We start from the raw sequence: 56,376 nt of genomic DNA, 5'->3' as shown, positions 1-56,376 counted from the left end.
CGAACGCATCGGCTGGTCCGTCCTCCTGTGCGCCGTCGCCTTCACCCTGGCCGTCACCGTCGGCACCGCACTCGGCGTCCTCGCCGCGCGCCGCCGCGGCGGCCTCCTCGACCGGGCCGTCACCTCGCTGTCCTACGCGCTCGAAGCGGCACCGCCCTTCTGGCTCGGCCTCCTCGCGATCTGGTTCTTCGCCCTGAGGCTCGACGCGCTCCCGGCCGGCGGCCTCACCGACACCGGCACCGACGTCGCCACCGCGGGCCAGGTCGCCTCCCACGTCCTGCTCCCCGCCGCCGTGCTCGCCGTCTCCCAGCTCCCGTGGTTCGTGCTCTACGTGCGCCAGGGCGTCGGCGACGCCCTGGACGAGGACCCCGTCCGCGGCGCCCGCGCGCGGGGCCTGAGCGAGCGGACCGTCCTGCTGCGGCACGCCCTGCGCTCCGGGCTGCTGCCCGTCCTCACCCTCATCGGCTCGCGCGTCCCCGAACTGATCACGGGCGCGCTGCTCGTGGAAACCGTCTTCAGCTGGCCCGGCATCGCCTCCGCGACCGTCGAGGCCGCCACCAAGGTGGACTTCCCCCTGCTCGCGGCCCTGACCGTGCTCGCCACGGCCGCCGTCCTGGTGGGCAACCTGCTGTCTGACCTGCTGTACGGGCTGGCCGACCCGAGGGTGGGCTTCGATGGCTGACACCCTCCGGCACCCCCGCGCGTCCCACCGCAAGCTCCGCCTCTCCGGCGCCCTGGTCCTGGCCGTCGCCCTCGTGGCCCTGCTCGTCCCCGTCCTCTTCCCGCTGGACGAGCAGGCCGTCGACCTGGGCGCCAAGCTGCTGCCGCCGTCCTGGGCCCACCCCTTCGGCACCGACGAGGTGGGGCGCGACCTGCTGCTGCGCTGCGTCCACGGCCTGCGGGTCTCCCTGCTCGTCGGCCTCGTCGCCGCGCTCGCCGCGACCGTCGTCGGCACGGCGGTCGGCGCGCTCGCCGGTGCGCTGGGCGGCTGGGCCGACCGGGTGGTGATGCGGGTCGTGGACCTGTTCTCCTCCGTGCCCCACCTGCTGCTCGGCATCTTCGTCGTCGCCATGTTCCGGCCCGGCGTCTGGCCGGTGATCGCGTCCGTCGCGCTCACCCACTGGCTGTCGACCGCCCGCATCGTGCGGGCCGAGGTCCTCTCGCTGCGCTCCCGCCCGTACATCGACGCGGCCGTCGCCGGCGGCTCGTCCCGGTGGCGCGTCACCGTCCGCCACCTGCTGCCCGGCGTCCTGCCGCAGGCGGGCCTCGCGGCGGTCCTGATGGTCCCGCACGCCATCTGGCACGAGTCGGCCCTGTCCTTCCTCGGCCTGGGCCTGCCCACCCACCAGGCGAGCCTCGGCAACATGGTGCAGGCCGCCCGCGGCTCCCTGCTGGCCGGCGACTGGTGGCCGACGCTCTTCCCCGGCCTGTTCATCATCGTCCCCACCCTCGCGATAGCGGGCCTGGCGGGCGCCTGGCGCGACCGCCTCAACCCCCGCCGCCGATCGGAGCTGACGCTGTGACGCACCGGCCCGCGCGAGACGCGAAAACCTCGGCCCACGGCCTCGCCGCCCCCGGGCCCACGGCGGACGCGGCGCCCGTCCCCGCCGATCCCGCGCCGCAGGACCCCGGCACCGCCGCCCCCGCCGAGCCCGTCCTCTCGGTCCGTGACCTCTCCGTCCGCTTCCGGATGCGCGGCGGCCGCGACATCGCCGCCGTCTCCGACGCCTCCTTCGACCTGCGGCCCGGGGAGTGCCTCGCCCTCGTCGGCGAGAGCGGCTGCGGCAAATCCGTGCTCGCCTCCGCGCTGCTCGGCCTGCTGCCCCGCAACGCCACGACCGCCGGACAGGCGCTCGCCGGCGGCATCGACCTCCTCGCCGCCGACGAGCGGACCCTCGCCCGCACCGTGCGCGGCCGCCGCGTCGGGCTCGTCCCCCAGAGCCCCTCGGCGCACCTCACCCCCGTGCGCACCGTGCGGTCACAGCTGCGCGAGACCGTGCGGGAACTGACCGGCGCCCGCAAGACCGCACTGCGCCAGGCCACCGAGGCCGCCGCCGAGCGGGCGGCGTTCCCCGCCGACCACCTCGACCGCTACCCCCACCAGCTCTCCGGCGGCCTCGCCCAGCGCGCCGCCACCGCACTCGCCCTCGTCGGCGACGCACCCCTGCTGCTCGCCGACGAACCGACCACCGGCCTCGACCGCGACCTCGTCGACCGCACCGTCGACGAACTGCGCCGCCACGCGGACGCGGGCCACGCCCTGCTGATGATCACCCACGACCTCGCGGCGGCCGAGCGCATCGCCGACCGCGTCGCCGTGATGTACGCGGGCCGCGTCGTCGAACTCACCGACGCCCGCGCCTTCTTCGGCACCCCCGGCCCCCGCCACCCCTACGCGCGCGGGCTGCTCGACGCCCTGCCCGAGCGGGCCTTCGCCCCCATCCCCGGCATGCCCCCCGAACTCGGCGACCTCCCCGAGGGCTGCGCCTTCGCCGCCCGCTGCGCGCGGACGACCTCCGCGTGCGGGACGCTCCCGGCCCTGGACGCCGGGACTGCCTGTCACCACCCGCACGAGGAGGCCCCGCGTGCTTGAGCTCGACCGGATCACCGCCGGCTACGACCGGCGCGCGCCCGTCGTCCGTGAAGTGTCACTGACCATCGCGGCGGGCGAGGCCGTGGGCCTCCTCGGCCCCAGCGGCTGCGGCAAGTCGACCCTGGCCCGGGTGGCCGCGCTGCTGCACCGGCCCGACACCGGCACGGTCGTCATCGACGGGGAGCCCGCACGAGGCTGGCGCCACCGGGCCCCACGGGCCCAGCGCACGGCCTTCGGGGTGGTCTTCCAGCAGCCCCGCCTCTCGGCCGACCCGCGCATGCGCCTCGCCGACCTGATCGCGGAGCCCCTGCGGGCCACCGGCCGGCGGACCGGGGCGGACGCCGTGGCGGGGGAGTCGGCCCGGCGCGTCGGGCTCTCCGGAGAACTGCTGCGACGGCGCCCGCACGAGGTCAGCGACGGACAGCTGCAACGTGCCTGCCTGGCCAGGGCCCTGATCCTGCGGCCCCGCTGGCTGGTCTGCGACGAGATGACGGCGATGCTCGACGCCTCGACGACGGCCGCGCTCGTCGGCGTCGTGGAGGAGTACCGCGCGGAGACCGGCGCCGGCCTGCTGGCCGTGGGCCACGACCGCACGCTGCTCGGCCGCTGGTGCGACCGCACCGTGCGCTGGGACGACCTGACGGGCACCCCTTAGCGGCGGCCCCGGCCCCTCAGCGGCGGCCTCCGGCCACCAGTTCCCGCTCGGGCGGCGCGACGGACTCCGCGGCGTCCGGGCGGGCGACCGGCGCGGGGGCCGCCCGGCGGATCGTGGCGACGGCGACACCCGCCAGGACCAGCAGCCCGCCGAGCACGGCACTCCGCGCCGGGACGTTCCCGAGCAGCACCGCGTCCAGGGCGAGGGCGGCGACGGGCACGGCGTACAGCACCAGCGACGCGGTGGACGCGGACGTCGCCCGCAGGGTGCGCGACCACGTCCAGAACGCCAGGGCGGTGCAGCCCAGCCCCAGCCACAGGACCGCCGCCGTGCGGTGCGGGTCGGCGGCCGCGACGTCGGCCACGGCGCCCGGCGCCATCGGCAGCAGCGGAATCAGCCCGAAGAGGCTCCCGTAGAAGACGCACTCGGCACCCGAGTACGTCTTCAGCAGCGGCTTCTGCAGGGCGAACGACGTCGCCTGGGTCGCGGCCGCGGCCAGGACCATCAGCGCTCCCACGACCGAACCGCTCCCGCCGCCCGAGGTGACCGCGACCAGGAGCGCACCACCGAGGGCCACCCCCAGCCCGGCCAGTCCGCGCCGCCCGGGGCGGTCACCGAGGAACGCCATGCCGAGGGCGGTGGTGAAGACGGGGGAGGCGGCGATCAGCATGGCCGCCGTACCGGCGTCGACGCTCTCCTCGCCCGCGCACAACAGCACTTGATAGGCCGTCATACCCGTGAGACCGAAAGCCGCCATGCGCAGGGCGTCCTGGCGCCGCAGCGGCCCTATGCGCCCCAGCACCAGACAGGGCACGAGCAGCACCACCGTGACGGCGATCCGCAGGAGCGCGATCGAGGCCGGTGCGTAGTCGGGCAGCGCGAACTGGATCGCGGTGAACGCCGACCCCCACAGCACCGCCGTGGCCGCCATCGGGAGCCACGGGGCCGCCACGCGCTGTGCCGCTGTCATAGAAGAACACCACCAGCTCGGTCAGGGACTGAGCTTTCAAATTAACAACGCCGGATCTATAAGGCAAATAATGCATTCTATACATAAACCAAAGGAAACCTTTTAGGGCGGGCCTTCCTTCAGCGCTTTCGCACCAGCGGGAACGGAAGGGTCTCGCGGATCGACAGACCGGTCAGGAACATCACCAGCCGGTCCACCCCGATTCCCAGCCCGCCCGTCGGCGGCATCGCGTACTCCAGGGCCCGCAGGAAGTCCTCGTCCAGCTCCATCGCCTCCGGGTCCCCACCGGCCGCCAGCAGCGACTGCGCGGTCAGCCGGCGCCGCTGCTCGACCGGATCGATCAGCTCCGAGTACGCGGTGCCCAGCTCCGTACCGAAGGCCACCAGGTCCCAGCGCTCGGCGACCCGCGGGTCGGCGCGGTGCGGCCGGGTGAGCGGTGAGACGTCGGTGGGGAAGTCCTTGTAGAAGACCGGCGACTGCGTCCGCTCCTCCACCAGCCGCTCGTACATCTCCAGCACGATGTCCCCGCGCCCGTGGTCCGGCTTGTGCGGCACCCCCGCCGCGTCGCAGTGCCGGCGCAGCACCCCGGTGGGGGTATCCGCGCCGACCTCCTCACCGAGCGCCTCCGAGAGCGCCCCGTACACGGTCTTCACCGGCCACGGGCCCGAGATGTCGTGCTCGGCGAGCTTGCCGCCGGCGTCGGCCCGCAGGGCGACCTGCGCGCCGTGGGCGGCCTCGGCCGCGCACTGGATCAGCTCGCGCGTCAGGTCCAGCATCACGTCGTAGTCCGCGAACGCCTGATACGCCTCCAGCATGGTGAATTCGGGGTTGTGCTTGTAGGAGACGCCCTCGTTGCGGAACGTCCGCCCCATCTCGAAGACCTTCTCCATGCCGCCCACGCACAGCCGCTTCAGGTAGAGCTCGGGCGCGATCCGCAGGTACAGGTCCAGGTCGTAGGCGTTGATGTGGGTGGTGAACGGGCGGGCGTTCGCGCCGCCGTGGATCTGCTGGAGCATCGGCGTCTCGACCTCCAGATAGCCCCGGTCGAGCAGCCCCTGCCGCAGCGCCTGCACGGCCGCGCTGCGGGCCCGTACCGTCTGCCGGGCCTCCGGTGAGACGGCGAGGTCCACGTACCGCATCCGGACCCGCGCCTCCGGGTCGCTCAGGCCGTGCCGCTTGTCGGGCAGCGGGCGCAGACACTTGGCGAGCATCCGGCTGCGGGCCACGAACACCGTCAGCTCGCCGAGGTCGGTGGTGCCCACCTCGCCCTCCGCCTCGATGTGGTCACCGAGGTCCACCTGGGCGGCGAAACGGCGCAGGCACGCGGCCCCCGCCCCGTCGCGCGTGAAGGTGAGCTGGAGGTCGCCCGACCAGTCGCGGAGCACGGCGAACGCGACCCCGCCGTGGTTGCGGACCAGCATCACCCGCCCGGCGACGGTCACTCGCGCGCCCGTACGGGCCGCCGGCGGCAGCCCCGCGTGCGCCGCCCGGACCGCGGCGAGGGTATGGGTGCGACGGGCGTCCACCGGGTACGGGTCGACGCCCTGCTCCCGCAGCCGGTCCAGCTTCCGCCGCCGCACCCGCACCTGCTCGGGCAGCCCGGCCGCCCCGCCCTGCTCCGCCGCCTCCCCGGCACCGGCCGGGCAGCCGAGCTCCGACAGCGGGGGCAGCCCCGCCGTGGACGAGGGCACGGCCATCCCCCGGGCCCGTCCCCTGCTCCACAGCCGGCCCAGGCTCGGCACCGCGACGAAGCCCTCCGCGATCCCGGCGGCCAGGCCGATCCGGGCGAGCGCCCCGGTATCGGCGTAGCACAGGAACCGCGGGTGCCACTCGGGGTTGTACTTCACATTCGAGCGGTACAGCGCCTCCAACTGCCACCACTTGGAGAAGAACAGCAACAGCCGTCGCCACAGCCGCAGCACCGGCCCCGCGCCGATCCGCGCGCCCTCCTCGAACGCGGCACGGAAGACGGCGAAGTTCAAGGAGATGCGCTTGATCCCGAACTGCCCGGCCTGCGCGCACAGCTGGGCGACCATGAACTCCATCACGCCGTTGGGCGCGGCCCGGTCGCGGCGCATCACGTCCAGGGAGACCCCGTCGCGCCCCCACGGGACGAACGACAGCAGCGCGATCATGTTCCCTTCGCTGTCGAACGCCTCGACCAGCAGGCAGTCCCCGTCGGCGGGATCGCCCAGCCGTCCCAGCGCCATCGAGAAGCCGCGCTCGGTCTCGGTGTCCCGCCAGGCGTCGGCCCGCCGGATGACCTCGCCCATCTCCTCGTCGGAGAGCGCGGCGTGCCGGCGGACGCGGGTCGTCGCGCCCGTGCGCTCCACCCGGTTGACGGCCTGCCGGGTCACCCGCATCTCCCGGCCGTCGAGGTCGAACGCGGCGACCTGCAAAATCGCCTCGTCGCCCAGTTGCAGCGCGCTCAGACCCGCGCGCGCGTACGCCCTGGCGCCGATCTCGCCGGCCCCCATCACCGCCGGCTGCCAGCCGTACCGGCCCGCGAGCCGCAGCCACGCGTCGATCGCCGGGGCCCACGCCTCGGGATCGCCGAGCGGGTCGCCGGAGGCCAGGCACACCCCGGCCTCGACCCGGTAGGTGACGGCCGACTTCCCGCTCGGGGAGAAGACCACGGCCTTGTCGCGGCGGGTCGCGAAGTAACCCAGTGAGTCCCGGCCCCCGTAGCGGCCGAGGAGCGCGCGGATCCGCGGCTCCTCGTCGTCGTGCAGCGCCGCTTCCATCCGCTGCGAACGGAACAGCGTCATCGCGGCGTTGAGCAGCGCGAGCGCGCCCAGCAGGCCGAGCAGGAAGTACACCCACTGCGGCGGGTGCCCCGTGAAGTGCCGGCCGCTGACGAGCCCGCCGCAGACCTTGTTGGCGACGAACAGCAGCCGGTTGGCGCCGCCGCGCTCCAGCGAGCCGGGGAACAGCGCCACCAGACCCCAGCCCACCAGGGTGGCGACGGCGAGACCCGCCACCAGCACCAGCAGGGCCCGCAGGAACGCGCCGCGCCGCGACGACGCGTAGAACTCCCGGCGGGCCAGGACCAGCAACGTCATCGCGGCGACACACAGCACCAGCGACGGGATCGTGTCCCAGTAGCCGACGGCCAGCAGCAGCGCGTCCGCGACCAGCAGCAGGGTGAGGTAGCCGAGGACGAACCACAGCGTGACCCGCTTGCGGGCCGCCATCGCCGCGGCGAGCAGCAGCAGGAACACGGCGTACGCGAGGTTCGGCGCGGTGGGCACCGTCAGCGTGTCGAACGTGGTCGTCACCGGGTGCACCGCGCGCCGCAGCGGCCCGATCAGGGCGGTGAGCGCACAGAAGAGGCCCAGCAGGGCGAAGAAGATCGCGAACCCGTTGGGCACCCGGTGCAGCAGCCGGGCCCACGCGGTGTCCGGCGCGCCGCCCTCCCGGCCGTCCCGCGCCCCCACCGCCGGGGCCTGCTGTGGTTCCGGGGCTGTGCGGCTCATTCCGTCAGCCTAGGCAGGAGGCGCCCCGCCTGCGCGCCGAGCGCGCCGCGACGCCTTCCCCCGGGCGACGCGGCCGCCGGCCTACCCCTGGGCGGGCGGGGGGACGAGCCCGTCGGCGACCAGACCGGCCAGCACCGCCTCGCCCAGCGCGTGCACCGCCGACTGCGGGCGGACCATCACGGTGAATTCCTTGATCAGGCCCGCCTCGTCGCACTGCAGCAGGTCCATGCCGTGGATCTGCTTGCCGCTGACGGTGGTCCGGAACAGCAGGACCGCCGACGGGCTCTCCTGGCCGTCCGTGCTCGTCTCGGCCGTGCCCTCAAGGCGCCCGACGTAGCGGAAGTCCTCGAAGACGCGCAGCAGCACACCGAAGAGGCCCATCACCATGGCCTTCCCCTCGAAGGGGGTGAATTTCACCGGACTGTAGAGACGGACGTCCTCGGTGAACAGGCCGCCCAGCGCGGTGAGATCCCGCTTCTCCACGGCGGCTCGGAAGCTTTCGGCAGTCTCCATGGCCTCTCCTCGTCCCTGCCGCGGGTACCACCGCGGGCTCGATAGTCATCAATCTGACTAGTCATTTTCTTGAGTATGATGCAGGGCCGGGTGACGAAAGGGAAGGGCGGGACCGATGGCCTTGCGACACGCCGTGCTGGCGGCGCTCCTGGACGGTGAGTACAGCGGATACCAGCTGGCCAAGGCGTTCGACATCGGCGTGGCGAACTTCTGGCACGCCCTGCCCCAGCAGCTGTACGCGGAACTGACCCGGCTCGAAGGGGACGGGCTGATCGCCGGGCGGAAGGTGATCCAGGAGAACCGGCCCGACAAGCGCCTGTTCAGCGTCACGGACGCCGGGCTCGCCGAGCTGGAGCGGTTCACCGAGGCCTCGGTGAAGCCGTCGTTCATCCGCGACGACCTGCTCGTCAAGGTGCAGGCGGCGGACAGCGTCAGCGCCGGCCCGCTCATCGAACAGCTCACCGAGCGGGCCGCCGCGGCGGAGGCCCGGATCGAGCTCTTCGGCGGCCTGCTCCGGCAGATGCGCGGCGCGGCGGACGAAGAGGAATTCCTGCGCCGGGCCGAACGCGTCGGCCCCTATCTGACCTGTCTGCGCGGCCTCGCCTTCGAGCGCGACACCCGCGACTGGTGCCGCCGCAGCGCGGCCGTGCTGCGGGAGCGCCGGCACACGGCACCCGCCCGGACCTGAGCCCGGTGTCACGCCATCGGGCTGGGCATCCGCATTCCGTACCCGAATGGAGTACGGAGTCTTCCCAGGTCATCGCGGGTCATGGGCCAGACTGACGGATAATCGCTCCGTCGTGGAGGTTCGCCGTGGCTGTTACGTTCTCCGTGCTTCTGCTGCTTGTGATCCTGGCGGTGATCTTCCTGCGCAGTGGCGCTCTGCGGGCCTCCCACGCGGTGGTCTGCATCCTGCTCGGCTTCTTCCTGGCGAGCACGAGCATCGCGCCGAGCATTTCCCACGGGATCGCCACCACCACCCGCGTCATCAGCGGGGTACGGCCCTGACGCCGTAGCCGGCTCCGGCCGGACGGACCGGCGACGGCATCAGGGCCGGGCCGGCTAGGCGCGTCCGATCTCGACGTCCTCCAGGACGCCGAGGGCGTCGGGCACCAGAATGGCCGCCGAGTAGTAGGCGCTCACCAGGTACGAGGTGACCGCCTGCTCATTGATGCCCATGAAACGCACATTGAGGCTGGGCTGGTACTCGTCCGGGATGCCCGTCTGGTGGAGGCCGACCACCCCCTGGTTCTCCTCACCGGTACGCATCGCGAGGATCGAGCTCGTCCCCGACTCGCTGACCGGGATCTTGTTGCAGGGCAGCAGCGGCACGCCCCGCCAGGAACGCACCGCCGAGCCCAGGACCTCGATGGACTGGGGGTAGAGCCCACGGCTGCTGCACTCCCGGCCGAACGCGGCGATGGTGCGCGGATGCGCGAGCAGGTACTGGGTCTTGCGGCGCCGCGACAGCAGCTCGTCGAGGTCGTCGGGGGTGGGCGGGCCGGTGCGGGTGTGGATGCGCTGGCCGAGGTCGGCGTTGTGCAGCAGGCCGAACTCGCGGTTGTTGACGATCTCGTGCTCCTGGCGCTCGCGCAGCGCCTCCACTGTCAGCCGCAGCTGCTGCTCGACCTGGCTCATCGGGTCGTTGAAGAGATCCGCGACGCGGGTGTGCACCCGCAGCACGGACTGGGCCACGCTCAGTTCGTACTCCCGCGGGGAGAGCTCGTAGTCGGCGAACGTACCGGGGATGCGCGGCTCTCCGGTGTGCCCGGACGCCACCGCGATATCGGCCTCGCCGCGCTTGTTCTGCGCCGGGATGGTGCGGGAGGCGAACTCCGCGATATGGGTGCGCAGGGACGCGGAGCGCTCCGACAGCTCCTGGAACGTCTGCCGGGGGAGCGCCAGCACCGTACAGCGCGTGACCGCCCGCACGGTGAACTCCCAGGTGCCGTCCGGCTCCAGCAGCACCTGCTCGCCGAAGTGGTCGCCGTCGGCCAGCACCCGCAGCACGGTCTCGTCGCCGTACTTTCCCGGACCTGTCTGGTTGAGCTTGCCGTGCGCGATGAGGAAGACGTGATCGGCCGGGGCGCCGGCCTCCACGAGGGTGTCACCGGCCGCGTACTCGCGCTGGACGAAGCCGTCCGCGAGCGCCTCCAGCGCGGCACCGTCGTCGAACCCCCGCAGCAGGGGAAGCTCCCCCAGCTCCGGCGGGATGACCCGGACCTCGGTGCCGGTCGAGATGAACTCCACCCGGCCGTCGCCGACCGTGTAAGTGAGCCGCCTGTTGACCCGGTAGGTGCCTGCCGAGACCTGCACCCATGGCAGCACGCGCAGCAGCCAGCGGGAGGAGATCCCCTGCATCTGCGGCACGGTCTTCGTCGTCGTGGCGAGCTGTCGCGCCGCCGCTGTACCCAGGCTCAGCTGTGACTCGCCCGGCTGTGCGGTGTCCCCGGACTCCACTGACGTGGTCATGACTGGTCGTCACCCATCTGTTGCGAAAACTGACGTGAATGTGCGGTGCCGTGCGGTGTGAGCGGTGGGGGCGTCAGTGCCCGACTTCGACGTCCTCCAGAATTCCCAGGGCATCGGGAACGAGCACCGCGGCGGAATAGTAGGCGCTCACCAAATAGGAAATGATGGCCTGGTCATTGATGCCCATGAACCGGACGGAAAGGCTCGGCCGGTACTCGTCGGGAATTCCGGTGCGGTGGAGACCGACGACCCCTTGAGATTCCGACCCGGTGCGCATCAGCAGAATGGAACTGGTACCGGCGTCGCTGACCGGGATTTTGTTGCACGGGAAAATGGGCACACCGCGCCAGGCGGGCACGGCATGGCCGCTCACCTCGACGCTGTCCGGATACAGACCCCTGCTGTTGAACTCCCGGCCGATCGCGGCGATGGCGCGCGGGTGGGCCAGCAGGAAGCCGGGGTCCTTCCAGACGGTGGCCAGCAGCTCGTCGAGGTCGTCGGGGGTGGGCGGGCCGCTGCGGGTGTGGATGCGCTGCTTGAGATCGGCGTTGTGCAGCAGGCCGAACTCGCGGTTGTTGACCATCTCGTGCTCCTGGCGCTCGCGCAGCGCCTCCACCGTCAGCCGCAGCTGCTGCTCGAGCTGGTTCATCGGCTCGTTGTAGAGGTCGGCGACCCGCGAGTGCACCCGCAGCACCGTCTGGGCGACACTCAGGCCGAGCTCGCGCGGAGCCGTCTCGTAGGCGGCGAAGACGCCGGGCAGCACCGGCTCCCCGGTGTGCCCGGAGGCGACGTTGATGGCCGACTCCCCGTGCTCGTTCTGCGGGAGCGAGGCGGCGGCGCGGAACGCCTCCACGTGGGAGCGCAGCGCGGGCGCCCGCTCCTGGAGCGCGAGGAACTCCTGGCGGGGCAGCGTCAGGACCGTGCAGTTGGTGACGGCCTTGGCGGTGAAGTCCCACTCGCCGCCCTCGGGCGCCGCCAGCGCCCGGTCGCCGAAGTACTCGCCGCCGGCCAGCACGCCGAGCACCGCCGGATCGCCGTACTCGCCCTCGCGCACCTTGCTGACCTTGCCGTGCGCGATCAGGACGACCTGGTCGGCGGGCTGCCCCGCCTCCACCAGCACGTCTCCGGGGCGGTACTCCCGCTGTACGAAACGGTCCGCCAGGTCCTCCAGGACCGCCTGGTCGGTGAAGTCGCGCAGCAGCGCCAGCTCGCCCAGCTCCGCCGGGATCACCCGGACCTCCGCCCCGGTGGAGACGAACTCCACCCGGCCGTCGCCGAGGGTGTGCGTCAGCCGCCGGTTGACCCGGAAGGTGCCGCCGGGGACCTCGACCCACGACAGCATGCGAAGGAGCCACCGCGAGGTGATGCCCTGCATCTGCGGTACGGACTTTGTCGTGGTCGCCAGATTCCGTGCGGCCGCGGTGCCCAGACTCAACTGGGTGCCGTTATCGGCCTCGGCACCGGTCTCCACTGACGTCGTCATATGCGAATTCCCACCCATCAATATACGGAACGGCCCGTCAGGGAATGAGCCATTACGGAACGGCCGGCCCCGGACCCGCGATTGAGTTCTGCTCGCCCGGCTTCGAAGCTAGCAGTGGGATACGGCAGCCGCAGTCACTCGAATGGGTGGATTGACGGACGATGCTACGTTCGGACGAAAATCCCGATGCCGTTCGGAACCGCACGCTCGGAGCCGCCCGACGGGTGGTTGCGCACCAGGGCGTGCGCGTCGTCCGGAGCGCGGGTGACGAGCGTGCTCGAACCGCCCCCGTCCAGGTTCACCGCGTCGTCGGCGCCGGCCTGTCGCATGACATCCGCCAGTTCGGCGACGGTCAGCCCCGACCGGTAGTCCGGGCCGCCGTCCAGGGCCATCAGGTAGAACCGCCGCCCCTGGCCGCCCAGGCCTGCGGCGGTCCGCACGGCGGCGACCGCGTCGTCCAGGCCGGCCGGTGGACTGCCGTCGCGCAGCACCGGGAAGCCGCCGATCGCGAACCGCAGCGCCCCCGGCCGGGCGGGGGTGAGCCGCTCCTCGACGCTCACCGCATCGCCGACCCGCAGCTTGCGCAGCTCGCGCGCCCCCGCGTCGCGCCCCACCAGGACCACCGAGCCGGAGGCGATGGCACCGCGCCCCGGTGCCTGCGCGACCGCGCTCACCCGGTCGCGCTTCACGGTCAGTTCATAGGTGTCGGTGCTGCACGGCGCGCCGCGGTCGGTGTCCGTCCCGCACGTCGCCCGCAGCCGGGACGCGGTGCCCCACGCGGAGGTGTACGCGCCGATCCCGCCGACCGGGAGGGCGTACTGATTCAGGCCGCGCAGCGGCAGCCGCCGGCCCTTGGCCGTCAGGGAGCCCGCCAGCGTGAGCCGGTCGAGCCGGCCGGTGCGGTCCGTTCCCACGCCGATGACGTCCCGGGTCGTGGCGCCCGGGGGCATCGACGGGCCGAAGCGCTGCCCGTCCGGGACCGCCGCGCCCAGCCGGCGTCCGTTCGCGATCGAGGGCCCCACCGGGGCGCCCGTCGCGTCCACCCCGGGGTGCTGCGTCTCCGTGATGTTGAAGAAGTCCCCGTTGATCCCGCCCACGGCGCCGGCCCGGTCGGCCATCCGGGACACCGCGGACCGCGCGGCGACGGCCCCCGGGTACAGCAGGTCCAGCGATACCGACGGGCTGCCGAGATCTGCCGTCAGCAGGTGCCCGTACGCCCGCCCGTGCGAAGCCGTCAGCGAGAACTGCTGGTACGTCACCCCTGGCGCGACACGTGCGAGGCTCTTCAGCCGCAGTATGTGCCGAGGGGCCGCATCCGCCCAGGCGGTCCCCCCGGCCACCAGGGAAGTCCACGCCACCAGAACCGTCAGCACCGCGCGTACGCGGCTCCCACGTCTCATCACAGTCTCCCCGGAGGTCCCGTCAACTCTGGCATGACACAAGAGCGTTCACCATGCCCCGAACGAACGACAGGGAACGCGTCGGCGTCGACGCGGGCAACTCTTGTCACTTCCCTGCCCAGAGGCCCTGTGGGCCCGGATACTCACAACAGTCAGCACGCGTGGCCCGGGCGTCAGAGCACGTTGACGCCCGTCGACCCGGGAGAGGCAATGACCCTTCGTACGCGCCGTGCAGCCGTCCTCACCTTCGGAGCCGCCCTCACCGGCTCCCTCGCGAGCCCGGCCCTCGCCGAGGCGGCCGGCCGGTGGTCCCGCACGGGCGGGGAAGCCGGCCGGGCGCCGCTGGCCCGCGCCCACGCGCACAACGACTACGCGCACCCGCACCCGCTCACCGACGCGCTTTCCCACGGGTTCGGCAGCGTCGAGGCCGACATCTGGCTCGTGGAGGGCCAACTCCTCGTCGCCCACGACGCGTCCGAGCTCGATCCGGCCCGCACCCTCGAAGGGCTCTACCTCGACCCGCTGCTGGAGCGCGTCCGGGCCGGGCACGGCCGGGTCTACCCGGGCCACGGCCTGTCCCTGCAACTGCTCATCGACATCAAGACCGCCGGTGACCCCACCTACCGCGAACTCTCCCGCCGCCTGCGCCCCTACCGGTCGATGCTCAGCGTCTGCAAGGACGGCGTGGTACGCCGCGGCGCGGTCACCGCCGTCATCTCGGGCGACCGGGGGGCGTGGATCCCCATGGCCCAGGAACGCCGCCGGCGTGCCTTCTACGACGGGCGCCTCACCGACCTGGGCGGCGCCCCCGCCTCCTTCACGCCGCTCGTCAGCGACAACTGGAACCTCCACTTCGCCTGGCAGGGTGACGGCCCGATGCCCCCTCAGGAACGGGCGAGGCTGAGGGACTTCGCCGCCACCGCCCACGCGGAAGGCAGACGGGTGAGGTTCTGGGCCACGCCCGACCGGCCGGGCCCGGCCCGTGAGGCGGTGTGGCGGGAGCTCCTGGCCGCCCGCGTGGACCACCTCAACACCGACGACCTGGCCGGTCTGGAGGCGTTCCTCCGCGCGGGCCGCTGAGGAGCCCATCGAGGAGTCCATTGAGCAGTCCACGCTTCCGGCGGTGGACATCGAGGCGACAGACACCGGTGAATCGTATGTTTTATGGATCTTTGCCCCGGGAACGCCACGCGGGGTCGTCAGGCGATTGCGCCGGGTGGAATGTCGCGATCCCGCACGGAAGGTGTGGCGGTCCTGTCACCGGCCGGTGTCAGGGGTGCGCCGGAGAGGACGCTGAGACCCATGGCCCCTACTTCCGGCCCACCCGCACCCCCGCCCGGACCGCCGTACGGTCCGCCCCCGGGCCCGCCGCCCCCGCCGTCGTCACCGCCGCCGGGCGGATTCGGCCCCGCCCAGCCGCCCTGGCCCCCGGAGCCGCCCCGGGGCGACGGTTCCGGGCGACGGGTGGCGATCGCCGTGACCGTGCTGGTGGCGGTGGCCGCGCTGGCGCTGGGGGCGGTGCTGGTCATCGGGGACGGCGAGGACGACAGGCCGGACGGCCCGGGAGGGTTTCCGACGGCCTCGTTCGACATCCCCAGCGGGCTGCCGTCGGGGCTGCCGTCCGGACTTCCCTCGGGCCTTCCGTCCAACCTTCCGACGAGCCTGCCCTCAGGGCTGCCCTCGGGTTTTCCCACGAGCCTGCCCAGCGGCTTCCCCACGAGCATCTTCCCGGGGCCGGCCGGTGACCACGAGGGTCCCGCGGCCGGGCGGGTCGGGCTGGCTCACTGATCGGGCACGGCCTGGATGTCGAGCTCGATCCTGATCGTCGCCCCGATCATGGCGATGCCCCGCCGGATCATGGAGCGCCAGTCGAGGGTGAAGTCCTCGCGGTGCAGCTCGGTGGTGGCCGAGCAAGCGGCGCGGGTCTCGCCCATGATGCCGGTGCCGATGCCCAGGTAGCGGGTGTCGAGGGAGATGTTCCGGCTGACGCCGTGCAGGTTGAGCACGCCGTGGACCGTCCACCGGGAGCCGCCGCGGTGTGCGAAGCGCTCGCTGGTGAACTGCATGTACGGGAAGCCCGCGACGTTGAGGAACTCGGCGGAGCGCAGGTGCTCGTCGCGCTGCGCGACTCCGGTGTCGATGCTCGACGTGTCGATCACCACGTCGAGCCGCGAGTCGTCCATGGTCTCGCCGATCCACAGGGTGCCCTCGAACCGGTTGAACCGGCCGTGGACCTCGGCGAGTCCGATGTGCCGGGCGATGAAGCGCACGGCCGTGTGATCCGGGTCGATGCGCCACCTGCCCGGTGCCGGCATGGCGGGCGCGGGCGCCGGTTCCATGGTCACCGGGTCGAGGGAGGTCCGGACGCCGTCCGCGGACTGGAAGGCGCGGCGAACGGGCTGCAGCCCGTCCGCCGTCACGGCGAGGCTGTACTCGCCGGGCGCCACCGTCGTCGCGAAGCGGCCGTGCGGGTCGGTCTGGCCGTGGACGACTTCCCGGCCGTCGGCGTCCCGCACGGACACCTCCGCTCTGTGCAGCGGCAACTGCACCGGGTCGAGGACGACGCAGTCCAGAGCCCCCGCGCCGTACGGAATCGGTGCGGTCTCCCGGTGGAGAGAACGCTGGTAGCGGCGCAGCAGGGCGAAAGCCATCCCAATGGGCCTTTCTATGACCAGAAGGTGATTGAACAGTAGATCACCATATTCTGGTGCCGATAGGCAAAATATCGCCTGTCACCTTTGAAAGTGACAATAGGGTGCTTTGCTACCTTCGATTCCTGTGTCGCGCGCGGAGGGCCCCTGACCGGCCCCGCCGGGCGGGTCAGCCGTCACGTGCGTCCTCTCCGCCTGGTCCGCCCGGTCCGCCCAGTCCCGCGAGGGCCGCCGCCGGGTCGTGGTCGCAGGGTCCGGCCGGCTCCCAGCGGCCGCCCTCCTTGCGGTAGGGCCACCAGCGGCCGTCACGCCCGTAGCGCAATTGCGCATCCATGCCGACCACCGTCCACCGGTTGCGCGTCGCCCGCAGCGCAGGGGCGCCTTCCCCCTCCCAGGCGGCCGACAGCTGGGCCCGGGCGCGTGCGAGCGCCTCGGGTCCCGGGGCCCACTCCTCCTCCAGGACGGCCAGGGCCGGCGGCCCGCCATGGCGCCAGGCCCGCACGGCCCGGGCCAGTTCGCCGCGGTCCCGGCCGGAGCCCGCCGCGAGCCGGGCGGTGACCGCGGCGGGCGGACCCACGGCGGCGAGGCGCACCGCGTCCTGCGCCACCGTCAGCTCCTCCGGCACCGGGGTCCGCTCGTGACCCTGGGTCAGGGCCTCGGCCAGCAGCTGCCGAGCCCGGGCGGCGGCGGCCGCGACGAGGAACTCCAGCGCCTCCACGTCGAGTCCGGGCGCGGGAGGGGTGTCACCGGCGAGTACGGGCGGGCGGCCGGCGACGTCCACGGCGGGCGGCGGCGCGGGCAGCCGCGGCACGGTGGAACCGGCCGCGAACACCTCACGGGCCGGCACGCCGGCCGGCGCCTCCGTGGCCGCCTCCGGCACACCGGCCGCGCCGCGCGAGACGCTGCGCGCCTGCAGCTCGTCCAGCAGCTCGCGCTCCCCCCGCCCGCGCATCAGCAGCAGCACGAACGGGTCCTGGTCGAGCAGTCGCGCCACCTGGTGGCACAGGGCCACCGTGTGCTGGCAGTGGTCCCAGGCGTCACAGGTGCACTCCGGCTCCAGATCCCCGATCCCGGGCAGCAGTTCGACACCGGCCGCGAGCGCGTCCTCGACCAGGTGGGTCGGTATCTCGCCGTCGAGGAGCGCGGCGATGTGACCGGCCCGGTCGGCCACCAGGTCCAGCAGCCGGTCCCAATGGGCGTCGGAGAGCTCCTGGACGACCACGTCGGACCGGCGGGAAGTACCGTCGCGGTCGCGGACGACCGCGGTGATCCGGCCCGGACGGACGGACACCGCGCCCACCGCGCCCGCGCGCGCGTACCTGCGCCCGGCCTTCACCTGCGCGCTGTCCAGGGCCGTGTCCTCCAGCGCCTTGAGCCAGGCCAGGCCCCACCAGCTGCCGGCGAAGGCGCGGCCGCGTTCGGGAGGCAGCGCCTCGAAGGTGCGCTCCGTACCCCGGTCGTGTCCGGTCAACGTCCGGCCCCCCTCAGTGCGACGAGATCCGCCAGTTCGGCGTCGGTCAGTTCGGTCAGAGCGGCCTCGGCCGAGCCCAGGACGGCGTCGGCCAGGGCCTGCTTGCGGGTGAGCATCTCCGCGATGCGGTCCTCGATGGTGCCCTCCGCGATCAGGCGGTGCACCTGCACGGGCTGGGTCTGTCCGATGCGGTAGGCGCGGTCGGTCGCCTGTGCCTCGACGGCCGGGTTCCACCAGCGGTCGAAATGGATCACATGACCGGCGCGGGTGAGGTTCAAGCCCGTGCCCGCGGCCTTCAACGACAGCAGGAAGACCGGCACTTCGCCGTCCTGGAAGCTGCGCACCATCTCCTCGCGCCGCGGCACCGGGGTCCCGCCGTGCAGCAGCCGGGCCGGGACACCGCGGGCGGCCAGATGCTGTTCGAGCAGCCGGGCCATCTGTACATACTGCGTGAAGATCAGCACGCTGGCGCCTTCGGCGAGGATGGTGTCCAGCAGTTCGTCGAGCAGTTCGATCTTGCCGGAGCGGCCCGTGATCCTCGGGTCGTCCTCCTTCAGGAACTGCGCCGGGTGATTGCAGATCTGCTTCAGGCCGGTGAGGAGCTTCACGATCAGACCGCGCCGCTCGAAGCCGTCCGCCGCCTCCACCTCGGCGAGGACCTCCCGCACCACGGCCTCGTACAGGGCCGCCTGCTCCTTGGTGAGCGCGACCGTGCGGTCCGTCTCGGTCTTCGGAGGCAGCTCGGGGGCGATGCCGGGGTCGGACTTGCGGCGGCGCAGCAGGAAGGGCCGGACGAGGGCACCCAGGCGCTCGGCGGCGGCCGGGTCCGCGCCGCCCTCGACGGCCTGGGCGTAACGCCTGCGGAACGCCGCCAGGGAGCCGAGGAGGCCGGGCGTCGTCCAGTCGAGGATGGCCCACAGCTCGGAGAGGTTGTTCTCCACCGGGGTGCCGGACAGCGCGACGCGAGCCTTGGCGCCGATGGTCCGCAGTTGCTTCGCCGTTCCGGAGTACGGGTTCTTGACGTGCTGGGCCTCGTCGGCGACGACCATGCCCCAGCCCGCCTCGGCCAGGCGCCGCGCGTCCAGCCGCATCGTGCCGTACGTCGTGAGGACGAACTCCCCGGCCGACAAGCCCTCCAGGGACCGTGCGGGGCCGTGGAAGCGGCGGACGGGCGTCCCCGGGGCGAAACGTTCGATCTCGCGCTGCCAGTTGCCCATCAGGGACGTGGGGCAGACGACGAGCGTGGGCCCCGCCGCCTCGGGCAGCGTCTGCCGGTGCAGGTGGAGGGCGATGAGCGTCACGGTCTTGCCGAGGCCCATGTCGTCCGCGAGGCAGCCGCCCAGGCCGAGCGAGGTCATCCGGTGCAGCCAGTCGAGGCCGCGCAGCTGGTAGTCGCGCAAGGTGGCCCGGAGGGCGACGGGCTGGGCCAGAGGCTCCTGCGAGCGCTCCGGGTCGGCGATCCGGTCGCGGAGCGCCGCCAGCCAGCCGGTGGCCTCCACCTCGACCGCGCCCCGGCCGTCCTGGCCGGTCTCACCCGCACGGCCGGTGAGGGCCGCGCCCAGCGCCTCGAGCGGGGTGACCTTGCGCTCCTGCCGGTCCCGTGCACGGCGCACCGATTCCGGGTCGATGAGCACCCATTGGTCGCGCAGGCGGACGGCGGGCCGGCTGGCCTCCGCGAGCCGGTCCAGCTCCTCCTTCGTCAGCTCCTGGTCACCGATGGCGAAACGCCAGCCGAACGTCAACAGCGCGCCGGCCGACAGCAGGGACGGCATACCCGAGCCGTCGCTGCCGAAGCGCCGGCCGTCACCGTCGTCGTCCGGCGGCCCGATGACCGCGCGGGTGGTGAGCTTGCGGGCCAGCTCCTTGGGCCAGTGGACCTGCACTCCGGTGGCATCCAGCGCCTCGGACGCGGCACCGAGCAGCTCGCCGACCTCCTCGTCGGCGAGGTCGATGGCATCGGGGGCCGCCGCGTCGAGCAGCGGGGAGAGCGCGGGCCACGCGCGGGCCGCGCGGCGCAGCGCGAGCAGCGCGTTCATCCGGGCGTTCCGGCCGAGCGCGGCCGCCACGGGGGAGGCGCCGGACCAGACGTCGGCGGCGTCCGCGACGAGCGCCGGGTCGTTGAGGCTGTGCAACTGCAGCACGGCGCGGAAGCGCGGGGCGGCCTGATCCTCCCCGGCCGCGCCGTCCGGTGCCGTGGTGAGCCCCCCGACCTCGACCCGCAGGGAGAGCCGCACCCCCGCGTCGTGCCCGGCGGCGATCCCCGCCGCCCAGGCGCGCTGCTCGGGCAGGCGCCGCGGCTCGGTGGCGGCGAAGGCGGGCCCGCCTGCCGCGGTCGCCGCGGCGGGGGAGCGGGGGAGACCGTCGGCGACGGCGTCGAGGAAGGCGTGGACGAGCCGCTCCGGCTCCGGCAGCAGCAGCGGGTCCGTGTCCGGGAGCGGCACGGCGTGGGCGGAGGGCGGCATGGCGGCGGCCAGCTCGCGCACCCGGAGCAGGTCGTCCGGCGCGAGCGGGCCGACGCGCCACGCGTCGTGATCGGTCGCGGTCAGCCCCGGCAGGAGCCGCCCGCGGGCGGCCAGCTGCAGGGCCAGTACGGCCGCGGTTCCCCAGAAGGCCGCGGCCTCGTCGGCCTGTGCGGCACGGGCGCGGGTCAGTACGGGCAGCGCCTGCCGTACGGGCAGGACGACGGCCCGCACGGTCGTGGTGGTGACCTCGGTGCCGTCGGGTACGGCGACGGTCAGCTCCTCGATATCGCCCGGCCCACCGGGCGCTTCGCCGTCCGGTCGCCAGAAGGCGACGCGTCCGGTGCGCGCGGGGTCGCCGGGGAGGAAGGCCGCCCGGCAGCGGGTGAGCAGGGAGACCTCGGAGGGTGTTGCGGCAGGGGGCGGTGTCACAGGGCTGCGCATTCCTCAAATTTGACTAGTGGAGTCAGGAGCGGCCGAGGGTACAGGACAGAATGCCCGGAGGGGCATCCTCCTCTTGTGATCCGCGGCACATGGCGGGGAGGGGTGTATCCAAACCCCCCATCCCCGCGGGGGGATTGCCCCCGTTCGATCGGGGTGGTGACGCCATGGCCGTCCGGTATCCCGCGTCCGTACGTTCGGTGGAGTCAGCACATCTGTCCCGACCGTCCGGAGACCTCATGCCCCAGGCCGCCACCCTGCTCGCGGAACCGTCCGCCGGCAGCGACTTCGCACCGCTGTTGCGCCGCGTCCGGGAGCAAGGGCTCCTCGAACGCCGACGGGGCCGCTATGCGCTGACCGTCGCCGGCAACCTGCTCGCGCTCGCGGCCACGGCCACGGGCATCGTGCTCAGCGGCGATTCGTGGTGGACGCTGCTGCTGACCGCACCTCTGGCGGTGTTCGCCTCTCGTGCCGCCTTCATCGGACACGACAGCGGACACGCGCAGATAGGGCGCACCCGGCGCGGCAACCGCGTGCTGGGCCTCATCCACTCCGACCTGCTCCTGGGCATGAGCTACGGCTGGTGGAACGACAAGCACAACCGGCACCACGCCAACCCCAACCACATCGACAAGGACCCGGACGTCGGCGTCGGCGCCCTCGTCTGGACGCGGCAGCAGGCCGCGCAACGGCAGGGGTTCACCCGCTGGCTGACCCGCCATCAGGCCCGGCTCTTCTTCCCGATGCTGCTGCTCGAAGGCATCAACCTGAAGATTTCAGGCGTACGCGACCTCAAAAGGCAGGAAGCGGGCGAACGCCGGACCGAAGCGGTCCTGCTGGTCCTCCACGCGGCGGGCTATCTGACGCTGCTGCTGTCCTCGATGTCCCCCGGCAAGGCGGTCGTCTTCGCCCTCGTCCACCACGCCCTCTTCGGGCTCCACCTCGGCATGGCCTTCGCCCCCAACCACAAGGGAATGGAGATGCCGGACCCGGACGGCGAGCGCTGGGGACACCTGCGCCGCCAGGTGCTCACGTCACGCAACGTGCGCGGCGGCCCGCTGACCGACTGGTTCCTCGGCGGTCTGAACTACCAGATCGAACACCACCTCTTCCCGAACATGCCCCGCCCCCACCTGCGGCTCGCGCAGCCCCTCGTCCGCGCCCACTGCCTGGCCGCAGGGCTCCCGTACACGGAGACCGGGCTGATCGACTCCTACCGGCAGGCGCTGCGCCACATGCACGACGTCGGCGCCCCCCTGCGGGCCGGCTGAGGAACCAGCGGGGGCCGCCGGTCGTTCCCAGGACAGAGCGGCTGCTGTCGCGAAGGAGGCAGGGACATAAGCAACAGGGCCAAGGTCGCCGTCGGCGGTGTGGCGGTGGGAGTGATCCTGCTGTGGGTGCTGCCCTTCTGGGCGGCGCTGCTGGTGATCGTCGGCGTGCCGGTCGGCGCGTACCTGACACTGGACTCCTCGCAGCGCAGAAGGCTGCGCCGGGTCTCCCGCAAGGAGCTACGGCGCTGAGGAGGCACCGCTCTGCGGCCGGCCGGTGAAAGCCGGGGCCAGCGCGGCGGCCATCGAGACCGCGGGAGCGCCGGAGCCGTCCGCCGGGACGGTCCACAGGTCGGCTCCGTAGTTTCCGGGCAGTGAGTAGACGAGGGTCTGTCCGTCCTGCCACGCCGCCTGGTCGTCTATGCTCCGCCGTTCGGCCGTGGCGCTCTCGCGCAGGGTGCGCAGATCCAGGACGTACAGCCGCCACGGCGCGTCGGAGGAGGGGCCTTCGACGCGCTTCTTGTAAGCGATCCGGGTTCCGTCGGGTGACAGGGACGGGCACTCCACGTTGGTGTGCAGAGCCCGCAGCGTCCGCTCAGCGCGGTCGCCGCGCACCAGGTACGTCCGTCCGCCGGTGGCGGCGGTGGCGTAGAAGCGCGTGTCGTCGACGAAGGTGACACCCCAGATGTTGATGTCCACCGCTGTGTGCGGCCGGCCGTCCAGGAAGAGCCGGTAGTCCTCCAGGCTGCGGTCCAGCCGCCCGGTGCGGAGGTCGAGGACCGACGTCCGCGTGGAGAAGGCCGCCCCCGCGTACGAGTCCCCGCTCACGAAGACGGTCCAGGCGACGCTCCGCCCGTCGGGGGAGACCCGGGCCCGCGAGGGCACGCCCGCGAGGTCGTAGCGGCGCAGCTCGCGCAGCCGCGCGTCGAGGACCACCGCGCGGTAGCTCTCGCGGAGGGTGCCGTGCACCGCCTGGAGGCAGATCCCGGTGCCCGCGGCCGTGTGGAACCGCAGACAGCGGACGCCGGACGCGGTACGGGGGCCGGTCGGCCGCGCGGTCGGCACGGCCGCGATCTCGTCACGGTGCGGCCCCCAGGCCATGTTCCGGAAGACGCTCAGCCCCGGGGTGTCCAGGGCGACCGCGCCGGAACGCACGGACGGGCCGTCCTTCCGGGCGCGGTCCTTCTCGGCCGCCCGCCCCGCGGCGTGGAGGGTGGTGCCCACGGCGACGGCGCCCAGGACCAGGACGGCGACGAGCAGGGCGAGGACACGGCTGTTGCGGTTCAACGGGCAGTCTCCGGGGCGGCGTCGGGTGAGGGGCGGAGCAGCAGCACGCTGACGGCGGCCGATACGGCCAGGCCCGCCCCGGCGGCGCACAGCGCCGTCCGGTCGCCCCACAGCGTCCAGGCCGCGCCGAATGCGATCGAACATACGAAGCGGGCTGCGGCCTGGCCGGTCTGCACCACCGCCAGGCCGCTGCCGCGGATCTCCTCCGGTACGGCGTCAGCGGCCGCGGCGGCGAGGACGCCGTCGGTGGCCGCGTAGAAGCTTCCGTGCAGGGCGAGCGTGAGCCACAGCAGGGCGCGGGAGTCCCCGAGCGGGGCGACGAGCAGGCCGTACGCCGCGAGCAGGGCCAGGTGGCCGCAGAGGAACAGCCGGCGTCTGCCGACCCGGTCGGCGACGGCGCCGAGCGGGACGGCCAGCAGGAGAAATGCGGCCGCGGCACCGAGCGGGAGGAGGGGGAACCACGCCTCCGGCAGGTCCAGCCGCCGTTGCAGGGTGAGGTAGAGGAAGGAGTCGCTGACCGTCGTCAGACCCAGCAGCGCCGCACACCCGGTCAGTCGGCGGACACCGGGCCGGCGCAGGGCGGCACGCAGCGGCGCGCGGCCGGGCGCGCGCATGTCGGCACCACCGGCGCTGCTCCGGCCCGCGGACCGTCCGGGGACGAACAGCAGGAGGACGACGACCCCCAGTGCGGCCACACAGCCGCTGACGGTGAACACCGCGTCATAGCCGTCGGCCGCCGCCCGCAGGATCACGAAGGCGAGCAGCGGGCCGAGCAGGGCCCCGGCCGTGTCCATGGCCCGGTGCACGCCGAAGGCCCGGCCCCGGGCCCCGGGCGCGCACGCCAGCGAGATCATCGCGTCGCGCGGAGCCGTCCGCAGCCCCTTGCCCGTACGGTCGGCGGCGAGTACCGCGCCGATCGAAGGCACGCTGTGCGCGACGAGCAGCAGGGGCTTGCACACGGCGGACAGGCCGTAGCCCGCCGCCGCCACCCGCTTGTGGCTGCCGCCGCCACGGTCGGAGAGCCTGCCGCCGATGAGGCGTACGAGCGCGCTGACGCCGTTGTGGATGCCGTCCAGGAGGCCGAAGCCCAGCGGGGAGAGGCCGAGACCGGCGACGAGGTACAGCGGCAGGACGGCGGTCACCATCTCCGAGGAGACGTCGGTGATGAGACTGACGGAACCCAGTGCGAACACCGCCCCGGGTACGGCGGCCCGCCGGCCGGGGAGGGGGCGCCGGCCGGCGGTGTCGGAGGGGTCCGGAGTGGTGCGGCTGTCCGTGAGGTACACGGTCAGCTGTTCCAGATCCCCGTGATGTCCTTGGCTTTGGCGGCGTTGCCGGCGTGCGGGGTGCCGTACATGTCCTCGACCGTCCGCAGCAGGTCGTAGTGGTTGTACGTGCTCGCGGAGGTCGAGCCCGCCTTGACCGGTTGGCCATGGAGGACGGTGGGGATGCGGTTGCCGCTCAGCCGGTTGTCCTCGTCGAAGGTGACGACGAGCAGGCTGTTGTGGGTCCTGGCCCAGTCGGCGTAGCCCTTGAGATTGTTCTTGAGCCAGGTGTCGCCGGTCCCCACGGAGCAGTCGTGCATGTCGTTGCACAGGTTCGGGACGACGAAGGAGACCGTCGGCAGTTTGTCGAAGTCGGTGGGGAAGGCGGCCATGGTGCGGGCCGTGCCGGTGGGGACGTTGGAGAAGCCGAACCACGGGTTGTGCTTCTGCGCGTACTTGCCGCTCTTGCACGCGGTGGAACCCTCAGCGGGCAGGGACTCGTTGTAGCTCGCCCAGGTCCGCCCGGCGGCCATGAGCTCGGAGGCGAGGTTCGGTGCGTCGCTGAAACCGGGGGTGACGCAGCTGTCGTCGGTGATCCCCTGGGTGTCCCCGGAGAACATCGCGTAGTAATTCGGCTGGCTGGGGTGCGTCTCGGCGTAGGAGGCCGTCAGGCTGGCGCCGCCCGCCGCCAGGGAGTTGATGTACGGGGCCTTGGAACTGCCCATGACCTGGCTGTAGGCGTGGTTCTCGAAGACGACGACCACCACGTGGTCCGGCGTCGGTACAGCGGCGGCGGCCGAGGAGTCCGAGGCCCACAGGCCCAGGGACGCGGCGGCGAGCCCGAAGGTGGCGGCCAGAGCGCCGAGACGGCGGCGGGAGCCTGGGGAACGGGGGGCTGCGGCGGGCACGGTGTCCTCCGTACAGGGGCGGGCCGAGGGGCGGCGGGGGTGCCTGCGGGTGTGGTGGCAGCGTAGGGCCGAGTGTGTGACATGTACACGTTCACAAGGTGACGGTTTGGAGAACGGTGGCCGACAAGGGCGCGGCCTCATGCCGGTCGGGAACATCCGTCAAGGCGCGCTGGAGTGCGTCGCCGGCCGAGACGACCGGAGCATCAGGGACACCTGCCTGACCGGCGGCGCGGTCAGGCACGGAAACTTCGTTGCGGGGGCGGCTTGCCGGGGCCGCGGCCGGCCGTCAGGCGGCCGGCAGGCCCAGCAGCGTCCGGGCCACGTGCTGCGGCGTCTTGTCCTGCTCGCGTGCCAGGGCGATGACCGCACGGCAGGCAAGCTCGTTCACGCCGAAGCAGAGGGCCTCCGGAGAGACCCAGCGGGCGGCCTCCGCGCCCGTCTCGGGATCGCCCTCGGCGCAGGCCGCCACATAGGTGGCGGCCGCCTCGAAGAGGTTCCCCCGCCGCCCTGCGGGCGGCTGCGGGGCCGACAGGTGCCGGGCCTCCTCGATACGCTTGCGGAACTTGTCGAACACGGGGATCACCTGCTCATCGGCGGATTGCCCTGCGGTCGTTCAAGTGTGCCCGCCACCCGTAGAGTTGAACCTCCGACGAACGAAGGGGCGACCGCCGAGTGAAGCGATACGACTGGCTCAAAGAGATCCGGCGACTCGATCCCGAGAAGGACTTTCTGCGCATCTACCGGATCACGGCGACCTTCGAGTTCCCCTGGGACATGACGCGCGCCCTGGAATTGGCGCTCTACCGCACCTATGCGGTACCCAGCATCGGCAGTCTCCTCGGCGACACCCGCGAATTCACCGACCGGACGCAGAAGCGCTATGACGACACGTCATTGCTGCTCGACACGGTGGTCGAGCACGGCTTCGACAGCGACAGCGGGCGCACGGCGATCCGCCGCATCAACCAGATGCACCGCAGCTACGACATCAGCAACGACGACATGCGCTATGTCCTGTGCACCTTCGTCGTCATCCCCGGGCGGTGGCTCGACGCCTACGGCTGGCGCCGGCTGTCGGATCACGAGCGGCGCGCGATGACCGCCTACTACCGCACGCTCGGCACCCACATGGGAATCCGGGACATCCCGCAGTCCTATGCCGAGTTCGCAAGCTGTCTCGACGCCTACGAGGACGCGCACTTCGGCTGGGACGAAGGCGGGAGGCGGGTCTCGGACGCCACCCTCGATCTGATGGCCTCCTGGTACCCACGGGCCCTCGCCCCGCTGGTCCGCGGGGCGAGCATGGCCCTGCTGGACGACTCCCTGCTCAAGGCGTTCCGCTACGCACAGCCGCACCCCGCCACGCGTGCCGTCGTCCGCGGGGCCCTGCGCGCCCGGGCCAGGGCCGTCCGCCTGCTCCCGCCGCGCCGCACTCCCCACTACGCCCGCCAGAACCCCGAGATCAAGGGGTACCCGAACGGCTACGACGTCGCGTCGCTGGGGACCTTCCCCACCACCGGACGGCGCACGGCCACCTGCCCGGTCCCGCACGGCCGCCAGGATTCCCGAGCCGCGGAGTGAGGCCGTCCGATCCGCTTGCTCCGGCCGGCCCGGTTCAGGGCCGGAGGGCGATCGCCAGGTATCGGGTGTCCTCATCGGTGTAGGAGACCAGTCGCCAGCCCGCGCGCGCCAGCAGCCGGCGCAGGTTCGGTTCCGCGCGCTCGTCGTCGGGCGTCACCTGCCGGCCGTGGCGGGCGGCGAGCGCCGCCCGGCCGACCGGGTGGAAGAGGGCGAGACGGCCGCCCGGCCGCACGACCCGCGCCAGTTCGCGGAAGCCCGACTCCGCGTCAGCGAGGTGCGAGATGAGCCCGGCCGCGAAGACAGCGTCCACCGAACTCTCACGCAGCGGCAGCCGGGTGACGTCCGCGAGCAGCAACCGGCCGTCGAGGTGCCGCCCGGCGCGGGTGGCCGCGCGCAGCATCGCGGGGGTCAGGTCCGCGCCGAGCACCAGCCCCCGCGGTCCGACCGCCGCGCGCAGCGCCGGCAGCGCCCGCCCGGTGCCGCACCCCGCGTCCAGAACCACCCCGCCACGGCGCAAGCCGAGGTCGCGGACGGCGGCCTCGTAGGCCGGGCCGTCGTCCGGGAAACGGACATCCCAGTCGTCCGCCCGGACGGTGAAGAACTCCTTCACCCGGGCCGGATCGTCGCTCATGCCGGATGCTCCTTCGTCAGTGGGCCGCGAGCGTGGGGCTACTCCGCGACGGCGGCCATGGCCACGACCTTGTCGATCCGGACCCTGACCACCAGCTCACCGGCGACGCCGTTGCGTGCCCCGAATTCCTCCGCGAGAGCCTCGCCCATGTAGCGCGCGGCGATTCTGGTCGCCCAGGACCGTACCTCATCGAGGTCCTCGCTCAACTCGGCGCGCCCCTGCACCGTGACGAACGCGAACGGCGGCCGGTCGTCGTCCACGCAGAGGGCGACCCTGCCGTCGCGGGCGATATTGCGCCCCTTGACCGTGGCCGCCCCGGTGTTGAAGACCAGGTCGTCCCCGTCGAGCAGAAACCAGACGGGGGCGATGTGGGGGCTCCCGTCGGCCCGTACGGTCGCCAGCTTCCCGGTCCGCGTGCCTTCGGAAAGGAAGGCTTGCCACTCGCCCTTGCCCATTTTCTGTGCCATGTCCCCATCTTGTGCCAAGTGGCGAACAGACCGGTACCGACGGGCCGGGCGGGTTGCCGACGGCGGACAGGTGAGCAAGGCTGGCACGGCAGTCACGGGGATCGATGGAACGGGGAGGTGGGGCATGGCACTCAGCGAGGGACTCGACCGGATGCTGGATGACCTGACCGGGCGCGTCGAGCACATACGCCACGCACTGGTGCTGTCCAACGACGGACTGGTCACGGGTGCGAGTGAGAGTCTCGACCGGGAGGACGCCGAGCACCTGGCCGCCGTCGCGTCCGGCCTGCACAGCCTCGCGAAGGGCAGCGGCCGGCAATTCCGCGCCGGCCGGGTGCGGCAGACGATGGTCGAGTTCGACGAGGGCGTGCTCTTCGTGACGGCGGCGGGGGACGGCAGTTGCCTGTGCGTCCTCGGAGCGGCGAACGCCGACATCGGCCAGGTCGCCTACGAGATGACGCTGCTGGTCAACCAGGTCGGGGAGCACCTGGGCATCGAGACCCGGCAGCCCGGCGGCGACGCGGGCCCGGGCCCCGGCGACCAGCGCTGACCGGAGTTATCCACAGGGCTGACGCGCTGTCGCGTCCCACCGCTACCGTCGTCACTGTCAGTGAGGGAAGCCGGTAGTGGGGGAGGACGTCATGACGGTGCAGCAATGCCCGGAGCGCGTCGGCGCAGTAGGGGGCCTGCCGTTGGGAAGGGCGGCCCGTGAGCTGGAGCTCAAGCCGCGTGAGTTCGAACTGGCCGTGCAACTGGGATATGTGCGGACCGTCGCCGCGGGGCCCGGCGGGCGGCGCCGGGTGTCGCACGAGGAGATCGAGAAGCACAAGTCCGGGCCCGGGTTCCCCGAAGCGCTGCGCACCCGGCTCTGGGTGGTGGGCACGGCCGACGCCGCCGAACTCCTGGGAATCAGCCCGGCCCGGTTCGTCCGCCTCGCCAAGGCGGGCAGCTTCGCCCCCGTGCGTTTCTATGTGAACCGCTACCGCGCCGTGGTCTGGCACTACCTGGCAGCGGATCTCGTGGAGTTCGCCGACGCCAACCCCGACCTGCTGACCGGCCGCACACCGGCGGCAGCGGGCGCGAAGCCCGCGGAGCCGGAGGACCGGAGGGCCCGGAACTGGCGCGTCCGCAGAATCGGCCAGCTGCTGTCCTCGACCGAGGACCCCTGGGAGCGGGCAGCCGTGACCGCCGCGGCACTCGATCCCGGCCAACTGGCCGACGCCGTACCGGATCCGCACGAAAGGGCCTGCGTGAGCGCCCTCCGCCCCGATCTCGCTCAGCCGCGCCCGGCAGCGGCGGCCGCACGCGAAGTGGCCGACAGGGTGACTCTGGCGGCGGGCGCGGACGAGATCGCCTGGCACCGGCACCGCCTCGACGCCGCCCTGGCCGAAGCGCGGGCGGCCCGGCCGTCCCCCGCACCGGCCGGGCCGCCGGCGGTCCCGGTGCCGGAAACCAGGGAGAAGGTCGCCGATCAGGAAACCGGCCGGCGGCCGACGGGGATCCGGGCCCGGTGGGAGCGGCTGCTGCGCCGGAAGCATTGACCTCCACGGCGGGCGCCAGGGCCGCCCGGGGAAGTGCTCACGGCACCTTGCGGAAGAGCCCTTCCTGCATCACGGACACCAGGAGCCGTCCGTCGCGATCGAAGATCTGGCCCCGGGCCAGACCCCTGGCGCCGGTGGCGATGGGCGACTCCTGCTGGTAGAGGAACCACTCGTCGGCGCGGAAGGGCCGGTGGAACCACATCGCGTGATCCAGGGAAGCCATGTCGAAGCCCCGCGGGCCCCAGAGCGGTTCGACCGGGATGCGCACCGCGTCGAGAAGCGTCATATCGCTGGCATAGGTGAGGGCGCAGGTGTGCACGAGCGGATCGTCACCCAGCGGCCCCACCGCTCGCATCCACACCGCGCTGCGCGGCTCCGCGTCCGTCAGCTCCTGAGCGGTCCAGCGGAGCCGGTCCACGTACCGGATGTCGAAGGCCATGCGGCGTTCCATGTGCTGCAGCGCACTCGGAAGCTCGCCGAGGTGGTCGCGGATCTCGTCGGCCAGCCGGGGCAGATCCTCCGGCCCCGGCACCTCGGGCATCGCCGTCTGATGCTCGAAGCCCGGTTCGCCCTGATGGAAGGAGGCGGTGAGATTGAAGATCGTACGACCCTGCTGCACGGCCACCACGCGCCGTGTGGTGAAGGACCGGCCGTCGCGCACCCGCTCCACCTGGTACACGATCGGCACCCCCGGCTGCCCGGGGCGCAGGAAATACGCGTGCAGCGAGTGCACCGGGCGGCCGCTGTCGGTGGTCCGCCCGGCCGCGACCAGCGCCTGCCCGGCCACCTGTCCGCCGAACACACGCTGCAGCGATTCGTCCGGGCTGCGGCCGCGGAAGATGTTCAGATCGATCTGCTCCAGGTCGAGCAGACCCACCAGACGGTCGGCGGGGCTGGTCATCGGTGCTCCTTCGCTCCTGGGAGGCGCCGCACGGGCGGCGCCTCGGAGGCTACAGCTGACCGACGTCCATGACGCGGACCACCGCGCGGCCTTCCTCGTCGGAGGCGGCGAGGTCCACCTCGGCGGAGATGCCCCAGTCGTGGTCGCCGTTGGGGTCGGCGAAGGTCTGCCGGACGCGCCACAGGCCGTCCTCCGGCTTCTCCTCGATCCGCAGCAGCTTCGGGCCGCGCGCGTCGGGGCCGGTCCCCAGCTCCTCGTACTCGTCCCAGTAGGCGTCCATGGCCTCGCCCCAGCGCTCCTCGTCCCATCCGGCGTCGGCGTCCATCTCGCCCAGCTCCCCGACCTTGTCGAGAGCGGCGAGCTCCACGCGCCGGAACATCGCGTTGCGGACCAGCACCCGGAAGGCACGGGCGTTGGAAGTGACCGGCTTGACCTGGTCGGCCCGCTCCTGGGCCTCCTCGGCGGTCTCGTCCTCGGGGTTGGCCAGCTGCTCCCACTCGTCCAGCAGACTGGAGTCGACCTGCCGGACCATCTCGCCCAACCAGGCGATCAGGTCCTCGAAGTCCTCGGACTTCAGGTCGTCGGGCACGGTGTGGTCCAGCGCCTTGAACGCACTGGCCAGGTAACGCAGCACGATGCCCTCGGTGCGGGCGAGGTCGTAGAAGGAGGTGAACTCCGTGAAGGTCATGGCCCGCTCGTACATGTCGCGGATGACCGACTTCGGCGACAGCGGGTGGTCACCGACCCAGGGGTGGCTCTTGCGGTAGACGTCGTAGGCGTGGGACAGCAGCTCCTCCAGCGGCCGGGGGTAGGTGACGTCCATGAGCCGCTCCATGCGGTCCTCGTACTCGACGCCTTCCGCCTTCATCGCCGCGACGGCTTCCCCGCGCGCCTTGTTCTGCTGCGCGGCCAGGATCTGGCGCGGGTCGTCCAGCGTCGACTCGACCACCGAGACCATGTCCAGGGCGTAGGACGGCGACTCCGGGTCGAGGAGCTCGAAGGAGGCCAGCGCGAAGGTCGACAGCGGCTGGTTGAGGGCGAAGTCCGACTGCAGATCCACGGTCAGCCGTACGCTGCGGCCCTCGGCGTCGGGCTGGTCGAGCTGCTCCACGACCCCGCCGTCCAGCAGCGAGCGGTAGATCGCGATGGCGCGGCGGATGTGCCGCAGCTGGTTCCGGCGCGGCTCGTGGTTGTCCTCCAGCAGCCGGCGCATCGCCTGGAAGGCGTCGCCGGGCCGGGCGATGACCGCCAGCAGCATCGCGTGGGTGACCCGGAAGCGCGAGGTGAGCTGCTCGGGCTCGGAGACGATGAGCTTCTCGAAAGTGTTCTCGCCCCAGTTGACGAAGCCCTCGGGGGCCTTCTTGCGGACGACCTTGCGCCGCTTCTTCGGGTCGTCACCCGCCTTGGCGAGAGCCTTCTCGTTCTCGACGACGTGCTCGGGTGCCTGGGCGACGACGAAGCCGGCGGTGTCGAACCCGGCCCGTCCGGCCCGGCCCGCGATCTGGTGGAACTCCCGGGCCCGCAGCGTGCGCACCCGCTGGCCGTCGTACTTGGTCAGGGCGGTGAACAGCACCGTGCGGATCGGCACATTGACCCCGACGCCCAGCGTGTCCGTACCGCAAATGACCTTCAGCAGGCCCGCCTGAGCCAGCCGTTCCACCAGCCGCCGGTACTTCGGCAGCATTCCGGCGTGGTGCACGCCGATGCCGTGGCGCACATAGCGCGAGAGGTTCCGGCCGAATTTCGTGGTGAAGCGGAAATTGCCGATCAGCTTGGCAATCTCGTCCTTCTCCTCGCGGGAGCACATGTTGATGCTCATCAGCGCCTGCGCCCGCTCCACGGCCGCGGCCTGGGTGAAGTGCACGATGTACACCGGTGCCTGATGCGTCTGCAGCAGCTCGGTCAGGGTCTCCGTCATCGGCGTCGTGCGGTACTCGTACGACAGCGGCACGGGCCGGGTCGCGGAGCGGACGACCGCGGTGGGCCGTCCGGTGCGCCGGGTGAGGTCCTCTTCGAACCGGGAGACGTCACCCAGCGTCGCGGACATCAGGATGAACTGGGCCTGCGGCAGCTCGATCAGGGGGATCTGCCACGCCCAGCCCCGGTCCGGCTCCGCGTAGAAGTGGAACTCGTCCATGACGACCTGGCCGATGTCGGCGTCCTTGCCGTCCCGCAGCGCGATGGAGGCGAGCACCTCGGCCGTGCAGCAGATGATGGGGGCGTCGGCGTTGACGGAGGCGTCGCCCGTGAGCATGCCGACGTTCTCGGTGCCGAAGATCTTGCACAGGTCGAAGAACTTCTCCGACACCAGCGCCTTGATGGGCGCCGTGTAGAAGGTCACCTGGTCATTGGCGAGCGCGGCGAAGTGGGCCCCGGCCGCGACCAGGCTCTTTCCCGAGCCGGTCGGGGTCGACAGGATCACGTTCGCTCCGGAGACCACCTCGATCAGCGCCTCCTCCTGCGCGGGGTACAGCGAGATCCCCCGTTCCTCGGCCCAGGTCGAGAAGGCCTCGAAAAGGGCATCGGGGTCGGCATGGCTCGGCATCTGATCGATAAGGGTCACGCCTCCATACTGCCTGGCCCGGGGCCGTATCAGAGAACCGGGCGGCCGGGCGATGATCATCGGGCGCTACGCTGAGTCGCCGGTCCGGCGTCAGAAATGCGGGACGTCGGCAAATAAAAGGGGTGGAACGACCATGATGGGACCCGCGCACTCGCTGTCGGGAGCTGCTGCCTGGCTGGGGGTGGGGGCGGCGTTCGCCGCGGCAGGTCACCCGATGCCCTGGCCGGTGCTCGTCGTCGGTGCCCTGATCTGCGCGGGCGCTGCTCTCGCGCCGGACCTCGACCACAAGTCGGCGACCATATCGCGGGCTTTCGGCCCGATTTCTCGCGGTTTGTGCGAGATCATCGACAAGCTGTCGCACTCCGTTTACCAGGCCACCCGAGGCAAGGGCGACCCCCGCCGCAACGGAGGCCACCGCACCCTCACCCACACCTGGCTGTGGGCGGTGCTGATAGGAGCCGGCGCCTCGGCCCTGGCGATGACCGGAGGGCGCTGGGCGGTCCTCGGCATCCTCTTCGTCCACCTGGTGCTCGCCGTCGAAGGACTGCTGTGGCGCATGGCCAGGACTTCCAGCGACGTCCTGGTATGGCTGCTCGGAGCGACCAGCGCCTGGATCCTTGCGGGCGTCCTGAACCAACCGGGCAACGGAGCCGACTGGCTGTTCACCGGGCCCGGCCAGGAATACATATGGCTGGGCCTCCCCATCGTCCTCGGCGCGCTCGTGCACGACATCGGGGACGCCCTCACCGTCTCGGGCTGCCCGATCCTGTGGCCCCTGCCCGTCGGCCGCAAGCGGTGGTACCCGGTCGGGCCGCCGAAGGCGCTGCGCTTCCGGGCGGGCAGCTGGGTGGAACTGAAGGTCCTCATGCCGGCCTTCATCCTGCTCGGCGGCGTGGGCGGGCTCACGGCCCTGGGGTGGGTCTGACCCGCAGGGCCGCCGAACCCTTCCGCGGCTACTGGTGCCAGGAGCGCCACAGCGCCGCGTAGGCGCCGCCCGCCGCGACCAGCTCGTCATGACTGCCCAGCTCGGTGATCCGCCCGCCCTCCGCCACCGCGATCACATCAGCGTCATGCGCGGTGTGCAGGCGGTGGGCGATCGCGACGACCGTACGCCCCTCCAGCACCCTGGCAAGCGACCGCTCCAGATGCCGGGCCGCACGCGGATCCAGCAGCGACGTCGCCTCGTCCAGCACGAGGGTGTGCGGGTCGGCGAGGACCAGCCGGGCGAGCGCGATCTGCTGCGCCTGGGCCGGAGTGAGGCCCGCCCCGCCCGAACCGACCTCCGTGTCCAGGCCGCTCTCCAGCGCCCGCACCCACCCGTCGGCGTCCACCGAGCCGAGCGCGGCCCACAGCTCACCGTCGTCCGCCGTCGTGCGGGCGAGCAGCAGATTGTCGCGCAGAGATCCCACGAAGACGTGGTGCTCCTGGTTGACCAGAGCCACATGCCGGCGCACCTGCTCCGCCGGCATCCGGGCCAGTTCGGCGCCGCCGAGCGTCACCGTGCCGGTACGCGGGGCGTAGATCCCGGCCAGCAGCCGGCCCAGCGTGGACTTCCCCGCTCCGGACGGCCCGACCAGTGCCACCCGGCTGCCCGGGCGCACCGCGAGGGACACGTCGTGCAGCACGTCGGCGCCGGCGTGGTAGCCGAACCGCACCTTCTCCGCCCGCACGCTCCGGCCCTTCGGGTCCACGCCTTCCTCGGCGCTGTCGAGGTCGATCTCGTGCACCCCCACGAGGCGGGCGATCGACACCTGGGCGACCTGGAGCTCGTCGTACCAGCGCAGGATCAGCCCGACCGGGTCGATGAGCATCTGCGCGAACAGCGCCCCCGTCGTCAGCTCGCCCACCGAGACCCAGCCCTGGAGCACGAAGACGCCACCGATGATCAGCACGGAGCCGAAGACCAGCGTGTGCGTCACGTTGATCACCGGGAACAGGACCGAGCGCAGCCACAGGGTGTAGCGCTCCCACTGGGTCCATTCGACGATCCGCTGGTCGGAGAGCGCCACCCGGTGCCGGCCGAGCCGGTGTGCCTCGATGGTGCGGCCGGCGTCCACGGTCTCCGTGAGCGAGGCGGCCACCGCCGCGTATCCGGCGGCCTCGGACCGGTAGGCGCTCGGCGCCCGCCGGAAGTACCAGCGGCAGCCGATCACGAGCACCGGCAGCGCGACCAGGACGCACAGGGCCAGCGGCGGCGCGGTCACCGCCAGCGCGCCCAGCAGCAGCCCGGCCCACACGAAACCGATCGCCAACTGCGGCACGGCCTCACGCATCGCGTTCGCCAGCCGGTCGACATCCGTCGTGATGCGCGACAGCAGATCGCCGGTGCCCGCCCGTTCGAGGACCCCCGGCGGCAGTGCCACCGAGCGCACCAGGAAGTCCTCGCGCAGATCCGCCAGGATCTCCTCGCCCAGCACAGCACCGCGTAGCCGCACCATGCGGACGAAGACGGTCTGCACGGCCAGAGCGACCGCGAACAGCGAGATCGTGCGACCCAGATGAATATCGTCCGTGCCCGAGGACAGGTCTTCGACCAGGCCGCCCAGCAGGTACGGACCGACCATGGAGGCGGTCACGGCGATCGCGTTCACGGTCACCAGCAGGACGAAGGCCGTGCGGTGCCTGCGGAGCAGTCCGCGCACGTAGCTCCGTACGGTCGCGGGGGCGGCGACCGGCAGGGTGGTCGCCGACTCCGGGGCCGCCGGGTCGTAGGCCGGTGGCGCTACGCCGATCATGCCGACTCCTCGATCTGTTCGTTCTTCTTGAGCCGGGTGAGTTCCGTGTCGAGTGCCGAGCCCGGCCCGGCCCCGGCGGCTCGGGTCTCCTCGTCGGTCTCCCGGGTGACGACGGCCCGGTAGGCGGGGGTGTCACGCAGCAGTTCGCGGTGGGTCCCCACGCCGGCCACCTCGCCCTCCTGGACGAACACCACGCGGTCGGCCCGGTCGAGCAGCAGGGGGCTGGAAGAGAAGACCACCGTGGTGCGGCCCTCCCGCAGGCTCCGCACCCCGTCCGCGATCCGCGCCTCCGTGTGCGAGTCGACCGCCGAGGTCGGCTCGTCCAGCACCAGCACTTCCGGATCGGTCACCAGCGACCTGGCCAGCGCCAGCCGCTGCCGCTGACCGCCCGAGAGGGAACGGCCGCGCTCGGTGATCCGCGTCCGCATCGGGTCGCCCGAGGCGTCCGCCGACGCCTGGGCGAGAGCGGTCAGCACGTCGGAGCACTGCGCCGCCGCGAGCGCGGCCCCGGCTTCGACGGCTCCGGAGGACGGCACGGCCAGAAGCTCGTCGAGCGTGCCCGACAGCAGCACCGGGTCCTTGTCCTGCACGAGCACCGCGGTACGGGCCACCTCCAGCGGCACACGGTCCAGCGCCACCCCGCCGAGCAGGGCCGACGGGGTGTCCCCGGCGTCCTCGTCCGGGGCGTGCCCGCCCAGGCGTTCGGCCAGACGGCCGGCGGCGTCGGGGTCCCCGCACACCACCGCGGTCAGCCTGCCGGAAGGGGCGAGCAGCCCGGTCGCCGGGTCGTACAGGTCGCCCGACGGGAGGGTGCCGTCCGCGCTGTCCGGCGCCGGCGACGTGCGCCGCAGCGCCAGCACCCGCGCCGCACGCGCGGCGGAGGGCCGGGAGAAGGAGTACGCCATGGCGATCTCCTCGAACTGGCGCAGCGGGAAGAGCAGGAAGGTGACCAGGCCGTAGACGGTGACCAGCTCACCCACACCGATCCGGCCGTCCCTCACCAGCCCGACGCCGAACCAGACCACCGCGATCAGCAGCAGGCCCGGCAGCACGACCTGGACCGCGGCGATCAGCGCCCACATCCGGGCGCTGCGCACCGCCGCCTTGCGGACGTCCTGCGAGGCGGCCCGGTAGCGGGTCAGGAACAACTCCTCGCCACCGATGCCGCGCAGGACCCGCAGACCCGCCACGGTGTCCGAGGCCAGCTCGGTGGCGTAGCCCGCCTTGTCGCGCTGTTCGTCCGCCCGTTTCGTGGCGGGCGGCAGCAACGGCAGCACCGCTAGGATCAGTACGGGCACGCCGACGGCGATCACCACGCCGAGCGCGGGCTGGTAGATCACCAGCGCGACGCAGACGACCAGGGTGGTGAACGCGGCGGAGGCGAAGCGCGACAGCGCCTCGACGAACCAACCGATCTTCTCGACGTCACCGGTGGACACGGCGACGACCTCGCCCGCCGCCACCCGCCGGGTCAGGGTGGCACCCAACTCGGCCGTTTTCCGGGCCAGGAGCTGCTGCACCCGGGCCGACGCGGTGATCCAGTTGGTCACGGCGGTACGGTGCAGCATCGTGTCGCCCAAGGCGATGAGCACGCCGAGCAGCAGCATCAGGCCACCCGCGAGCGCCAGGTGGGCGCCGGAGCGGTCGACGACGGCTTGTACGGCGATACCCATCGTCACCGGCAGGACGGCCACGGCGACCATGTGCAGGACACCCCACAGCATGGCTCTGACCTGGCCGGACAGCTGGTTCCGCCCCAGCCAGAGCAGGAAGCGCGGCCCGGACCTGACGTCGGGCAGACCGGGATCGGTATACGGAAGGTCGCGAATCTGCATGGCATCCCAGGGGTGGGGGTGAGGAGGTGGCGGCTGTGAAAGGTTGTCGTCAGTGGAGTGCCGCATTCAACTGGTTTTCCCGCGCCGTGCGACGGATCAGGCCAAAGGGGCTCTGGCGCGCTGGTGTTCGAGGCGCTTCACTCCTGCCCCATGAGACGACTGCTTCTCGCGCTGTGCGCCGCGGCCGTCGGCCTGTTGCTGGGCACGAGCCCGGCCCTGGCCGGAGGGCCGCCGACCGAGTTCGGCACCGACTGGCACGACCCGCTCACGGCGGCCCCGCCGATAGCCACCCCGGGCACGACGTCCTGCAAGGTGACGGTCGCCGACACCGAATTCCGCGACTACACACCGTACAAAGGCACCTATCTGCCGCCCAAGGGCTGCGGCGACCGCTGGAACAAGGTCGTCCTCCGGCTCGAAGGGGCAGTGGCCGGGCGACAGTACGACCGCCTCGGTCACGTGAGCATCGGCGGCGTCGAAGTACTGCGCACCTCGACGCCGGAGCCCTCGCCCGAGGGCATCACCTGGAACGTGGAGAAGGATGTCACCCGCTACGCGGCCACCCTCCGCGACCGCCAGCCCGTCGAGATGCTGATCGGCAATCTCGTCAACGAGACCTACACCGGCGTCATCAAGGTAAAGGTGACGCTCACCTTCTACGCCGCTGAGGGGCCGGTGCGGGCGGCGCCGACCCCGGACAGGGTGCTGACCCTGGAGGGGGCCCGCCATGACGGCAGGGCCTACGAAGGACTGCTGACCACCCCGCGCAACAGCGAGCGCATCGTGGCCGAGGTGTACGCGACGGGCTCGGGCGGCGGCTGCGAGGAGTTCTGGTACCTCACCGTGCCGGACGCCGCCCCGTACTCCTGCAAGGCCGAGGACGGCCCCTACCGCGAGGTGCAGGTCTCGGTGGACGGCAAGCTCGCCGGGATCGCCGCGCCCTTCCCGCACGTCTGGACGGGCGGTTGGTCCAACCCGTTCCTCTGGTACGTCGTCCCCGGCCCCCGCGCGTTCGACGTGCGGCCCGTGGAGTACGACCTGACCCCCTTCGCGGGTCAGCTCAACGACGGCAAGCCGCACCGGATCGCGATCTCCGTAGCCGGGGTGCCCGAGGGACAGAGCGGCTGGAGCACTCCGACCAACATCCTCGTGTGGCAGGACGCAAAGGCTTCCCAGGTCACGGGGGCGTTGACGACGCACCGGGCAGGTGACCTCGCCGACACCACCACCCACGAGCCCGGAGTCGAACACCGGTTGCGCACCAAGGGCGGTCATTCCCTGACCGTCGCGGGCTACGTCGACACCTCGCACGGCCGGGTGACCACGACCGTCGCCCGCGAGGTGGCCAACACCTCCCTCCACCGCTGGACCGAGGGCGAGTCGACGGACGCGCTCCAGGCACGCTGGAACGACGACGAATCGGTCACTGTCGACGGCCGTGGCCCCGCGACCACCACCCTGGCCCGGCGCACCTACACGATGGACGGCGAGATCACGGGTGCCACGGGCGCCCGGCTGCGCACCGTGATGGCGATGGGGGACCGCGCGGACCGGGTGACCCTGCGCGCGGGCAAACGTCTCGACTGGTCCCGACTGGAGGACACCTATACGGGTGATGCTGCGTATAACCAGAACGTGCCGCGCGACCAGCGGCACGCCACCGGTGTCTCCCGGGAGCGCTACCGGCTCCAGGGACCCGGCACATGCTACGACCGGACCGTGGCCACCGCACAGGGAGAGCTGACGGAGGACCGGCAGCGCTGCTGATCCGCGGGCGCGGGCCCGGGAGGCCGTGCGTGCTCCCCGGGCCCGATCCGGCCGCCCGGGTCAGCAGGGGTGGTCCGGGCCCCGCATCAGCTCCGTCAGCAGGCTGCCGAGCGTCTCGCGCTGATCGGTGGAGAGCGGGGCGAGGATGTCCTCCACCGCCGCGTGCCGGGCGTCCCGCAGCTCCCGCAGCGTCGAACGGCCCTGTTCCGTGACCTCGATCCGGATGACGCGGCGGTTGGAGGGGTCGGGCATCCGGCGCACCGAGCCGTTCGCCTCCAGCGCGTCGACCAGTGTGGTGACCGCCCGGGGGACGACCTCCAGGCGCTGGGCGAGGTCCGCCATGCGCGGCGGTTCGCCGTACTGTGCGACGGTGCGCAGGAGCCGTGACTGGGCGGGCGTGATGCCGACGGGATCCAGGTAGCGCTTCTGCGCGCGGTGGAGCCTGCGGGTCAGGCGCAGCAACTGCTCAGCGAGCTGTCCGGACGGGTCGGGGGCGGTCATGATCCGAGATTACAGGACCCGGTGCATTGTGAGTATAGGTAACAGTGAGCTATGCTCGGTACGTCGCCGTGGTCCCTCCGCGTCCGCCCGTTGCTGCAGCCGCCCGCCCCGGCCGACCTCTCCTGACACCTCTCCGCGATCAGAGAACTAGGAGCTCATGCGTCACGACGAACCCGACTGGACTCCCCCGCCCGCCGATCCGGAACAGCCGGCCCAGGTGCGGCGCATCCTCCGGCTCTTCCGTCCCTACCGCGGCCGGCTCACCCTCGTGGGTCTGCTGGTCGCCGCGTCCTCGCTGGTCTCGGTGGCCTCACCGTTCCTGCTGCGCGAGGTCCTCGACGTCGCCATCCCCCAAGGCCGTACGGGCCTGCTGAGCCTGCTGGCCCTCGGCATGATCGCCGCGGCGCTCGTGAACAGCGTCCTCGGCGTTCTGCAGACGCTGGTCTCCACCACGGTCGGCCAGCGCGTCATGCACGACCTGCGCACGGCGGTCTACGACCGGCTGCAGCGGATGCCGCTCGCCTTCTTCACCCGGACCCGCACCGGCGAGGTCCAGTCCCGCATCGCCAATGACATCGGCGGCATGCAGGCCACGGTGACCTCCACCGCCACGTCACTGGTCTCCAACCTCACCAGCGTCATCGCCACGGTCGTCGCGATGCTCGCGCTGGACTGGCGGCTGACGGTCGTCTCCCTGCTCCTGCTGCCCGTGTTCGTGGCCATCAGCCGCCGCGTCGGACGTGAGCGCAAGAAGATCACTTCGCAGCGGCAGAAACAGATGGCGGCCATGGCGGCCATGGTCACCGAGTCGCTGTCCGTGAGCGGCATCCTGCTCGGCCGCACCATGGGCCGCTCCGATTCCCTCACCCAGGCGTTCTCCAAGGAATCCGAGCGCCTCGTGGGCCTTGAGGTGCGCGCCAACATGGCCGGGCGATGGAGGATGTCCACCATCGGCGTCATCATGGCCGCCATGCCCGCCGTCATCTACTGGGCCGCCGGCATAGCGATGCAGACCGGGGGGCCCGGCCTCTCCCTCGGCACGCTCGTCGCCTTCGTCTCCCTCCAGCAGGGGCTCTTCCGGCCGACGGTGAGCCTGCTCTCCACCGGCGTGCAGATGCAGACGTCCCTCGCCCTGTTCCAGCGCATCTTCGAATACCTCGACCTGCCGGTGGACATCGCGGAGCCGGAGAAACCGGTGCGGCTGCGGAAGGTGCGCGGCGACATCAGGTTCGAAGGCGTCACCTTTTCCTACGAGACGCCGAGCCCCCGCGACCCGCAAGGCCCCCGCGATCCGCAAGGCCCCCGGGAAACGCAGGGCGCCACACTCAGCGGCATCGACTTCACGGTGCCCGCCGGCGGCAGCCTGGCCGTCGTCGGGCCGACCGGTTCGGGCAAGAGCACCCTCAGCTACCTCATCCCCCGCCTCTACGACGTCACCGGCGGGCGGGTGTTGCTCGACGGCACGGACGTCCGTGACCTCGATTTCGACACCCTCGCCCGCGCCGTCGGGGTGGTGTCCCAGGAGACCTACCTCTTCCACGCCTCCGTGGCCGACAACCTCCGCTTCGCCAAGCCCGACGCCACCGACGAGGAGATGGCGGCAGCGGCCCGGGCCGCCCAGATCCACGACCACATCGCCGGCCTGCCCGACGGCTACGACACGCTCGTCGGGGAGCGCGGCTACCGCTTCTCCGGCGGGGAGAAGCAGCGCCTCGCCATCGCCCGGACGATCCTGCGCGACCCGCCCGTCCTCATCCTGGACGAGGCGACCAGCGCCCTGGACACCCGCACCGAGCACGCCGTGCAGCAGGCCATCGATGCCCTGTCGGCGGGGCGGACGACGATCACCATCGCGCACCGCCTGTCCACGATCCGTGACGCCGATCAGATCATCGTCCTCGACGGTGGGCGGATAGTGGAACGCGGCAGCCACCAGGAGCTTCTCGACAACGACCGGCACTATGCCGCACTCGTGCGGCGGGATCAGCGGCTCACAGCCGATGTCTGAAACCCGCTCGCCGCGTGAGGTCAGAGGGCCCGGAGATCGACGGCTTCGGCCATGGCCCGGTATCCCGCGTCGTTGGGGTGCTTGAGATCGCCGCTGTCGTAGCCGGGTGCGAGCACCTGGGGGTCGTCGCAGGAGGCCAGGGCCTTGTCGAAGTCCGCGACAGCGTCGTACTCACCGGAGGTGCGGATCCATGCGTTGAGTGCGACGCGCTTGGCCTCGGCCCGCGGCGTGTGGTACTCCGCACCCTTGAAGGGCAGGATCGTCGCGCCGATGACCCTGATGCCCCGGCGGCGAGCACGGTCGATGAGCTGCCGATAGCCGTCGATCAACTGGGAGACCGGCACATCGGGGTTGGGCTTGTACGTCTCCAAGTCGACCTCGCTGAACCCGATGTCGTTGAGCCCCGCGAAGACGATCACCGAGCGGACGCCGGGCTTGTCCAGCACGTCGCGCTCGAAGCGGCTCACGGCCGCATCGCCGTACCAAGGGGAGTCATGGAGCACGAGGTTGCCGCCTATCCCCGCGTTGAGAACGGCCCACCGCTGTCCCGCGGCCGCCAGACGCTCGGCGAGGATGTCCGGATAGCGACGGTCGGCGCCCACAGTGGAGCCGAAACCGTCCGTGATGGAATCGCCGAAGGCCACCACGGTGCCCGGGTGCGCATCGTCTCCTGACAGTTCGATGTCGGAGAGGAAGTACCAGGAATGGGTGCGCTCGTCGAAGGCGCCGCCTTTGACATCGGACGTGCGGTCACCGGCCGCGCGGTAGCTGTCGGTATACGCCTGCGCGTGAAAGGTCGCCGGCCCCGTCGGGCTGCTGAAATACAAGGTCACTGTCAGGGATGCGAAGGGGGCGACGCGGAGCTCCACCGCGTCTCCGACCGCCTCGCCGCCCGCGGGGATCGTCACCGACGCCCGGCCGCCGAACGTCAGCTCCCGCACCGTCCCGGGCCGGACCGCCGCGCCTTCCGCGGCCAGTGCCACACTCGCGGCGGACACTACTACCGGCTGCTTGCCGAAACGGTTCGACAGCCTGACGCGGGCGGCGGTCCCCCCGCTGGTGACGCGCACGACCTGCCGGACCGACTGCTGGGCGAAGCCCGCCTCGGACCAGTTCTCCTCAAAGCCGGCGCTCGGCCGCTGGACCGGAGCCGACCAGCCGGCGGACCAGGACACCTCCGTGCCGGACCGGTCGCGGTCCTCCGAGAACTGCGCAGCAGCCGCACCCTGTTCCTGTACCTTCGTGGTCATCTCTTCCTCCATGAGTCTGTGCCGTCGAGGAAGAGCCTGCCGTCGGAAGATCACCCCACCCAGCCCTCAGCGCTGCGTACGAACCCGGTGCGTACCACTGGCAGGGTCACCCTCAGGGGAAGATCGCCGACAGGTGTGCGAGGTGAGGGGTGCGGGGATTGAGGTGATCATGACGCAATCCACCTCCCTGCCCACCGGCGCGGCCGACGCCGCGGATCCGCGCCCGCGATCCTCCGCGCGCCAGCTCATGGCGGCTTCCATCGGCAATGCCGCCGAGTGGTACGACTGGTACGCCTACTCCTTCCTCGCGGTCTACTTCGCCGACCGGGTCTTTCCCAAGGGCTCCGGCAACTCCCTGGTGCCGCTGCTGTCGACCTTCGCGGTCTTCGCTGTCGGCTTCTTCATGCGCCCCGTCGGCGGGCTCCAGATGGGCGCGATAGCCGACCGGCGCGGCCGGCGTGCCGCGCTCACCGTCACGATCCTGCTCATGGGCGGCGGCAGCCTGCTCGTCGCACTCACCCCGACGTACGCCGCAGCGGGGGTTCTCGCACCGGTGGTCCTCGTCGTCGCCCGTCTGATCCAGGGACTGTCGGTCGGCGGGGAGTTCGCGGCCTCGACGACGTTCCTCGTGGAGTCGGCCGGTCCCGGCCGACGAGGGCTGTTCTCCAGCTTCCAGTACGTGTCGACCACTCTCGGTCAACTCCTCGCCTCGGGCATCGCCACGCTCCTCGCCCACGTCCTCACCGAGGAACAGATGGGCGGTTGGGGCTGGCGCGTGCCCTTCCTCATCGGCGCCGTCATCAGCCTGGTCGGATTCTGGATCCGGCAGGGCGCACGGGAGACGCACGAGGTGGAACGGCGGACCGACGCACGGCCCGCCCTCTTCGAGGCCCTGCGGCGCCACCCGCGCGAGTCACTGCTGATCTGCGGCATCACCGCGGGCGGCACCCTCGCCTACTACACCTGGACCACCTACCTGCCCACCTACGCTCAGGTGAACACCGGCTTCGACAAGGGTGACGCCCTCCTCGCCGGCACGATTTCCCTCGCCTTCTTCGCGGCGCTCCAGCCCCTCGGCGGACTGCTGTCGGACCGCGTGGGCCGTAAGCCGCTGCTCATCGGTTTCGCCGTGGGATTCGCCGCCCTGGCGGTCCCCCTGCTGCACGCGATCAGTGACACCTTCGTCTCCTTGCTGCTCGTCCAGTGCGCGGGGATGATCCTGCTCACGGGGTACACCTCGATCGCCGCGGCCGTGAACGCCGAGGTCTTCCCGGCCCGTGTCCGAGCGGCCGGAATCGGATTCCCCTACTCCCTCACCGTCGCCCTGTTCGGCGGCACCGCCCCCTACCTCGCCACCTGGCTCAAGCAGTCGGGCCACCCCGAAGCCTTCCCCTGGTACGTCTCGGGGCTCTGCCTGGTGTCCGCCTGCGTGTACCTGGTCCTGCCCGAAACGGCGCAGCGTCCCCTCGACCGCTAGCCGGCAGCCGGCTCGGGGAATTCCGCACGGAGTGCGGCCGTGTGCTCGCCGAGTGCCGGTACGGCCCCCATCGCGGCTTCGCGCCCCGCTACTTCGACGGGCGGGAGCAAGCCGCGCAGCGGGCCGGCCGGAGAGGCGAAGTCGCGCCACCTGTCGCGCGCCACCAGTTGAGGGTGGTCGGCGAACTCCGCGACGGACCTCAGCCGGGCATTCGCTATGCCCGCACCGTCGAGCAGCGCCATGAGCCCGTCCGCCGTGTGACCGGAGAACGCCCTTTCCATGACGGCCGTCAACTCCTCGTCATGGGCACGGCGCTGGGGGTTGTCGATGAAGCGCGCGTCCCGGAGCAAGGCCGGCTGCCGTAGGACCCGTTCGCACAAGGCGACCCATTCCCGGTCGTTCTGCACGCTGAGGAACACTCGTGTGCCGTCGCCGCATGCGTAGTGGCCGTACGGCGAGATGGTGGGGTGCCGGGCGCCGCTCCGGTTCAGCGGGGCTCCGCCGTACGCCTGGGTGAAGTACGGGTGCCCCATCCATTCCGCGAGAGCGTCGAAGAGCGCGACGGACAGGGCCGTCCCCTCGCCGGTGCGCTCACGCTCGTACAACGCGGTCAGAATTCCGGTATACGCGTACATGCCACCGGCGATGTCGGCGACGGAGATGCCCGGCCTGGCCGGGGCGTCCGGGCTTCCGGTGATCGACAGCAGTCCGGCCTCGCACTGCACCAGCAAGTCGTAGGCTTTCTTGTCGCGATAGGGGCCCTCCGCTCCATAGCCTGAGACGTCGCAGGTGATCAGACGAGGGTGACGGGCTCGCAGTTCCTCACCGCCGAGCCCGAGCCGTGCCGCCGCGCCCGGACCGAGATTCTGCACGAACACATCCGCCCGTGCGAGGACGCGGTCGAGCAGTGAGCGGTCCTCGTCGGCCTTCAGATCGAGGACGACGCTCTCCTTGCCCCGGTTCACCCAGACGAAATAGGCGGAAAGCCCCTTGACGTCGCGGTCGTACTCGCGGGCGAAATCCCCGTGCCCGGGCCGCTCGACCTTGATGACCCGCGCGCCGAGGTCCGCGAGCTGGCGGGTGGCGAACGGCGCGGCGACGGCTTGTTCGAGCGCGACGACCGTGATGCCGTGCAGCGGCAGCTTCAACTGAGCCCTCCCGAGGGTGAGATTGTATGACTGGACCTGTGGACAGTCGACGGCTCCCCAGGCCCCTCCCCGGCTAGTGTCGCGCTCATCGACATCGCCCGATGTCGGACCGGGTCACCTTGCCGTCCGGCGCTCGGGCCGCGCTCAGCTCGTGCGCGGCGCCCGATCGCCTGGAAAGGGGATGCTCATGAGCAGGCCGCAGTTGGCAGGCGTCGCCGCACTCGTCATCGTGCTCGGCGTGCGGCGGATACTGCGCCGGCGCCGGCGCAATCCAGGAGCCGACACCCCCCACACCCGGCATGACTCACAGGGACCGGGGGTCCCCCGCCGTGAGGATCACCTCCAGGGTGCGCGGGCCGTGCACCCCCTCGACGCGGTCCATCTCGATGTCACTGGTCGCCGACGGGCCCGAGATCCAGGTCAGCGGGCGGGAAGGCGTCAGCCGTTCCAGAGCCTGGGGCACCGAGTCCACGACCTGGTCCGCGATCCGCACCACGCACAGGTGGTGGTCGGGCACGAGCGTGCTGGAGCGCCGCCCCTGGCCGGGGCCTCCGTCGAGGACCACCGTGCCGGTCTCGGCGATCGCCAGCGCGCAGCCGGTGACGACGCTGTCCGCACCGTCCAGCTCCCGGGCGGTCGGCGAGGCCGACTCCGGCAGTGCTTCCACCGGGGCTCCGGCGAGCCATCCGCCCGGCAACCCCGTCGGTACCACCACCCGCCGGGCTCCCCGCTCCACGAGAAGGCGGGTGAGGAGCGCGGGCAGCTCGGCCGCCTCCACACGGTGGACGACAGCACGGTAGTCCGCGAGATTCCGGGCGAGGAGTTCGACCGACCCGGCGGGTGTCCGCTCGCCGTGCGTACGCAGGTAGTCGCGGGCCACGGGATGGTCGCCCGGCCGCTCGTGCCGGGGCACGTCCGCCAGCGCGCGGCGCACCCGGGCGAGGATGCGATCCCGGCTCGCACCGCCGCTCATGCGCCACCTCCACGGGTACGGGCCCACCAGTCGCGGAAGGACTCGGGCGGGGCCTCGGGCAGGTCCCGGGAGTCCGTCCAGGCGCGCCCGGGTCCCGGCAGCCGGGCGGGGCGGAAGCCACGGGTGCGAGAGATCAGCCGCTGGCTGCGGCGCAGCGCGCGGGGGTGGTCGAAGGTCCAGCGGGCGGCCCGCATCACGGCCCGCTCGGCGGTGTGCTTCCTCGCCGGTTTGACGACGGTCCGCACGCCGCGGACGGTCACCTCGCCGCCCTGCACGACCCGCTCCCGCAGATGGACGAGGACCTCCGGGATGTCGATGGCGACCGGGCACACCTCGAAGCAGGCACCGCACAGGGAAGAGGCGAACGGCAGGGACTCCTCCAGCGGCGAGGCGAGGCCGCGGAGCTGGGGCGTGAGAATCGCGCCGATCGGCCCCGGGTACGGCGAGCCGTACGCGTGCCCGCCGGCCCGCTCGTACACGGGACAGACGTTCAGACAGGCCGAGCAGCGGATGCAGCGCAGCGCCTGCCGGCCCACCTGGTCCGCGAGGGTGTCGGTGCGGCCGTTGTCGAGCAGCACCAGGTGGAAGGTACGCGGGCCGTCGTCGTCGGTGGTGCCCGTCCACATCGACGTGTACGGATTCATTCGTTCCGCCGTCGAGGAGCGCGGCAGCAGTTGGAGGAAGACCTCCAGGTCGCGCCAGGTCGGCACGACCTTCTCGATGCCGACGACCGAGATCAGGGTCTCCGGGAGCGTCAGACACATCCGGCCGTTGCCCTCGGACTCGACCACCACCAGCGTGCCGGTCTCGGCGACGGCGAAGTTCGCGCCGGAGATGCCGACTTTGGCCTTGAGGAACTTCTCCCGCAGGTGCAGCCGCGCCGCCTCGGCGAGATCGGCGGGCCGGTCGGTGAGTCCCTCCGGGGCGGGACGCCCCCACCGCGCCATCCGGTCGCGGAAGATGTCGCGGATCTCGCCGCGGTTGCGGTGGACGGCGGGTACCAGGATGTGCGACGGCAGATCGTCACCGAGCTGCACGATCAGTTCGGCGAGGTCGGTCTCGTACGCGTGGATACCGGCTTCCGCGAGGGCTTCGTTGAGGCCGATCTCCTGGGTCGCCATCGATTTGACCTTGACCACCTCACTCTCACCGGTGGCCCGCACCAGGTCCGTGACGATGCGGTTCGCCTCCGCCGCGTCGGCGGCCCAGTGGACGGTGCCCCCGGCGGCGGTCACGGCCTCCTCCAGCCGCAGGAGGTACTGGTCGAGATGGCGCAGCGTCCGGTCCTTGATCGCGGCCCCGGCGGTCCGCAGCTCCGCCCAGTCCTCCAGCTCCGCGACCGCCTGGGCGCGCTTGGCGCGGATGGTGTGCGTGGCGTGGCGGAGGTTGGCCCGCAGCCGGGTGTCGCGCGTGGAGACTTCGGCGGCCTGCGGAAACGCCGGCATACCCAGGTAGGTCCGGCCGGCACGCCGTCCGGGGGTTCGGTCGTCGGGATGTTCTGTCACGCCGTTCCTCCCTCCGCTCACCGGGTGTCTCCTCGGGTCCCGGCTCGGGTCCCGGCGAGGATCTCCGCGATGTGCACGGGCCGGGCCGCGGAGCCCTCGCGGGCGAGGACGCCGCCGATGTGCATCAGACAGGAGTTGTCGACGGCGCAGACGGCGTGGGCACCGGTCCCGGTGACGGCGCGGGCCTTGTCGCGGCCCATCGCGGCCGAGACGGCGGCGTTCTTCACGGCGAAGGTGCCGCCGAAGCCGCAGCACTCGTCCGCCCCGGAGAGTTCCCGCAGTTCCAGGCCCTCGACGTGTTCCAGCAGCCGCCGTGGGCGGTCTCCCAGGCCCAGGACGCGCAGTCCATGACAGGTGGGGTGGTAGGTGACGGTGTGTGGGAAGTAGGCACCGACGTCCGTCACCCCCAGCACATCGACGAGGAACTCGGTCAGCTCGTACGTCCGGCTCACCACATCGTCGGCCGCTGCGGACAGCGCCTGCCCGCGTCCCTCGGCGGTGGCTTTCGCCGCGATCCGGGGGTAGTTGTCGCGCACCATGGCCGCGCAGGAGCCGGACGGGGTGACGATGTAGTCGTGGTCGCGGAAGGCGGCGGCGTAGCGGTGCACCAGCGGCTCGGTCTGGTGGCGGTAGCCGGTATTGAACAGCGGCTGGCCGCAACAGCTCTGCGCCGAGGGGAAGTCGACCTCCACCCCCAGCCGTTCCAGCAGGGTGACGACCGCCTGTCCCGTCCGCGGGTAGAGCGTGTCGTTGACGCAGGTCACGAACAGCCCGACGCGCACGGTTCCTCCTCACGGTCCATGCCCCGCATGATCACTGGCGTTTCATACTGCCGCAGCGACCGGCTGCTGTGAAGGACCAGCCGCACGTCCGGGCCCCTCGCCCCCTGCCACCGGGGACGGAGCGACGGGCGCGGGCTCCGCATCGCCGGTCGCCGGCCGGGCCGCGAGCAGGGTCTTGATCTCCCGGACGGCTCCGCGCCCCGCCCTGTTCGCGCCGATGGTGCTCGCCGACGGGCCGTACCCGACCAGATGGACGCGCGGGTCGCGGACGGCGCGGGTGCCCTCCAGGCGGATGCCGCCGCCCGGCTCGCGCAGTCCGAGCGGTGCCAGGTGGTCGACGACGGCGCGGAAGCCGGTGGCCCAGAGGATGACATCGGCTGCCACGGTCGTGCCGTCGGACCATTGGACTCCGCGCGGGGTGACGCGGTCGAACATGGGGCGGCGGTCCAGCACGCCCGCCGCGCGGGCCCGCTCCACCGCCGCTGTCACCGGCAGGCCGGTCACGGAGACCACGCTCTGCGGCGGCAGCCCCCGCCGCACCCGTTCCTCGACCCGGGCGACGGCGTCGCGCCCCCGCTCCTCGTCGAACGGGCCCTCGCGGAAGACCGGCGGGCGGCGCGTCACCCAGGTCGTCCCCGCGGCCACCTCGGCGATCTCCATCAGGTGCTGCACCGCGGAGGTGCCGCCGCCGACCACGACCACGCGCAGCCCGGAGAACGCCCGGGGGCCGGGGTAGTCCGCCGTGTGCAGCTGACGGCCGGCGAAGGTCTCCTGGCCCGGGTACCGGGGCCAGAAGGGCCGGTCCCACGTGCCGGTGGCGTTGATCAGGGCCCGGGCCGCCCAGGTGCCCTCGGACGTTCCGACGAACAGCCGGCCGGTCCCTTCCGCGGAGCCGTCGGGTCCCTCGGGCCCCCGCCGCACGTCGCGCACGTCGACGGGCCGGTGCACGCGCAGGTCGAAGGCGCGCTCGTACTCCGCGAAGTACGCGCCGATCACCTCGGAGGAGGGCCGGGCGTCATCGGCACCGGTCAGCTCCATGCCGGGCAGGGCGTGCATGCCGTGCACCTTGCCGTAGGTGAGTGACGGCCAGCGGTACTGCCAGGCGCCGCCCGGCCGGGGCGAGTGGTCCAGGACGACGAAGTCCCGGTCCGGCTCGTACCCCGCGCGGCGCAGGTGATAGGCGCTGGACAGGCCCGCCTGCCCGGCGCCCACCACCACGACCTCCACATCACGCACCCCAGTGTTGTTCATGGTTCTACCAACACTGCCGACGGGTGATCCCTTCCCTCCGGCGCCCGAGGCGTGGCCCGGCCGGTGCGACGGGCACGGCGCCGGCGCCTGCCGCCGAGGTGAGGCTTCGGAGGAACGTCACGGAGTGCCGTTACCGTGAACTCATGGCTGATACCTTCACCACCCGCGTGATCAACGTCCCGACCGGTTCCGTGGAGACCGTGTACGACCTCACCGACGCCTGCTCGGCGTTCCTGCGGGAGGCCGCACACGGGCGGGACGGCCTGCTGAACGTCTTCACGCCCCACGCGACCGCCGGCCTGGCCGTGATCGAGACGGGTTCGGGCAGTGACGACGACCTTCTGGCCGCCCTCCATGACCTTCTCCCCGCGGACGATCGCTGGCGGCACCGGCACGGAACCCCCGGTCACGGCCGGGACCACGTCCTGCCGGCCCTGATCCCGCCGCACGCCACCCTGCCGGTGACCGGCGGGCAGCTGCAGCTCGGGACCTGGCAGTCGGTCGTTCTGGTGGACACGAACGTCGACAATCCCGACCGGCAGGTCCGGCTGTCTTTCCTGGGCTGACCCGGAACCTCACCCACCGGTCGGCGGAATGTGATGTTCCGTCAGGGGGCGGCGGGGGCGGGGATGTCGCCCCGCAGCAGACCGCTGCCCTCGGGGGCGTCCGCGGGGTCATGGCCTTCGAGGGCCACCCGGTTCTGCTCGTCGACGAAGACGACGCGAGGCTTGAGCTCACGGGCCTCCTCGTCCGACACCTGCGCGTAAGCGATGATGATGACGAGGTCTCCGGGGCTGATGAGCCGGGCGGCGGCGCCGTTGATGCCGATGATCCCGGAGTCCCGGGGGCCCTCGATGACGTAGGTCGAGAGCCGGGCACCGTTGTCGATGTCGACGATGTCGACCTTCTCGCCGGGCAGCAGGTCGGCGGCCTCCATGAGGTCGGCGCTGATGGTCAGAGAGCCGACGTAGTGGAGATCGGCCTGGGTGACCGTGACTCGGTGGATCTTTGACTTCATCATGGTGCGGTACATGGCGGGTGATCCTTCATCGCGACGGGCAGCGTCCACATCAGGCGGTGGCGCAAAAACGATCATAATCATGGAACCGGCCACTCGGTCGGTTACTGAGGTTGAACTCACGTTGACGCTCAGGTGACGCCGGGGCGGCCCGAGCCCGTGCGCGCCGACAGGCCGCCCGCCCGGGGCCGCACCCGGGTGAGGCTCCTGGACGGGCCGCCTGTGCGCGACCGTACGGCGGTGGTCAGTCCCGCTGCGCCGATTCCGGCAGCTGACGCAGCTTCACCTCGGTCTTGGCCTTGTAGGCCCAGTCCAGCATCTTCACGGCGTCCGGATAGCGGTTGACGGGGTCGTTGAGGAGGACCCCGACCACGGTGCGGCCGTCGCGCTGGGCGGCGAAAACCAGACACGGACCGGCCTTGGTGCCGGTGCCGGTCTTGATCCCGATCGCGCCCTTGTACGAGCCGAGCAGCTTGTTGGTGTTGTCCCAGTAGTACGTGCGGTTGACGTTCGCCGCCTTCTGCCGGGTACTGGTGGCCTTGACCACCGTGCTGAACGTGCTGTCGGCGATCGCGTGCCGGGCGAGCTGGGCCGTGTCACGCGGCGTCGTGTAGTTGGCGCCCGCGGCCGAGATGCCGTCGAAGGAGTCGTACTTGGTATTTTTCATGCCCAGGTCGGACGCCTTCTGGTTCATCTTGGTGATGAACGACTTCGTGCGCGCGGCCTCCGTGCCGCCGCTGCCGAAGGTGTCGGCGAGCGCGTACGCCGCGTCGCACCCCGAGGGCAGCATCAGGCCGTACAGCAACTGCCGTACGGTCAGTTGGTCGCCCGTGCGGAGATCGGCCGTGCTCGCTCCGTTGCGCGCCACGTAGTCGCGGTAGGACTGCTTGACGGTGACCTTCTTGTTCAGGTCGACGCCGCGGGTGTCCAGCACGACCACCGCAGTCATGATCTTGGTGGTGCTGGCCATCTGCCGCCGGGTGTCGGCGTCCTTGCCCCACAGCTGGCGGTTCTTGCCGCTGTCGAGCAGGAACGCGCCCTTGGCGCCGATCCCCGCGGGGCCGCTCGCGGCCTCGGCGGTCGTCGCCGGGAGTGCGACGGCGACCGCCGCGGTCGACGCGATCACGGCCGCGCTCCACCGGCGGGCCGGTCTTCCCCCACATCGTTGCATGTACGCCTCTGTTTCTCGCGTGGTGAATCGGGCGAGCAGATAATCGCACCAACTCTTTCACGGTGAGAAACGGAAGTGTTCTCAGTTACCTTCGGTGACCCATTCGTACGCCTGATGCGCGTCGAATTCCTTCTGGCCCCCGGGGAAAAGCAGCCCCGCGGTGGTGAACGCCGGGTCCCCGGCGCTCTCCGGCACGTACGGCACGGCGACGCAGCGCATCCCGGCCCGGTGCGCGGCCTCCGCTCCCGGTGGCGCGTCCTCCACCACCACGCACTGCTCCGGTGCGGCGCCGAGCCGCCGGGCCGCCTCCAGGAAGACGTCCGGCGCGGGCTTGCCGTGCGCCACCTCCTCGGCCGACACCAGTGTCGTGAACTGGGCGTCGAGCCCCGTGACGGCGAGCACCGCCTCGATCGCGGCACGCGAGGAACCGGAGGCGACGGCGAGCGGAACCCCGGCTGCGTGCAGCCGCTCCACGAACGTCCGCATCTCCACGAACGCCTCGGTGTGCCTGCCGGCCAGCTCCACATACGCGCGGTTCTTCGCCGCCAGGAGTTCCTCGACGGGCGCGGTGATCGCGTGTTCGCGGCGGAGGGTCTCCAGCGTCTCACGGGTGCCGATGCCGATGAAGCGGAGATGCTGCTCCCAGGTGAACTCGCGCACGCCGTACTGGGCGAGCACCTGTCGTCCGGCTTCGTAATAATTCGGTTCGCTGTCCACGAGTGTGCCGTCGAGATCGAAAATGACCGCGGGGGTTCGCAGAATTGAGGAAGTGCCCATAGGGATCAGGATGCTGCACGACGCCGGCCGCCGGTTCACCGGCCCCGCTGGGCCGCCCGCCCCACGGCGTCCACCAGGGGAACCACCCGGTAGGGAACCCGCTCACGCAGCACCATCTCCGTCCGGGTCCGCACCACGCCGGGGAACTGGACCAGCAACTGGATCACGTCCTCCAGGTGCCCCGCGTCCCGTGCGGCGACCCGCGCCATCAGATCTCCGCCCCCCGTGATCGAGAACGCCTCGATGATCTCGGGCACATCGGCCAGCGCGGCCGCGACGGTGTCCAGGTGCCCCTGGGTGACCTCGATGTGGACGAAGGCCAGCACGGGGTGGCCCAGCGCCGCGGGGGACAGCCGGGGCCCGGTGCCGGTGATCACGCCGTCGCGCTCCAGACGGTCGATGCGCGCCTGGAGCGTCCCGCGGGCGATGCCCAGCACGCGCGCGCACTCGCGCACGCTCGTGCGGGGCTGCTCGAGCAGCAGCCGCAGGATCCTGGCGTCCAGCGCGTCCACGGCCATCGTCGGCGGTCCCCTCGTGGTCGAGTTCCTGACCGGCAACTGTACCCATGGCCCAGCTCACCCGCGTGCTGCCGGGCCATTGGAGTGTCAGGTGCTAACGCTTCACGACAAACGCCCGCCCGGACCGGTTGCCGGCCGTACAGGACGCCTGCTCCTGCGAGGTCATCTTGCGCGTCTTGACGACCACGGCGTTGTTCTGTCCGTCGGTGCCGTTGGGGGCCGGGCCGGTGATCGTGTCGGGGATGTACCAGTAGTAGTGCCCCCACTTCGGGCTGTCGTAGTGGGTCTGCCAGGTGCCCGAGACGGTCTGCATCACCTGGGCGCGCGAGATCCAGCCGACTTCGCCGGGCTGCACCGTCATGTTCAGAGAGCTATTCTCCTCGTGCGAACTCGACCAGGTGTGACCGTAATTGGCCGTCACACTGACATCGACAATTCCCGCGATCTTGCCGCCGGCGGTGACGGAGACGCCCACCGAGTCGGTCGAGCCCACCGAGTCGGACCATCCGATGGACTGGGTGGCGGGCGAGGTGGAGCAGTTGTAGAGGGAGTTGGAGACCTGCCGGAAGTTCCCCAGGTAGGCCTTGCCGAGCACCGGCTCGTTGAAGCTGCACTTCCCTTCCCCGGAAGCGCAGTCGGCTATGAGCTGCTTCCGGGTGGGGCCGTCGTCCGCGGCGGCGGGCAGGGTCATCGCCGCCACCATCCCCAGAGCCGCCGCCGACAGGGCCATGAGTCTGCCGCCGTACCGCATCGCGCGCTTGTTCACTCGGATCCGTACCTCTCGCCTCACGGGGTGGAACCACTGGTTCCGTTGGTGCTCATGAGGCTGATGCATCGATCCGGCCAACTACACCAAGCGTGAGTAAAGTTGTAGTTGATGGCTGTACGTCATGACATCCCCACCCGCCCGCGGCGGCGCGCCGCCACGGCCCGTGATCGCCGGGTGGCTCACCCCGTAGTGGTATAAGTTGGGCGAAATCCACCATAGGGAGAGGAGGCGGCATGTCCTCGAAACGGCGCCGCAAGAAGAAGGCACGCCGCAAGAACGCGGCCAACCACGGCAGACGCCCCCAGTGCTGAGTGCGCCCGCCCTCCACTGAGGCGGCCCCGCCGGGGCGGTTCACCCGGCGGGCACCCCCGCCGATGCCTGCTCGGCGGCACGGCGCCGGCTCACGTCGGCCAGTGCCGTGTCGCCCAGTCGCTCGGCGAGCCGTGCCCGGGCCCACTGGTTGTAAGGGCTCGTCGGGCGCAGGCCGGCACGCTCGCTCAGCAGCGTGCGCGCCACGTCGTGGTGGCCCGCGCGGAGAGCCGCCTCGACCAAGGTCCGCTGTACGGCGTCCCGTTGGGCGTGGCTGCCGCCGAAGGTGTGGAGGCGGTACCGCAGCGGGAGGAGGAGGTCGACCACCTCGCCGTACCGCCCCTGCCCGTACGCGACGAGCGCCCGGCACACCGGCAGCCCGACCTCGGCGGTCATCGCGACGTTCGAGACCTCCGGCCCGGCGCTCAGGGCCCACGCCTGCCGGTCGCGGATGAGCCGCTCCGCTGCGGACACCCGGTCCGCGCCGACGTAGGCCATCACGGCGTGCACGTCGTTGAAGGCGTAATAGGCGCCGTCCCGCCGGCCCGCCCAGGCATCGGCCAGTGCCGCCCAGCGGCTGCCCGTGTCGGCGCCCGTCAGGTACAGCCGCCACAGCAAGGACGCCGCGTCCAGCAGCTCCATGGCCACCGGGGCCGAGTCCGCGTGGTGCACGGCGGAGTCGTAGATCTCCAGAACCCGGTCGGTCCGCCCCGTCTCCAGGACGTAGAGGGCGTAGTGCCACCAGTTGTGGACCCGCAGGTAGTTGCCGACCGTCCAGGCGTCCGCGCGGTCGTCCAGGTAGCGGATGCCGTCCGCGAAGCGGCCCTGCATCTCGTAGGTGTGCACGACGGCGTGGATGCCCCACACGTCGTGGGCCTGACGTTCCACGGCCGCCAGGCCCACCTCCTCCGCCCGCCCGTAATGGCCCGCTTCCTCCAGGCCGAACGCGTACATGCCGAGCAGGAACCCGTAGTGCGGGTCGTCCTCGTCCCAGGCGGACAGCGCGCCGCCGACGCGGTCCCGCAGCCGCGCGGCGTCACCGGTGAAGAAGTCGATCTGGTGCCCGACGGCCAGGGCGAGGGCGTCGCGCGGGTGGGCCACACTGATCTCCCCGAGCAGGCGGCCGGCCCGGTGGATGCGGCCGTCCAGCCAGGAGGTGGCGGCGTCGAGGTGCAGGCGCTCCCGGTCGGTCACGTCCGACAGGCGCACGTTCCGGCGGAACTCCTCGAACACCCTCCGGGCTTCGGCCGCGTCCGTCTCCTCCGTCCCCAGCAGGCCGAGATACGCCGTGAAGACGTGGCCCATGACCGATCGCGGGGAGGCGGCGAGCGCCGCTCGGAGCTCCGGGGCCACCTCCTCACGGAAGAGGAGCAGGCAGTCCAGCGCCCGTTCGTAGTGCCGCACCGCGTCGGCGTCGCTGTGCGTCATCGTGTGATGGTGCCGGTCCGTTCCCACTGCGGTCCCTCTCGTCGGGGCGTCGTGCGGCCCGGTGCTGCCGAAGCCGATCTTGTCGCCGGCGAGGTCGTACTTGAAGTTGCCGTCCTGGTCCTCGTGGCGGGCGTCGCGCACCCAGTACCCGTGGCAGT

At 71.9% G+C, this 56,376-nt stretch carries 50 protein-coding genes (1 of these 50 only partly in view); 18 read left to right on the top strand and 32 right to left on the bottom strand.

The genetic code is table 11. From position 1 onward, the window contains the following. The 4 genes from ABZ951_RS17420 to ABZ951_RS17405 form a co-directional block, all read left to right on the top strand. A protein-coding gene (locus ABZ951_RS17420) for an ABC transporter permease (protein ID WP_344087072.1) crosses the window boundary here: on the top strand, window positions 1-682 show its 3' portion. Its footprint begins 284 nt before the window's first position; the window shows 682 of its 966 coding nt (coding positions 285-966); its start codon lies beyond the left edge, outside the window; it ends in the stop codon at window positions 680-682. After that, entirely contained in the window at window positions 675-1,523 is an 849-nt protein-coding gene (locus tag ABZ951_RS17415; RefSeq protein ID WP_344086898.1) for an ABC transporter permease, read from the top strand. The genes ABZ951_RS17420 and ABZ951_RS17415 overlap by 8 nt, the downstream gene beginning before the upstream one ends. Window positions 1,524-1,690: 167 nt before the next feature. After that, entirely contained in the window at window positions 1,691-2,593 is a 903-nt protein-coding gene (locus ABZ951_RS17410) for an ABC transporter ATP-binding protein (RefSeq protein ID WP_344087075.1), read from the top strand. Further along, entirely contained in the window at window positions 2,586-3,248 is a 663-nt protein-coding gene (locus ABZ951_RS17405) for an ATP-binding cassette domain-containing protein (protein ID WP_344086901.1), read from the top strand. Before ABZ951_RS17410 ends, ABZ951_RS17405 begins: the two co-directional genes overlap by 8 nt. 16 nt (window positions 3,249-3,264) lie before the next feature. Here the strand turns inward: ABZ951_RS17405 and ABZ951_RS17400 are convergent, their stop codons facing one another. The 3 genes from ABZ951_RS17400 to ABZ951_RS17390 form a co-directional block, all read right to left on the bottom strand. After that, window positions 3,265-4,218, bottom strand: coding sequence for a DMT family transporter (locus ABZ951_RS17400; protein ID WP_344086904.1), 954 nt, complete (start codon window positions 4,216-4,218; stop codon window positions 3,265-3,267). A gap of 119 nt (window positions 4,219-4,337) precedes the next feature. Next, on the bottom strand, window positions 4,338-7,694 hold the full coding sequence (lysX, locus tag ABZ951_RS17395; protein WP_344086907.1) for a bifunctional lysylphosphatidylglycerol synthetase/lysine--tRNA ligase LysX: 3,357 nt from the start codon (window positions 7,692-7,694) through the stop codon (window positions 4,338-4,340). Window positions 7,695-7,775: 81 nt separating this feature from the next. Next, on the bottom strand, window positions 7,776-8,207 hold the full coding sequence (locus tag ABZ951_RS17390; protein WP_344086910.1) for a nuclear transport factor 2 family protein: 432 nt from the start codon (window positions 8,205-8,207) through the stop codon (window positions 7,776-7,778). A gap of 115 nt (window positions 8,208-8,322) precedes the next feature. Here ABZ951_RS17390 and ABZ951_RS17385 point away from each other — a divergent pair, with 115 nt between their 5' ends. Beyond that, the gene (locus tag ABZ951_RS17385) at window positions 8,323-8,895 is read left to right on the top strand and encodes a PadR family transcriptional regulator (RefSeq protein ID WP_344086913.1); all 573 of its coding nucleotides are present in this window, start codon (window positions 8,323-8,325) and stop codon (window positions 8,893-8,895) included. A 125-nt stretch (window positions 8,896-9,020) separates the two neighbouring features. Continuing rightward, window positions 9,021-9,215 carry a hypothetical protein gene (locus tag ABZ951_RS17380; RefSeq protein WP_344086916.1) on the top strand — a complete coding sequence of 65 codons (195 nt, stop codon included), beginning with the start codon at window positions 9,021-9,023 and terminating at the stop codon, window positions 9,213-9,215. Between the two features lie 54 nt (window positions 9,216-9,269). Here ABZ951_RS17380 and ABZ951_RS17375 read toward each other — a convergent pair whose 3' ends face one another. The 3 genes from ABZ951_RS17375 to ABZ951_RS17365 form a co-directional block, all read right to left on the bottom strand. After that, window positions 9,270-10,679: a family 2B encapsulin nanocompartment shell protein gene (locus ABZ951_RS17375; RefSeq protein ID WP_344086919.1), complete on the bottom strand. Its 1,410-nt coding sequence runs from the start codon at window positions 10,677-10,679 to the stop codon at window positions 9,270-9,272. Window positions 10,680-10,752: 73 nt separating this feature from the next. Next, a complete protein-coding gene (locus ABZ951_RS17370) occupies window positions 10,753-12,162 on the bottom strand; it encodes a family 2B encapsulin nanocompartment shell protein (RefSeq protein WP_344086922.1) in 1,410 nt (469 codons plus the stop codon). Window positions 12,163-12,326: 164 nt separating this feature from the next. Further along, on the bottom strand, window positions 12,327-13,562 hold the full coding sequence (locus ABZ951_RS17365) for a phosphodiester glycosidase family protein (RefSeq protein ID WP_344086925.1): 1,236 nt from the start codon (window positions 13,560-13,562) through the stop codon (window positions 12,327-12,329). A gap of 210 nt (window positions 13,563-13,772) precedes the next feature. Between ABZ951_RS17365 and ABZ951_RS17360 the strand changes: the two genes are divergently transcribed. Both ABZ951_RS17360 and ABZ951_RS17355 read left to right on the top strand, forming a co-directional pair. Continuing rightward, window positions 13,773-14,642: a phosphatidylinositol-specific phospholipase C/glycerophosphodiester phosphodiesterase family protein gene (locus ABZ951_RS17360; protein WP_344086928.1), complete on the top strand. Its 870-nt coding sequence runs from the start codon at window positions 13,773-13,775 to the stop codon at window positions 14,640-14,642. A gap of 384 nt (window positions 14,643-15,026) precedes the next feature. Continuing rightward, window positions 15,027-15,350 carry a hypothetical protein gene (locus ABZ951_RS17355; protein ID WP_344086931.1) on the top strand — a complete coding sequence of 108 codons (324 nt, stop codon included), beginning with the start codon at window positions 15,027-15,029 and terminating at the stop codon, window positions 15,348-15,350. Here the strand turns inward: ABZ951_RS17355 and ABZ951_RS17350 are convergent. From ABZ951_RS17350 to ABZ951_RS17340, 3 genes are all read right to left on the bottom strand, one after another. After that, complete coding sequence (locus ABZ951_RS17350; protein ID WP_344086934.1) at window positions 15,344-16,213, bottom strand: YceI family protein; 870 nt, start codon at window positions 16,211-16,213, stop codon at window positions 15,344-15,346. The genes ABZ951_RS17355 and ABZ951_RS17350 overlap by 7 nt on opposite strands. Window positions 16,214-16,382: 169 nt before the next feature. Further along, the gene (locus ABZ951_RS17345) at window positions 16,383-17,684 is read right to left on the bottom strand and encodes an SWF or SNF family helicase (protein WP_361280150.1); all 1,302 of its coding nucleotides are present in this window, start codon (window positions 17,682-17,684) and stop codon (window positions 16,383-16,385) included. Further along, window positions 17,681-20,575, bottom strand: coding sequence for a DEAD/DEAH box helicase (locus ABZ951_RS17340; protein WP_361280148.1), 2,895 nt, complete (start codon window positions 20,573-20,575; stop codon window positions 17,681-17,683). The genes ABZ951_RS17345 and ABZ951_RS17340 overlap by 4 nt, the downstream gene beginning before the upstream one ends. Before the next feature lie 248 nt (window positions 20,576-20,823). Between ABZ951_RS17340 and ABZ951_RS17335 the strand changes: the two genes are divergently transcribed. Further along, window positions 20,824-21,855 carry an acyl-CoA desaturase gene (locus ABZ951_RS17335; protein WP_344086943.1) on the top strand — a complete coding sequence of 344 codons (1,032 nt, stop codon included), beginning with the start codon at window positions 20,824-20,826 and terminating at the stop codon, window positions 21,853-21,855. Window positions 21,856-21,921: 66 nt separating this feature from the next. After that, complete coding sequence (locus tag ABZ951_RS17330) at window positions 21,922-22,104, top strand: hypothetical protein (RefSeq protein WP_344087078.1); 183 nt, start codon at window positions 21,922-21,924, stop codon at window positions 22,102-22,104. On the opposite strand, the gene ABZ951_RS17325 is transcribed toward ABZ951_RS17330, so the two are convergent. The 4 genes from ABZ951_RS17325 to ABZ951_RS17310 all read right to left on the bottom strand — a co-directional run bounded on the left by ABZ951_RS17325 (window position 22,093) and on the right by ABZ951_RS17310 (window position 25,862). Continuing rightward, a complete protein-coding gene (locus ABZ951_RS17325; protein ID WP_344086946.1) occupies window positions 22,093-23,139 on the bottom strand; it encodes a TolB-like translocation protein in 1,047 nt (348 codons plus the stop codon). The genes ABZ951_RS17330 and ABZ951_RS17325 overlap by 12 nt on opposite strands. Then, window positions 23,136-24,425 (bottom strand): MFS transporter, encoded by a 1,290-nt coding sequence (locus ABZ951_RS17320; RefSeq protein ID WP_344086949.1) that lies wholly within the window; start codon window positions 24,423-24,425, stop codon window positions 23,136-23,138. Before ABZ951_RS17320 ends, ABZ951_RS17325 begins: the two co-directional genes overlap by 4 nt. A 2-nt stretch (window positions 24,426-24,427) precedes the next feature. Further along, window positions 24,428-25,312: an alkaline phosphatase family protein gene (locus tag ABZ951_RS17315; RefSeq protein WP_344086952.1), complete on the bottom strand. Its 885-nt coding sequence runs from the start codon at window positions 25,310-25,312 to the stop codon at window positions 24,428-24,430. Window positions 25,313-25,598: 286 nt separating this feature from the next. Beyond that, window positions 25,599-25,862: a hypothetical protein gene (locus ABZ951_RS17310; RefSeq protein ID WP_344087081.1), complete on the bottom strand. Its 264-nt coding sequence runs from the start codon at window positions 25,860-25,862 to the stop codon at window positions 25,599-25,601. 122 nt (window positions 25,863-25,984) lie between these two features. Here ABZ951_RS17310 and ABZ951_RS17305 point away from each other — a divergent pair, with 122 nt between their 5' ends. Beyond that, window positions 25,985-26,893 (top strand): oxygenase MpaB family protein, encoded by a 909-nt coding sequence (locus ABZ951_RS17305; protein ID WP_344086955.1) that lies wholly within the window; start codon window positions 25,985-25,987, stop codon window positions 26,891-26,893. Between the two features lie 34 nt (window positions 26,894-26,927). On the opposite strand, the gene ABZ951_RS17300 is transcribed toward ABZ951_RS17305, so the two are convergent. Continuing rightward, the gene (locus ABZ951_RS17300) at window positions 26,928-27,524 is read right to left on the bottom strand and encodes a class I SAM-dependent methyltransferase (RefSeq protein ID WP_344086958.1); all 597 of its coding nucleotides are present in this window, start codon (window positions 27,522-27,524) and stop codon (window positions 26,928-26,930) included. A gap of 38 nt (window positions 27,525-27,562) precedes the next feature. After that, complete coding sequence (locus ABZ951_RS17295; RefSeq protein ID WP_344086961.1) at window positions 27,563-27,991, bottom strand: PPOX class F420-dependent oxidoreductase; 429 nt, start codon at window positions 27,989-27,991, stop codon at window positions 27,563-27,565. A gap of 124 nt (window positions 27,992-28,115) precedes the next feature. On the opposite strand from ABZ951_RS17295, the gene ABZ951_RS17290 reads away from it, so the two are divergent. Together ABZ951_RS17290 and ABZ951_RS17285 are read left to right on the top strand one after the other, a co-directional pair. Next, the gene (locus ABZ951_RS17290) at window positions 28,116-28,541 is read left to right on the top strand and encodes a roadblock/LC7 domain-containing protein (RefSeq protein ID WP_344086963.1); all 426 of its coding nucleotides are present in this window, start codon (window positions 28,116-28,118) and stop codon (window positions 28,539-28,541) included. A gap of 91 nt (window positions 28,542-28,632) precedes the next feature. Beyond that, window positions 28,633-29,532: a DUF6397 family protein gene (locus ABZ951_RS17285; RefSeq protein WP_344086966.1), complete on the top strand. Its 900-nt coding sequence runs from the start codon at window positions 28,633-28,635 to the stop codon at window positions 29,530-29,532. A gap of 37 nt (window positions 29,533-29,569) precedes the next feature. On the opposite strand, the gene tesB is transcribed toward ABZ951_RS17285, so the two are convergent. Together tesB and ABZ951_RS17275 are read right to left on the bottom strand one after the other, a co-directional pair. Further along, window positions 29,570-30,433, bottom strand: a complete 864-nt coding sequence (tesB, locus tag ABZ951_RS17280; RefSeq protein WP_344086968.1) for an acyl-CoA thioesterase II — start codon at window positions 30,431-30,433, stop codon at window positions 29,570-29,572. 49 nt (window positions 30,434-30,482) lie between these two features. After that, window positions 30,483-32,996 carry a DUF3516 domain-containing protein gene (locus tag ABZ951_RS17275; RefSeq protein WP_344086970.1) on the bottom strand — a complete coding sequence of 838 codons (2,514 nt, stop codon included), beginning with the start codon at window positions 32,994-32,996 and terminating at the stop codon, window positions 30,483-30,485. A gap of 133 nt (window positions 32,997-33,129) precedes the next feature. Here ABZ951_RS17275 and ABZ951_RS17270 point away from each other — a divergent pair, with 133 nt between their 5' ends. Then, window positions 33,130-33,921, top strand: a complete 792-nt coding sequence (locus ABZ951_RS17270; protein ID WP_344086973.1) for a metal-dependent hydrolase — start codon at window positions 33,130-33,132, stop codon at window positions 33,919-33,921. A gap of 28 nt (window positions 33,922-33,949) precedes the next feature. On the opposite strand, the gene ABZ951_RS17265 is transcribed toward ABZ951_RS17270, so the two are convergent. Further along, window positions 33,950-35,731: an ABC transporter ATP-binding protein gene (locus tag ABZ951_RS17265; protein ID WP_344086976.1), complete on the bottom strand. Its 1,782-nt coding sequence runs from the start codon at window positions 35,729-35,731 to the stop codon at window positions 33,950-33,952. Then, window positions 35,728-37,566: an ABC transporter ATP-binding protein gene (locus ABZ951_RS17260; protein WP_344086980.1), complete on the bottom strand. Its 1,839-nt coding sequence runs from the start codon at window positions 37,564-37,566 to the stop codon at window positions 35,728-35,730. The genes ABZ951_RS17265 and ABZ951_RS17260 overlap by 4 nt, the downstream gene beginning before the upstream one ends. A 150-nt stretch (window positions 37,567-37,716) precedes the next feature. Here ABZ951_RS17260 and ABZ951_RS17255 point away from each other — a divergent pair, with 150 nt between their 5' ends. Beyond that, window positions 37,717-39,333: a peptide-N4-asparagine amidase gene (locus ABZ951_RS17255; RefSeq protein ID WP_344086983.1), complete on the top strand. Its 1,617-nt coding sequence runs from the start codon at window positions 37,717-37,719 to the stop codon at window positions 39,331-39,333. Window positions 39,334-39,393: 60 nt separating this feature from the next. Here ABZ951_RS17255 and ABZ951_RS17250 read toward each other — a convergent pair whose 3' ends face one another. Then, complete coding sequence (locus tag ABZ951_RS17250) at window positions 39,394-39,834, bottom strand: MarR family transcriptional regulator (RefSeq protein ID WP_344086986.1); 441 nt, start codon at window positions 39,832-39,834, stop codon at window positions 39,394-39,396. Window positions 39,835-39,991: 157 nt separating this feature from the next. Between ABZ951_RS17250 and ABZ951_RS17245 the strand changes: the two genes are divergently transcribed. Continuing rightward, entirely contained in the window at window positions 39,992-41,842 is a 1,851-nt protein-coding gene (locus ABZ951_RS17245) for an ABC transporter ATP-binding protein (protein ID WP_344086989.1), read from the top strand. A 20-nt stretch (window positions 41,843-41,862) separates the two neighbouring features. Here ABZ951_RS17245 and ABZ951_RS17240 read toward each other — a convergent pair whose 3' ends face one another. Next, the gene (locus ABZ951_RS17240; protein ID WP_344086991.1) at window positions 41,863-43,092 is read right to left on the bottom strand and encodes an SGNH/GDSL hydrolase family protein; all 1,230 of its coding nucleotides are present in this window, start codon (window positions 43,090-43,092) and stop codon (window positions 41,863-41,865) included. 247 nt (window positions 43,093-43,339) lie between these two features. Between ABZ951_RS17240 and ABZ951_RS17235 the strand changes: the two genes are divergently transcribed. After that, window positions 43,340-44,569 (top strand): MFS transporter, encoded by a 1,230-nt coding sequence (locus ABZ951_RS17235; protein WP_344087084.1) that lies wholly within the window; start codon window positions 43,340-43,342, stop codon window positions 44,567-44,569. Here ABZ951_RS17235 and ABZ951_RS17230 read toward each other — a convergent pair. From ABZ951_RS17230 to ABZ951_RS17210, 5 genes are all read right to left on the bottom strand, one after another. Further along, on the bottom strand, window positions 44,566-45,717 hold the full coding sequence (locus ABZ951_RS17230; RefSeq protein ID WP_344086994.1) for a CaiB/BaiF CoA-transferase family protein: 1,152 nt from the start codon (window positions 45,715-45,717) through the stop codon (window positions 44,566-44,568). The genes ABZ951_RS17235 and ABZ951_RS17230 overlap by 4 nt on opposite strands. Window positions 45,718-46,021: 304 nt before the next feature. Next, entirely contained in the window at window positions 46,022-46,690 is a 669-nt protein-coding gene (locus ABZ951_RS17225) for a lactate utilization protein C (RefSeq protein WP_344086997.1), read from the bottom strand. Continuing rightward, a complete protein-coding gene (locus ABZ951_RS17220; protein WP_344087087.1) occupies window positions 46,687-48,135 on the bottom strand; it encodes a lactate utilization protein B in 1,449 nt (482 codons plus the stop codon). The genes ABZ951_RS17225 and ABZ951_RS17220 overlap by 4 nt, the downstream gene beginning before the upstream one ends. 77 nt (window positions 48,136-48,212) lie before the next feature. Then, window positions 48,213-48,977, bottom strand: coding sequence for a (Fe-S)-binding protein (locus tag ABZ951_RS17215; RefSeq protein ID WP_344087001.1), 765 nt, complete (start codon window positions 48,975-48,977; stop codon window positions 48,213-48,215). A gap of 42 nt (window positions 48,978-49,019) precedes the next feature. Continuing rightward, a complete protein-coding gene (locus ABZ951_RS17210) occupies window positions 49,020-50,228 on the bottom strand; it encodes an NAD(P)-binding domain-containing protein (protein WP_344087004.1) in 1,209 nt (402 codons plus the stop codon). 143 nt (window positions 50,229-50,371) lie between these two features. On the opposite strand from ABZ951_RS17210, the gene ABZ951_RS17205 reads away from it, so the two are divergent. Beyond that, on the top strand, window positions 50,372-50,794 hold the full coding sequence (locus tag ABZ951_RS17205; protein ID WP_344087007.1) for a YjbQ family protein: 423 nt from the start codon (window positions 50,372-50,374) through the stop codon (window positions 50,792-50,794). Between the two features lie 41 nt (window positions 50,795-50,835). On the opposite strand, the gene panD is transcribed toward ABZ951_RS17205, so the two are convergent. The 6 genes from panD to ABZ951_RS17175 all read right to left on the bottom strand — a co-directional run bounded on the left by panD (window position 50,836) and on the right by ABZ951_RS17175 (window position 56,218). Continuing rightward, window positions 50,836-51,261, bottom strand: coding sequence for an aspartate 1-decarboxylase (gene panD / locus ABZ951_RS17200; protein WP_344087010.1), 426 nt, complete (start codon window positions 51,259-51,261; stop codon window positions 50,836-50,838). 229 nt (window positions 51,262-51,490) lie between these two features. Next, window positions 51,491-52,417, bottom strand: a complete 927-nt coding sequence (locus ABZ951_RS17195) for a serine hydrolase (RefSeq protein WP_344087013.1) — start codon at window positions 52,415-52,417, stop codon at window positions 51,491-51,493. A gap of 81 nt (window positions 52,418-52,498) precedes the next feature. Then, complete coding sequence (locus ABZ951_RS17190) at window positions 52,499-53,194, bottom strand: HAD family phosphatase (RefSeq protein WP_344087016.1); 696 nt, start codon at window positions 53,192-53,194, stop codon at window positions 52,499-52,501. A gap of 35 nt (window positions 53,195-53,229) precedes the next feature. After that, window positions 53,230-53,712: an Lrp/AsnC family transcriptional regulator gene (locus ABZ951_RS17185; protein ID WP_344087019.1), complete on the bottom strand. Its 483-nt coding sequence runs from the start codon at window positions 53,710-53,712 to the stop codon at window positions 53,230-53,232. A 94-nt stretch (window positions 53,713-53,806) separates the two neighbouring features. After that, complete coding sequence (locus ABZ951_RS17180) at window positions 53,807-54,478, bottom strand: hypothetical protein (RefSeq protein ID WP_344087022.1); 672 nt, start codon at window positions 54,476-54,478, stop codon at window positions 53,807-53,809. 354 nt (window positions 54,479-54,832) lie between these two features. After that, window positions 54,833-56,218, bottom strand: coding sequence for a tetratricopeptide repeat protein (locus ABZ951_RS17175; RefSeq protein WP_344087025.1), 1,386 nt, complete (start codon window positions 56,216-56,218; stop codon window positions 54,833-54,835). Window positions 56,219-56,376: the final 158 nt, after the last annotated feature.

The organism is Streptomyces sp. NPDC046215, from assembly GCF_040646215.1.
GTDB lineage: Bacteria > Actinomycetota > Actinomycetes > Streptomycetales > Streptomycetaceae > Streptomyces > Streptomyces stramineus.
This window is presented reverse-complemented; position numbering and strand designations above follow the sequence as displayed.

Bases quoted from the DNA above. Each gene is read 5' to 3' on its own strand.
- ABZ951_RS17415 (WP_344086898.1), top strand. From the start codon at position 675: ATGGCTGACACCCTCCGGCACCCCCGCGCGTCCCACCGCAAGCTCCGC.
- ABZ951_RS17410 (WP_344087075.1), top strand. From the start codon at position 1,691: ATGCGCGGCGGCCGCGACATCGCCGCCGTCTCCGACGCCTCCTTCGAC.
- ABZ951_RS17400 (WP_344086904.1), bottom strand. From the start codon at position 4,218: ATGACAGCGGCACAGCGCGTGGCGGCCCCGTGGCTCCCGATGGCGGCC.
- lysX (WP_344086907.1), bottom strand. From the start codon at position 7,694: ATGAGCCGCACAGCCCCGGAACCACAGCAGGCCCCGGCGGTGGGGGCG.
- ABZ951_RS17390 (WP_344086910.1), bottom strand. From the start codon at position 8,207: ATGGAGACTGCCGAAAGCTTCCGAGCCGCCGTGGAGAAGCGGGATCTC.
- ABZ951_RS17385 (WP_344086913.1), top strand. From the start codon at position 8,323: ATGGCCTTGCGACACGCCGTGCTGGCGGCGCTCCTGGACGGTGAGTAC.
- ABZ951_RS17375 (WP_344086919.1), bottom strand. From the start codon at position 10,679: ATGACCACGTCAGTGGAGTCCGGGGACACCGCACAGCCGGGCGAGTCA.
- ABZ951_RS17370 (WP_344086922.1), bottom strand. From the start codon at position 12,162: ATGACGACGTCAGTGGAGACCGGTGCCGAGGCCGATAACGGCACCCAG.
- ABZ951_RS17365 (WP_344086925.1), bottom strand. From the start codon at position 13,562: ATGAGACGTGGGAGCCGCGTACGCGCGGTGCTGACGGTTCTGGTGGCG.
- ABZ951_RS17360 (WP_344086928.1), top strand. From the start codon at position 13,773: ATGACCCTTCGTACGCGCCGTGCAGCCGTCCTCACCTTCGGAGCCGCC.
- ABZ951_RS17350 (WP_344086934.1), bottom strand. From the start codon at position 16,213: ATGGCTTTCGCCCTGCTGCGCCGCTACCAGCGTTCTCTCCACCGGGAG.
- ABZ951_RS17335 (WP_344086943.1), top strand. From the start codon at position 20,824: ATGCCCCAGGCCGCCACCCTGCTCGCGGAACCGTCCGCCGGCAGCGAC.
- ABZ951_RS17300 (WP_344086958.1), bottom strand. From the start codon at position 27,524: ATGAGCGACGATCCGGCCCGGGTGAAGGAGTTCTTCACCGTCCGGGCG.
- ABZ951_RS17295 (WP_344086961.1), bottom strand. From the start codon at position 27,991: ATGGCACAGAAAATGGGCAAGGGCGAGTGGCAAGCCTTCCTTTCCGAA.
- ABZ951_RS17290 (WP_344086963.1), top strand. From the start codon at position 28,116: ATGGCACTCAGCGAGGGACTCGACCGGATGCTGGATGACCTGACCGGG.
- ABZ951_RS17285 (WP_344086966.1), top strand. From the start codon at position 28,633: ATGACGGTGCAGCAATGCCCGGAGCGCGTCGGCGCAGTAGGGGGCCTG.
- tesB (WP_344086968.1), bottom strand. From the start codon at position 30,433: ATGACCAGCCCCGCCGACCGTCTGGTGGGTCTGCTCGACCTGGAGCAG.
- ABZ951_RS17270 (WP_344086973.1), top strand. From the start codon at position 33,130: ATGATGGGACCCGCGCACTCGCTGTCGGGAGCTGCTGCCTGGCTGGGG.
- ABZ951_RS17265 (WP_344086976.1), bottom strand. From the start codon at position 35,731: ATGATCGGCGTAGCGCCACCGGCCTACGACCCGGCGGCCCCGGAGTCG.
- ABZ951_RS17260 (WP_344086980.1), bottom strand. From the start codon at position 37,566: ATGCAGATTCGCGACCTTCCGTATACCGATCCCGGTCTGCCCGACGTC.
- ABZ951_RS17255 (WP_344086983.1), top strand. From the start codon at position 37,717: ATGAGACGACTGCTTCTCGCGCTGTGCGCCGCGGCCGTCGGCCTGTTG.
- ABZ951_RS17250 (WP_344086986.1), bottom strand. From the start codon at position 39,834: ATGACCGCCCCCGACCCGTCCGGACAGCTCGCTGAGCAGTTGCTGCGC.
- ABZ951_RS17245 (WP_344086989.1), top strand. From the start codon at position 39,992: ATGCGTCACGACGAACCCGACTGGACTCCCCCGCCCGCCGATCCGGAA.
- ABZ951_RS17240 (WP_344086991.1), bottom strand. From the start codon at position 43,092: ATGACCACGAAGGTACAGGAACAGGGTGCGGCTGCTGCGCAGTTCTCG.
- ABZ951_RS17235 (WP_344087084.1), top strand. From the start codon at position 43,340: ATGGCGGCTTCCATCGGCAATGCCGCCGAGTGGTACGACTGGTACGCC.
- ABZ951_RS17225 (WP_344086997.1), bottom strand. From the start codon at position 46,690: ATGAGCGGCGGTGCGAGCCGGGATCGCATCCTCGCCCGGGTGCGCCGC.
- ABZ951_RS17220 (WP_344087087.1), bottom strand. From the start codon at position 48,135: ATGCCGGCGTTTCCGCAGGCCGCCGAAGTCTCCACGCGCGACACCCGG.
- ABZ951_RS17210 (WP_344087004.1), bottom strand. From the start codon at position 50,228: ATGAACAACACTGGGGTGCGTGATGTGGAGGTCGTGGTGGTGGGCGCC.
- ABZ951_RS17205 (WP_344087007.1), top strand. From the start codon at position 50,372: ATGGCTGATACCTTCACCACCCGCGTGATCAACGTCCCGACCGGTTCC.
- panD (WP_344087010.1), bottom strand. From the start codon at position 51,261: ATGTACCGCACCATGATGAAGTCAAAGATCCACCGAGTCACGGTCACC.
- ABZ951_RS17195 (WP_344087013.1), bottom strand. From the start codon at position 52,417: ATGCAACGATGTGGGGGAAGACCGGCCCGCCGGTGGAGCGCGGCCGTG.
- ABZ951_RS17190 (WP_344087016.1), bottom strand. From the start codon at position 53,194: ATGGGCACTTCCTCAATTCTGCGAACCCCCGCGGTCATTTTCGATCTC.
- ABZ951_RS17185 (WP_344087019.1), bottom strand. From the start codon at position 53,712: ATGGCCGTGGACGCGCTGGACGCCAGGATCCTGCGGCTGCTGCTCGAG.
- ABZ951_RS17175 (WP_344087025.1), bottom strand. From the start codon at position 56,218: ATGACGCACAGCGACGCCGACGCGGTGCGGCACTACGAACGGGCGCTG.